Source organism: Rahnella sp. 1L-D-7-B-C2 (assembly GCF_057290995.1).
In genome coordinates, this window is record NZ_JBXAVQ010000014.1 from 1 (window position 1) to 55,700 (window position 55,700).

Genomic DNA, 55,700 nt, shown 5'->3' on the forward strand with positions numbered 1-55,700 from the left:
GCGGGAATAAAATCCCATTCAGACGCCGGATAGATTCAAGCAAGCCAATTTATCGTCAAAATCGGTGTTGCAAAAACGGGAGTGACCATAGATTCGTTTTCCAAGCGGACCCCGGTGAGGACCGCAATGCGGCTTTCCCGCTGGCATCCTTGCCGGTTAACCCACCGCCTTACTTACCGGTGCTGCATCAGCGCGCACAGCTTCACGCAAGTATTGTATCGCAGGGCGAATCCGAAGAAACGGACGCCTGTCTGGTGGCGGTCGCAACGTCACAGGGGCAGGCTGTTGATCAGCATTTCGGTCACGCCGATCGTTTTACGCTGTACAGCCTGTCGGCGGCAGGTGTGATGCAGGTCGGGCAGCGTTTTACGCCACGCTATTGCGGCTCGCCGGATGACTGCGAGCCGGAAGATGCGGCGCAGAACATGGATGCATTGCTGGAGCTGCTGGCAGATGTCAAAGCGGTATTCTGTGCCCGCATTGGCCTGACGCCGTGGAAACGTCTGGAAGCGGCGGGCATTGAGCCGCAGGTGGACGGCGCCTGGCAGCCGGTAGAAACCGTGCTGGCGCAATGGTGGCAGCAACGAAAGCTGGCCGGGGGTGAAATCAGCATTCGCGGGGTGGCGTAATGAACGGCGCGCAGGGGTGGTTAAGCCGGTTGCTGTCACTGCACCTGACCGGACGCTCACGTTTTCCGCCACAGATGGGGCTGGGAGACGTCGCCTGGCAGGCTTTACTGCAACATACCGGACGCGCTGCGCCTGTGCTTTCAACGTTACAACTCGAGCAGCAAAAACTGCTCGGGTTGTTACAGCAGGCACGCACCTGTGAGCGGGAACAACTGGCGCAGTGGCTCGCACAGTCACTGGTGCCGGAGGCCGCGCCGATGCATGAACTGATCGCCACAGCATCGATGGGGTTTGACCATCTGTGGCAGGATCTGGGGCTGGATTCCCGCGCTGAACTGCGCGACCTGATGACCGATTGCTTTCCCGAACTGGTCAGGATGAATCACCAGAACATGCGCTGGAAAAAGTTCTTCTACCGCCAGCAATGCCTGCAGTCGCTGGGAGAAATCGTCTGCCGTTCACCAAGCTGTAATGAATGTTGCGAATGGAACACCTGTTTTGCGCCGGAAGATTAGGCGCAGCGCCTCAGGTTCTGCGTATTTCACCCGCAATGACCAGAGATAATATGCGAAAACCGGATACCCGCCGACAGAACAAAACCAGCCAGACGGCTGGTTTTATATTTTTTGCAGAGGTGCCATCACCGGAGGGTCAAAGCACTGCTTGTTTAAGCTTATCCAGCCAAGTGTCAATACGCTCTTCTGTCAGGTCGTATTGATTTTCCTGATCCAGTGGCAGGCCGACAAACTCATTGTTTTCCAGCAGTGCAGCGGAAAACGAGAATTTATAGCCTTCACGCGGCCAGTTACCGACAACACAGGCGCCACGCTCAATGACGAGGTCATAGAGGATCCGCATTGCGCTAACAAAATTTTTGGAATAGTTAAGCTGATCGCCCAGCCCAAACAATGCCACCGTCTTACCGCTCAGATCAGCTTCAGACAGCGTGTTGGTGAACTCCTGCCAGGAGTCGTACTGACTGCCTGCATCCACACCAGGTAGCTCCCCATCGCCCAGTGTTGGCGTACCTAACAGCAAGACCGGGTAGGATAAAAACTGTTCGCGGGTTGCGCGCCGGACATCCAGGGGCGCGTCGGCAATCCCGTCTAGTTTCTGGTGGATAAGCTTCGCAACTTTTCTTGTTTGTCCGGTATCAGACCCAAAAAAAATACCGATGGTAGCCATAATCATCTCCTGATATATCACATGTTTATTAAAAGATTAGTGCCATGACGACTCGCCGTTTTCTCTCAGGATGACGCGAGTTTTTTATAGCCTTCAAGTCTTTCGCGTGCATCGTCTTCGGTCTTTTTAAACAGAAACTCGGCAAATTCCGGATACAGCTTTTTCAATGACGAGTAGCGCACTTCGCCTGCCAGAAACGCCTGGAAATCCTCTTCAGGTTCCTCAGAATCGAGAATGAACGGGTTTTTACCGGCCTCTTTCAGTTGCGGGTGATAACGGTAATTAGCCCAATATCCTGCCTCGACAGCGCGCCTGGCTTCACGCTGACTGCATCCCATACCGATACGCAAACCGTGGTTGATGCAGGCCGCGTAAGCGATAATGAGGGAAGGTCCCGGATACGCCTCGGCTTCGGCAATTGCCCGCAATGTCTGATTTTTGTCGGCCCCCATTGCGATTTGTGCGACATACACGTAGCCGTAACTCATCGCCATCATGCCCAGATCTTTCTTTCGGGTTTTCTTGCCGCTGGCAGCGAATTGCGCAATGGCTGCCGCTGGCGTCGATTTAGACGACTGACCGCCCGTGTTGGAATAGACCTCGGTATCAAATACCAGAACATTGACGTCCTTACCCGATGCCAGCACATGATCCAACCCTCCGAAGCCGATATCGTAGGCCCAGCCGTCACCGCCAAATATCCAGTGAGAACGCTTCGCCAGATAATCGCGGTGGGCATAGATACTGTCGGTGTGCGGATTTTTCCCTGGCGTCTGCGAAGCCAGAAGTGCCACTACTTTTTCAGCCCGCTCACGGGTGCCTTCGCCCTGATCTTTATTTGCCAGCCAGTCACTCAGACAGGCTGACAGTTCTGCATCCAGTGGCGCATCCGGCGCATTGTCGAGCGCCGCTTTAACCTGTGTGGCGAGGGTATCGCGAATCGCATCCACACCCAGCAGCATGCCAAGGCCAAACTCGGCGTTATCTTCAAAAAGTGAGTTGGCCCAGGTCGGCCCTTGCCCTTTGTGGTTAGTGGTATAAGGAATAGAAGGTGCGCTCGCGCCCCAGATCGATGAACATCCGGTCGCATTGGCAATCATCATTCTGTCGCCAAATAACTGAGTCACCAGTTTGGCGTAAGGCGTTTCACCGCAACCCCCGCAGGCGCCGGAGAACTCCAGCAGAGGCTGTTCAAACTGGCTACCTTTCACGGTGAATTTATTTTGCGGATTGGCTTTGGGTGTCAGGCTGAGCGCATATTCCCACAGCTCAATTTCGTGTTCCTGCGATTCCAGCGGTTGCATCGACAGCGCCTTGCCTTTGACCGGGCAGACATCCGCACAGTTACCGCAACCGGAGCAATCGAGCGGAGAAACGGCGAGGCGGTACCAGGCATCTTCTGTTCCGCTGGCCAGTTTGGCGCTGAACCCTGCCGGTGCGTTTTGCCTCTCTTCTTCAGAAATCAGGACAGGACGGATAGCCGCATGCGGGCAGATAAAGGCACATTGGTTACATTGGGTACATTTGTCCGTCTGCCACACAGGCACGTTAATCGCCACCCCGCGTTTTTCATATGCCGACGTGCCGGACGGGAAGGTGCCGTCCTCGATGCCATCAAAAATGCTGACCGGCAACGAATCCCCTTCCTGACGGTTCATCGGGATCAGAATATCTTTAATAAATGCAGGCAGCATCTTGTGTGGCACCACGTTGTCCTCAAGGTGCTTCCACGCCTGCGGCACGCTGATTTTCACCACCGATTCAATGCCGCTGTCCACCGCAAGATTGTTCATATCGACAACTTTCTGACCTTTATTACCGTACGCATGCTCAATACTTTGTTTCAGGTATTCCAATGCGCGGGCCGGGGGAATGATGTCTGCCAGTTTGAAGAAAGCCGATTGCATGATCATATTAAAGCGCCCGCCCAGCCCCAGTTTTTGGGCTATTCCTACGGCATTGACGATATAAAACTGAATATCGTATGCCGCGATATAGCGCTTCATGGCAACGGGCAGTTTTTCGTCCAGCTCCGCAACATCCCAGCTACAGTTGAGCAGGAAGGTTCCACCCGGTTTCAGCCCTGCCAGCAGGTGATATTTGTTAACGTAGGATTGTTGTGAGCATGAAATAAAATCAGCTTTATCGATTAAATACGGGGATTTGATCGGGCTATGACCAAAGCGCAGATGCGACATCGTGACGCCGCCGGACTTTTTAGAGTCATAAGCAAAATAGGCCTGCGCATACATATCGGTTTTGTCGCCGATAATTTTGATGGCACTTTTATTGGCCCCGACGGTCCCGTCTGAACCCAGTCCCCAGAATTTACAGGCGGTCGTTTCGCTGGCTGAGGTATCAAGATCACGACCTGAGAGCGGCAATGAGGTAAAGGTGACATCGTCGTTGATCCCCACCGTAAAGCCATCGCGCGGACGTTCAGAAAGCAGGTTATCGAAGATAGAAATAATATGAGAAGGCAGAATATCTTTACCGCCCAGCGCGTAGCGGCCGCCGACAATCACCGGGCGCCAGTCGCTGTTATAAAACGCACTTTTCACGTCGAGATACAGCGGTTCCGCCAGTGAACCCGGCTCTTTAGTCCGGTCGAGAACGGCAATATTACTGACACTTTTCGGAATGTATTTAAAGAAATGCTTCAGGGAAAAAGGTCGGTAAAGGTGCACGGTCAGCACGCCGACTTTCTCTCCGCTGGCATTAAGGTAATCCACCGTTTCCTGAATGGTTTCACACACCGACCCCATCGCGATAATCATCCGGCCAGCATCCGGCGCACCGTAATAGTTGAACAGGTGGTACTCGCGGCCGGTGAGCTTACTGATTTTGGCCATGTATGACTCCACCATTTCCGGCAGAGCCATATAGAATTTATTCGACGCTTCACGCTCCTGGAAATAAATATCCGGGTTTTGTGCCGTACCGCGTACGACGGGATGGTCCGGATGTAACGCATTCTGACGAAAACGCGTAACAGCATCCCAGTCCAGCAACGCGGCCAGTTCTTCATAATCGAGAACTTCGATTTTCTGAATTTCGTGAGAGGTACGGAAACCATCAAAGAAGTTGATAAACGGGATACGTCCTTTGATGGCGGTCAGATGTGCCACCGCCGCCAGATCCATCACCTGCTGGACGCTGCTTTCCGCCAGCATGGCGCAACCGGTCTGGCGAACAGCCATGACATCCTGGTGATCCCCAAAGATATTTAACGAGTTGGTTGCCAGAGCACGCGCACTGACATGAAAAACGGCAGGCAGCAGTTCACCGGCAATCTTGTACATGTTAGGCGTCATTAACAACAACCCCTGCGAAGCGGTATAAGTGGTGGCCAATGCGCCGGCTTGCAAGGCACCGTGTATTGCCCCGGCAGCGCCAGACTCGGACTGCATCTCCATGACTTTTACGGTTTGACCAAACAGGTTTTTTTTACCCTGTGCGGCCCATTCATCGACACTTTCTGCCATCGGAGTTGACGGTGTAATAGGATAAATCGCGGTAACATCCGTGAAGGCATAAGACACATAGGCTGCCGCCGTATTCCCGTCCATGGTTTTCATTTTTCTCGGCATGACTCACTCTCCAGCTTGATGTTGCTCAATTCAAGGTTTGGAAAGGAACAAGCATGGGACATGCCATACGGGATATTTACATTAATGCATTGAATTAAATGAAGTAATTTTGGGTGTCTATCAGGAGGGTTTGTCGGAATTGAATGTTTCGCCACACATTTCTTAGCAACTTGTCGCTACACTGACATTATCCGCTCCGATTTAGGAACTTATCCACCCAGGTTTTCAGACTGTAGTAAAGCTGATGTCTTTTTATGCCTGAAATTCAGCCCGGCAAAATATGGCCGGTACGGTTTTTCTCAACGGGGTTTTAGAAATCCAGCTCAAGTGCAAAACACAGGTAGGACATCAGCGGCGCGCAATGCCTGAACTGCTGTGCGCAAAAATCCATAACATCCGGCTTGCACAGATCCTCAAACGCAATGCTTTTAACCGAGATAAAATCTTTGCGTTTTGATTCCGCTAACAACAGAATCTGTTGCTAACATTACTGAAGATCCTCAGAGGTATCGCTTCAACGTATACCTTTCAGATCGTGGTTTGATGTTGCGTGAAAGGCTTGATGTAGAAGGTGAGTATCGTGTGCTCTACGATTTTGACGGCACGAATATTGAGATACTGCTTTTTGTTAGTATGAAACAAGATTTTGGGAAGTTGCTTTACCGTTATAACATTCTGAAATGATGCTCAATGCCCGGTTATACCGGGCTTTTTTATGTCTGCTTTAAGGGAGCGGGTCAAAGGTCCGACATTACTAACTGAGCCTTGTATCTAATCCTAGGGGCAGGTCAGCAAGACGCCATTCTTTATTGGCATTGGCGTGTGCCGGGCAGCAATTAACATTAGCTGATAATATGCAGTATTTGAGGCAAATCGCCGTCGATGACACCTAGAATTACAGTGTTTCACATAGTGAGGTAAATCGCCTTCTTATGTAGAAACGATCAGTATCAGCATCGCGGCAGCCCATCACTCCGCTGCATGCCGGATTATTCATCCATTTTTACGACACAATTCCGCCCCTGCCGCTTGGCTTGATATAAAGCAATATCTGCGCGCTCCACCAAGGATCTCAGTTCCTCATTGCCTTGGGTCTCTGCAATTCCACAGCTTATGGTGATCGGTATGGTTTTGCTTCCTGAGATTAACGGTGATTGTGCAATGTGCTCGGACAGGGTTCGCATACGCGCCACAGCTTGTTCGCCGTTGCATTCCGGCATCAACACCAGAAATTCATCCCCCCCCCAGCGACACATGCCGTCGGTGTACCGCAGAGATGTTTGTATCAGCCTGGCGATGTGCCCAATGGCCAGATCGCCAATGCTATGACCGTGAAGATCGTTGATGGGTTTAAAATAATCTATGTCGATTATCGTCAAGCTCGCCAGCTTGCCCTGTTGCAACATATTTGAACGCATACGCAGGAAATGATGTTCAAATGCCTGGCGGTTCATGACTCCGGTGAGCTTATCTTTGGTGGCCATTTGCTCCAGCCGGCGCTGATATCCGCCGATGGTCAGCCATAGCAGTAATAAAAACAGCACACTGACCACAATGCCGATGCTGAGGTTCTTCAGTAGCGTGATGAAAAGCACCTTTTCCAGAGGATGATTGCTTTGTTCTACCATCAAATACCAATCGAACTCGGGTAATAAACGAGTATTGAGTAGCACTTGCTGCCCCTGGACCTGATACCGGTAGCTTCCGCCGGGAACAGTAAGAATAGCGGTAGTCAGTGGACCTAATCCTGGTTGCTGCCTGATATTCGCTGCGCGTTGGAAGGATTGACCATGCAGGACTACTTGTCCGCTTTTATCTACAAAGTAGATAGTCCGGCTATAGCGCTGCTCATATTTTTCAATCAGCACCTTAATCTTTTCCACTGAAATACCAATACCAGTAACGCCGATAAAGTCACCTTTATAGTCATTGACCTTATGGTTAACGAATACATCAAGATGGGTATGATCCTCTGGATCTGGACGGACATCAATCGAATAGGGTTTGTCCACGGGCAGCGCTTTAACCAGGAAGAACCAACGGTCCCGTAGACTCTCTTCAGAGACTGTTTCTAGGATGCGTTTGGGGTCATAGTAACGGTAGGTTTTATCAGAAACGAAATAGGAAAAAATAGTATCGAAACGATGGTCTATTTCGTTGAGGTAACGAATCATTGCATCAGGATCCTGTTCATGATTTAGAACCCAATCACGAACAAAAGTATCGTGAGCCATCAAAGATGCAATAAGAATGGGTTTCAACAGATCTTGCTGAATTTCTGAATAGACATTATCGCTGGTTAGAGGCAGGATATTTTCTTCAATTTCATTATTTAGGGATTGCCGAGCGACTTCGTAACTGCTCCAGCTGATGAGCATAAAAGCGGTTAATAGCATGAAAGTAAATAAAATAATGACCCGTGTTTTCGTCAACCAATAAGGGCTGTTCATTCAATTTCCCTAAAATGTCTTTTAATGGTAAACATGGTAAATGCACTTTGTCTAGGCAGCTAAGCCGGGCCTGTTACTCTTATTAGTTAGTGACCCTTTGGAACCTAAATGATCTCATCTGTGCTCCCTCGTGCCAATAATTCTAGCCGTTTCGCGATCCCGTGATCCGTTACGGCGCAGCAATATTATTACGAATTTCGTTCTACTGAGCGACAAACTCCTGTATAGCATTTATTTATGCACCGTATTGGAGGCCGAGGGCCAATGATGTAAAAAAACCACGCTAAGAGTTTAATCCATTGTTTATCTTGAAATTTAATGTTCCTAACTCGCCCGTAAAAATATCTTCCGGTAACTAAAACATATAATGCCCCCCAGCATAACCCGTGGTGTAAGTCGTTGCCAGCAGGCTGGTTCTGACGGTGTAGAGAAAATTCCAATCTAGTCCCATCAGGACTAATGTAATGGCAAATATCCCACACAAGACATCCGAAACAGCCAGAGCAATATAGGCAAGCATAAGAAGCAGACCCATCAGCTTAATTTTAATGACACCGAACCGGTCGATCAGTTTTCCTGTGCAAAACGACGTTACAAACCGGCTCAGTATATAGAGTTGGATCTCGGCGGCGATTTGTGACAAATCGAAACCGTAATGCTTCATTGCGATGGGCGTCGCCGTCAGGCCCAGAACCATTATTCCAAATCCTGATGCACCGAAAAAAGTGCGTGGAACTAAAACAGGTGTGCTTACACATCTATCGAGAGTTGCCCAAAGGCATAGTGTATTGACAATAGATATACAATCTTATAATGTATATCCATTGTCAATACAGGAGATATAAAAAATGCGTGACGCTGCGATTAATTTGCGTGCTTTGCCGGAACAACGTGATCTCATAGATCAAGCCGCCAGCCTATTAGGTAAAAACCGATCTGATTTTATGTTGGAAGTAGCGTGTGAGCGCGCACAAGCTATTCTGCTCGACCAAGTTTTTTTCCAGTTAGATACTGAGAAATTTCATGAATTCACAGCGATGCTTGACGCACCTCACAATGCAAATCAAGGTCTGGGACGTCTGATGGCAGTTAAAGCGCCTTGGGCATGAGTTTACAATTGTCTGCTCCTGAGCCACTTACAACTGCACATATCCTTGACGCTTTCGGTTGTGGGGAAACAACGTTAGATGAATGGTTAAAACGGCGCGCTCTGACAAACCACTTAAACGGTGCAAGTCGTACTTTTGTTGTCACGGCTCACGATAAAAGTGTTGTTGGTTATTATGCACTCGCAGCCGGTGCTGTGTCGCACAGGGAAGCGGCAGGATCTGTTCGGCGTAATATGCCTGATCCTATTCCGGTCATAGTATTGGGAAGACTGGCGGTCGACCTTCGCACTCAAGGAGTAAAGTTAGGTTCATCATTGCTACAGGATGCCATTCTTCGAGTTCGCTCAATTGTTGAAAACACAGGGGTCAGAGCATTGCTCGTACATGCACTTCATGAACCGGCTAAACAATTTTATGAACATTACGGTTTTACATCATCGCCAATTAATCCGATGACATTAATGCTACGCCTTTAGCGTTTCCAAAGACCATGAAGAACAGCATGTGATGAAATCGAAAAACATTAAATATGAAGTAATACTTCATAATGATGAAGTGTGATTTTTGTTATTTTGTATTATTATGATCTAGAGTGCTTTTTTCCATGATATCGGTCATCGCACCTTCATGCGCCTGAAGATTACGGATATAACGCATTAATGTTTCAGGTTTTTTCCATGTCCCTTCCTGCATGATCTGAGCGACAGCATAGCCACGTCCCGCCATATCCTGTGCAGCGCCTACGCGGGCACTGTGACCAGTCCAGGCCGTATAGCGCCCTTTGTTTGGAATGATAGGTTCACCTGCTCCAATCGTAAGCCAGGCCTGTGCGAAAATTGATTCAATCGCAGGCGTGCTCAGCGGACGGGTGACTGAAAGAGTTGCACTCCCAGAGCGGTGCACCGGACAAAAGAGGAAGGCGTCAGGTTCAGCATTGATACCAGACACCGACATCCACTCAGTTAGCCGGCGGGAGGACTGCGAACTTAGGGACTTGATCAGGCCGCCAGTTTGAACAATAGTTTTGGTGTAACTCACATTAAGGATGATCCTGCCATCTGTTGCCCGGGAGATATCACGAACACGGAGACGGGCTAATTCACTGATACGCAGCAGCGTGCTGTAAGCGACATGCAGAAATGCCAAATCACGTTTATGGCGAAGCGATATCGAGTCAGACCAGAGCGCATCAAGCTCAAGCAGATCTTCAAGACGAAAGGGTACGGCCTGGCCAGTACGTTCACCCATGACAACTGCAACACGATTTATTTTCTTCACTGCGCGGAAAACCAGCGGTGAAGTATTAGGGGGGATTAGGCCAGCGTTACGGTGTAACATTGAAATCAATGATCCATGCGTCGCAATCGTTGAAGAAGCGCGACCGCTCTCTTGCAGCCAGTTCAGATAATCGCGAAGGTCGGCCGGAAGCATGGGCAAAAACGAACGGCTATTTTCAATCGACCATCTGTGGCAGATCCGCATAACACTCATCAGCTGTCGCCAGGTATTAGGTGAAAACGCCTCTTTGTCTTGAACAAATTCCTTAAGCCTCGCCAGAACATCCTCTTCAGCCTGGATAGCAGGTAGTGTTTGGTTGGTTGGTGACAATTTACCCATATGTAGCTTAAAAAGCGAACTCCCGGTCACTGACAACGCTACGTGGATTCTGAGAAAGATGCAGGGGATTTCCCTTGCAGATTTCACGTAGCAAAACCTGCAAGGTCATTATAACTACTGGATAGATTATCAGCTACTGTAGCGAATGGCTAACTTTATATAAGTCCCATTATATGAAGTTACGCAGTTCTGTTGAAGACTGCGTTGGGTTCTTGTACAGGGGATGAGAATTAGAGGTTGGTGAAAGAAATATTGGATATACACCAAAGGAACAAAAGACTTGGTGAATTAACTGCAGGGTTTAAACACTGAATGATGCATTCTGAATAAATGAGATTTGCGAAAGGGTTATTTCGATTCCCTCCCGCGATGCATGATTATTATAGCTTAGTCAGACGCTGAACGTTAATGGTTTCCAATTTACCGCTCAAGATATCGAGAAAATCATCGTGGTAGGACATTGCTACGTGTTTTTTCAGATCTTCTTCAGTCTTCCAGCGTTCAATAAAGACGAATGACACTTTACCTGTATTTTCGAGGTTACGCACATCGGGTACAGCATGGCTTTCATGCAGATCATATTGCAGGCATCCTTCTTCAAGATGAGTTGGAGAAACCATTGCCAGTGCGGCATCTCTTATAGTTTCGATAAATCCAGGTAAAGGGGTCAGTGTTGCAACAATTTTCACTTCGCTCATAGGGGTCCTTTAGTTGTCAGTTATTTATTCTGGATTTATATAATCCAGGTACAAATTATTCAGGGTAGTTGTGAATTGGTCATTATGCCAACCAATATTAGATCTAGCGTGTTATCCAATAGCCCCAGTGGAAGTGTTGAAAAAAAGACTGATGGAGTGTACATTATGCAGTACATCTGGGTTGTACACTTCAATGAGGCATATGACTATGCAAGCTATAAATTTTACGACTGCCCGTAATGAACTGGCTTCAGTTCTTGATAGCGTTTCTAGCGGTGAGCCTATAATTATCACACGCCGATCGGCAAAGCCCGTTGTTGTTATTGATGCTGAGCAATATGAAAAAATGCTGAAAATTCAGGCTGAATCGGATTTCGATTGGTTGTTTAGTGAACATGGCAAGACGCTTGAGGCTCTTAAAAACCGATGATTTATTTTCTTTCAAGCAAAGACATCATTGGCATTCATGACCGAATGATTTCTGCTTACGGAGGCCTTTCCGGCTATGCTGACCCAGGTCGGATAGAAAGTATGGCAACACGAATTCTGAACCGCCACATGTATGAAGGCGAGGATGATATATACGTTCTAGCTGCTGCATATCTTCTTGCTATAGCGCGGGGGCATTGTTTCAATGATGCAAATAAGAGAACCGCATTTGCCTCATCTGCTTTATTCCTGCTCCGTAATGGCATTCTTGTCCGGTTTTCTCCAAGTCATGAAGAGTTGACTGTCTCAGCCGCACAGGGGAACCTGGATGTGTGGAATATCGCTGAAGTCCTAAAACAGTCAACCTGAAAAAATAGTATTCTCGTTTCACCCCGCACTATTTAACATAAATAGCATTATCTGTATCTGGTTTGTAGTAACTAAAATGAGATGTTCTCTATTTCAAATATCACAATTAAGTTTAAATATGAGTGTGACAGGGAGAAGGATTACTGAATTCGGATTTGTTCTACCTGAATGACTGTGTTCCCTTTTTCCTTTGTAAGGCGACCACTGATGCTCACGAGGTCTTTAGGTGTCACCTTCTGCCCATTCCACTTATCATCTTTCAGGGAGATAGCGATGACGCCGGTTTTGTCGCGGAAAATATAATGATGTTCTGCGGTCTTTTTAATGATATTCCCTTCAAGTGTTACCCACGAATTTCTGTCATTATTAATCGCCATCTTCACTGTAGACTCTTTTGCATCTTCAGAACCTTTTATCCCACTATCCTGTTTGTGAGGTGGCGGAGGTGTTTCTGAAGCCTCAAATCCACCTCCGGGGGCAGAAAATGCAGGTAAGCCAGATAACATTAAGATGGACGCCAGAATTACTCTTTTCATTTGTGTCTCCTTTTTAAGTGATTATATATTTATAGCTACATATTCAGAAGTGTCAAAGTCAGGACTAAATCAATATTAGTTGAGAAACTCAGGGCACGGTGACTGCCAGCTCATACAACATCAATATAATGAGGGTCTGATGCCGAATGAGTCAGAAAGATTATTCTGGAAACCGAGTCCATTTATGCTTGCCCACTACAAAGCTGAAGCTCAAGTTTGAATTATAGGATTTACCTTCTAGTATTCAAAGAAAATGTATTTTATTGGCAGGTTCCTTCCTAGCTGCTATTTTCAGTAGTTCTGAAAAGCTGCAATATATCGATGGTTCACTATACTTATCATTCGAAGTGGTAATTTACCCACGAAACTATGCACGGTAATTACCCCACACCAACTTTACCCATGACCAGTTGGAGAACAACATGCAAAAGTGTAAAACCTTGAAAAAGCTGCTAGCGGTATCGGCAGTGGCTGCTATGTTCAGCACTGTCGGCGTACACGCCCAAACCCCGGCGGCCGCTGCCCAGAATGCATCGAGCGTTAAGATCAGCTCCGGTGACGAAAAGGCGTTAAAGGATATGGCGCAAGCAGATATCAATGAAGTCGCCGCAGCCAAAATTGCGCAGAGTAAGGCCCAAAGCAGCGAAGTCCAAGCATTCGCTCAGCAGATGGCCGAAGACCATGGTAATGCCTTGATGAAAGTACAGATCACCGCGAGGCAAAAGGGTGTAGCACTGCCTACTCAGCCGGACGCCATGCACATGGCCATGGCTGCCAAGCTGGAAAAGCAGAGTGGAGGCGAATTTGACAAGTTGTATATGGAAAACGCCGGCACAAAGGATCACAAGATGGTGTTGGCGTTACTACAAAGTGACGCCAAGAAGATCAATGATCCGGATGTGAAGGCTCTTGCTGACGCCCATACGCCTGTCGTTGAAAAGCATTTAAAATCGGCCCAGCAGATGGCCATGCAAACAGATATGTCAGCAGGTAAGTAAATAGGTCGTTCGGTCGGCACCCATCCCTTCGACTTGGAGTAACTCCTGTCCAAAAATTTGTCCATTGCCGTCACTGTCCTATAGATAATATAAATGTTACTTCTGCTTTAAAATAAATAAAGGGAGGGAGGGGTTAAGCACTCTCTTTACTTATCTTAAACAGTTAACTTTCCTCCATCTAAGTTGATTTCACCAGCCATTCTATTCTTTATAAATTTCAAGGGGTACGAGGAGATATTATAATTACTATCCACTGAGCCATTTCTGTGGCTTAGGCAGAATACTCCTAAATATACTTTATTTTACGTCTATCCTTTATCAAGCTATGGTTAATTGCCGTTTTCTTTCCTAGGCTTAATTTGTCTAACCCATATTTCATCGATTTGAATGAGGAAACTTCATGTTTAAACATATCAAGCAGCTGCAATATACGGTTCGTGTTGCCGGGCCTAACCCTGGTCTTGCTAATCTGTTACTTGAGCAATTTGGCGGGCCGCAGGGCGAGCTTGCCGCCGCGTGCCGCTATTTCACGCAGGGGCTAGGGGAAGACGATGCGGGCAGGAAGGACCTCTTACTGGATATTGCCACCGAGGAACTCAGCCATTTAGAAATCATCGGCACTATTGTGGGCATGCTAAACAAAGGCGCTAAGGGCGAGCTGGCGGAAGGAACGGAAAAAGAGGCAGATCTTTATCGCTCGCTCACCGGCGGTGGGAATGACAGCCATATTACGTCGTTGCTTTACGGCGGTGGTCCGGCACTGGTCAACTCAGCAGGCGTTCCCTGGAGTGCTGCTTATATTGACACCATCGGTGAGCCGACCGCCGATCTGCGTTCAAACATTGCTGCCGAAGCTCGGGCAAAAATCGTCTATGAGCGTTTAATCAACGTGACCGACGATCCGGGTATAAAAGATGCTCTAAGCTTTCTGATGACCCGGGAGGTCGCCCACCAGCTGTCATTTGAAAAGGCGCTCTACGCTATTCAGGATAATTCCCCGCCAGGAAAACTCCCGCCAGTGCCTGAGTTTTCACAGGTTTATTACAACATGTCTGAGGGCGGGACGGTGCGGGGAAGCTGGAATTCGGAGAAAACGTTCGAGTACGTTGATAAACCTCAACCGGCAGTGGATGGCGGCACCGGTGAAGCCTCAGTGATATTGGATGAAAAACAACAAGCCAGTCTGGATGCAATGAAATCCCGGACGCAATCCGATACCGAAGTGAATCCGGTCACTGGTGCAGAACTGGGCAGTGCGGGTCCGATTGAAAATACGAAACCTGACGCCACTAAACCGAAAACGTAACTCCACGGACCGGAGCCGGCAATCGCTGGCTCTGGTTTGTTCCCTTCGAGAGGACGGGCATCATCACAGAAGCTGCCTGCCGGGCTTATTTTTAAAGTTTGGGCTTAACACAACGGTGATCGGGTCACTCACTGGGGAATATTTGTGCCCTACTTGGGCACAATGCCAATTGAATGATACGGAAAGTCCTGCGCATGGATCTGCTGGGGCATATGTGGAATGCTGATGTGGATGGTACTTTGAATTAATAAGATACATACGAGTGCTCATATTCCTGATATTAGGAACTTTCCGCAACGCGCTTAGAGTTGAGAAGGATGTTCTATTCTTAATACCCTTAATTTCTGCAAAGGAGTCTTTATGAACAGCGAAAAAAAGATCTCACCCTCTTTAAATCAACCTCATGTGGATTCTTTCCCAACCCCCCCTTTTGAAAAGCAAAAACAACCTTTTCCTGGCCTCGCAAACAAGATGATCCCTGTCCCTGACCATGGCGAAACGACATACAAGGGAAGTTCAAGGCTTAAGGGACGGAAAGCCCTGATCACTGGCGGAGATTCAGGTATCGGCAGAGCTGTCGCCATTGCGTTTGCACGCGAAGGCGCCGACGTGGCGATTAATTATCTCCCGCAGGAAGAGTCCGATGCGCAAGAGGTCGTGAAATTATTGAGCGACGAAGGTCATAAGATAATCGCTCTTCCGGGTGATATCCGTACAGAGATATTTTGCAAAACCCTTGTAGAAGAGGCAGCCGAGAAACTGGGTGGGTTAGACCTCCTTGTTAATAATGCTGGCCGACAGCAGTTCTGTGACTCGATCAAAGATTTAACGACAGAAGCCTTCGATGCGACTTTTAAAACCAATGTTTATGCCTTGTTCTGGATCACCAAAGCAGCCTTAAATTACCTGCCGCGTGGCAGCTCTATCATCAATACGTCCTCAGTTCAGGCTTTCCTTCCCAGTGATAACCTGCTTGATTATTCCCAGACAAAAGCCTCAATAGTCGCCTTCACTAAATCTCTGGCCAAACAGCTTGGCCCGGAAGGTATTCGGGTGAACGCGGTAGCACCGGGTCCTTACTGGACGGCGTTGCAAATATCGGGGGGGCAGCCACAGGAAAAAATCGAGAAGTTTGGTGAACAGGCTCCCCTCGGGCGCCCTGGTCAACCTGCAGAAATTGCCGCGCTTTACGTTGCATTCGCCTCTCCGGAGAGCAGCTACTCTTCCGGTCAGGTTTGGTGCTCCGATGGCGGGACAGGGACCGTATGACCCTTCTCAGTAACCTTTTAGACAAACAAGATAACAAAAGGTGTAGGCCATGTTCGAAGGGTTCACACATTGCAAAATCGCATTATCTGATGCCGTTCTTAATGTAAGATATGGGGGCTCTGGCCCCCCTCTTCTGCTCCTGCATGGTCATCCGCGAACGCATGCCACATGGTCAAAAGTCGCACCCAAACTTGCTGCCTTTTTTACAGTTGTGTGTCCTGATCTCCGGGGTTTTGGTGAGTCTTCTAAACCACTTGATTTACCTGACCACGCCGGTTCATCAAAACGCGCTAAAGCAAAGGACTGTATCGAACTGATGGGTTCGCTGGGATTTGAGCGTTTTGCAATAGTTGGCCATGACCGTGGTAGTTATACAGCCTACAGAACAGCACTGGATTATCCCGAGAAGATCACAAGTCTTGTTGTGCTGGACTGTATTCCAATAATCGAAGCGCTTGAGCGGTGCAATGAGGTATTCGCACGACAGTGGTATCACTGGTTTTTCTTTGCCCAGCCGGAGAAACCTGAGCGAGCCATTTCTACGGATCCGGATGCCTGGTATGGTGGAAAAACGCCCTATATGGGTGAAGAGGAGTATCAGGATTTCCGAAGGGCTATCCACTCCCCTGCCACCGTTCATACCATGCTGGAAGATTATCGCGCAGGTTTGTCAATCGACCGCTTGCACGAAGAAGAGGATCGCCAACGTGGTCGGAAAATACAGTGCCCGGTGCTTTGTCTGTGGTCCGAGAAAGACGATTTGGGACAGATATACAGCGACATTCCGTCTATTTGGCAAAATTGGGCAAGTAATGTTCAAACGGGCACGATCAAAAGTGGCCATCATATGGCAGAGGAAGCCCCGCATGAGCTGTGTGAACGGTTGAAAGATTTTCTCATGAAATAAAACTGTGTGAGTTATTAAAAAGGTGGGAACGGAAGTTCGCACCTTTAATGATTACTGCACGAAGGATTCACGAGAAGGCATGCCCGGAACTAATATGATCTTGCGACAGTCCTCTTCCCTTTTTTCAAAAATTTTATACCCTTTAGCCGCATCTTCCAGTGGCATATGATGGGTAACAATTTCTTCCGGCTTCAGTTGCCCGGCTTCAATTAACATGAGCAGGTCAGGAAGATAGGCATGGACATGCGTTTGACCCATTTTGAACGTTAATCCTTTATCAAAGGCATCCCCAAATAAAAACCCATGTATAAAGCCGGCGTAAACACCCGGAACGCTGACTATTCCGCCCCTCCGGACCGCGGCTATACATTGGCGTAATGCTTTGCCGCTGCTGCCTTCAATCTTAAGGTTGCTCAGTATAGTTTCAGTAATACTGCCTTTCGCTTCAAACCCGACCGCATCGATTACCGCATCCACCCCACGATGGCCGGGGGTATGTTCAATAATCCAGGCGGCTGCATCGTCATTTTCATCAAAATTAATCGGAATAACGCCATACCGCTCCTGAGCAAATGCCTGCCGGTAGGGGTGATGGTCAATCATGAATATCTGCTCAGCACCTGCGAGCCGGGCGCAGGCTGCGCTTAACAATCCCACCGGCCCGGCACCAAAAATCGCCACGCTCGATCCCGGCATCAGTTCAGCATTTTTAACCGCCTGCCAGGCTGTGGGAAGAATGTCTGATAAGAACAACACCTTATCATCGGCTAATCCATCGGGCACTTTAAAAGGTCCGGTATTCGCTTTAGGGACACGCACATACTCGGCTTGCCCACCGGGAACCCCGCCGTAAAGGTCGCTGTAACCAAATAATGCAGCTGGTGGCGTGATCTTTTTCGGATTGAGCGCCGCACCATTGCCGCTATTGGTGGTTTCACAAGCGGCATACTGGCTCAGTTTGCAGAAAAAACAGTCGCCGCAGGCGATAACAAAGGGAATAACAACACGGTCCCCTTTCGCGACTGAGGTAACATCAGACCCCGCGTCGACTACTTCGCCCATGAATTCATGTCCAAATATATCCCCGTGATGCGTTCCCGGTATTTTCCCGCGATATAAATGCAGATCAGATCCGCATATTGCTGTTGCCGTGACTTTCAAGATAATATCGTCGCTGGCGTGAAGTATCGGGTCTGGCATATTATCCACACTCACATTGTGCGGGCCGTGGTAGGTCAGTGCTCTCATGATTTATCCCCTTGCAGAATGAATCTGATAAAGGCTGGTATCGCTCTAATAATGAGGATGTCTATTTTGATAATAATAAAATAATTAGCCCGCAGCATTTGCCGCGGGCCGGGTGTTATCCATAACAAGCTGCACTTCAACCGTTAACGGTTGTCATGGCTATGTTTACCACCCTTTTTGCCTGCTTCACTGGCTTTTTCACGGTCGTTCGCGAAGTTACCCCCGCTATTCTGACCGCCTTTTTTACCAGCCTCAGAGGCTTTTTCATGATCTTCCGCGAAATTTCCAGAACCGCCACGATGTTCGGCCATAATATCCTCCTATCGGATGTCTTTGGTTATTCTCTGTAAGATCTAAACGACAACTTCTCATGGGTTTATTTAACACATGAAAAGCCGCATTGAGCGATAAGCTCGTTATTCAGTCTAGTGCAGTCAGTTTATGTGTCAACGGATAATTCGATTATTAATTACTGTAATCACGAAGTGAATTATTATATATTTAAATTCAAAAAGTTAGGGGGGGGGGAATTAAATTATATTGAGAAAAATCCTAATATTATATCGACTGATAAAATAACGCTAAGCTAAGTTAGGTATTAAACATGACCTCAAGGAGAATGAAATGTCTATTACAACGCTGAAAGAACTTTTTATTCATGATTTATCTGACGTTTACAGCGCTGAGCGTCAAATTACCAAGGCCTTGCCGAAAATGGCTCGTGCAGCAACCGACCCGAAGCTTATTGAAGCATTCAAACTCCATCTGGAAGAAACCCAGGGCCAGATAGAAAGATTAGATCAGGTCGTGGAATCCTCTGATGAGATACGTATCAAGCGTATGAAATGTCATGCCATGGAAGGTCTGGTAGAAGAAGCACAGGAGCTGATTGATTCCGTCGAAAAAGGTGACGTTCTCGATGCAGGGTTGATCGGTGCGGCGCAGAAAGTCGAGCATTACGAGATAGCGACGTACGGCACGCTGGCCGCGCTGGCGAAAAAACTGGGTTATACCCAGGCTGCAAAACTTCTGGAAGAGACCTTGCAGGAAGAAAAGAATACCGATCAGAAATTAACGACAATTGCTGAGTCCGCTCCGGCCAGCAAAACCCGTTAATCCTTGATGACATGGACTGATAATTTCAACTTACACGAGATGAGGGTATCAAAATGGCCAAATCTAAAGCGTATGAAAATTATGTCGACTGGGTGCGGGATGCACATGCCATGGAAAAGCAGGCGGAAACCATGCTGACTAAAATGGCTGACCGTCTGGAACATTATCCGCGTCTGAGAGAACGCATCACACAGCACATTGCCGAGACGCAGGATCAGCAACGTCTTGTGGAAGGTGTGCTTGAGAGACTCGATAAATCGAACTCTGTGATTAAAGATACCGCAGGCAAGATGTCGGCGATGACCCAGGCGTTAGGTGGTGTGTTCGCCAGCGATGAAGTCATCAAAGGCGGCATCAGCGGGTATGTCTTTGAGCATTTCGAAATTGCCTGCTACGACACGCTTATCGTGACGGCGGAGGCAGTGGGCGATCTGGAAGGCGCGCAGGTGTTCCGCAAGATAAAAGTTCAGGAAGAACAAATGGCGAAATGGCTGTCAGAAAATCTGCCTTCGGTGACAAAGAAATTCCTGTCACTTGTTGATACATCGGATATGGACGCCAGCCATTAATTTCTATGTCATCTGATAAAAAACCCGCGGGGATGGCGGGTTTTTATCATATAACCTCAGGTAAGCAGAGACGTTAACCGTGTAAGGGAATACAGCGCAGCCTGGCGGATCACTTCTTCGCAATCCCCCTCAAAGTGTTTAACTTCAGTTATCGCACGCTCCGTACTAAAGGCCCAGCCGAACCAGATGGTACCGGCTGTTGTGCCATCTTCGCCCCCTTCAGGTCCGGCATACCCACTGACCGACAGCGCGACCAGCGTTTTAGCCACTCTGTTCGCGCCCTGCGCCATCTCTCTTACCGCCTGTGCGCTAACCGCCGTGTACTGAGAGAGGGTTTCAGGCTTCACGCCCAACATGATGGATTTTGCCGTATCGTCATAGGTGACGAAGCCGCTTGAATAGTTTGCGCCGCCTTCCGACGCGGCGCATAACGTCATACTGATCAATCCGGCGGTACAGGATTCTGCCGTGGCGAGATTCAGGCTATTCGCTTTCAAGACGCAGAGCACGTCTTCCGCTGCTTTCAACAATATTTTATCCATTACGTCTCCTTGTACGGCGTGGCCTCACGTCGTTTTGATATCCTGACGGGCAGTAAGTTTTTCGAGTAAGCTGTTCATCATATTCACCTGCTTTTTCAGTTCAGCGAGATCTTCTTTAGAGATTTCATTAATCTTTTCCTGCAGACGCGTGAGTTCCAAATCTGCTTTCACGTTCACGTCGGATTCCATTTCATTTCTGATCATTCTTCGCCTGACGCTTCTGATTCATCATGATAGCGGGCGCGGTATAGGCTGACTGAAAAGACAAAAACAAATTCAGAAGAATAAAGGGGAAAGGATCAAAAGCAGATTTCTTTACCAGAATATTATATGCCGTCCATCCCACAATGATGCCCGTCTGAACCATAATGAATTTCCAGGTGGCAATAGCACCCGTAATTTTTTCAGCCAGTCTGCCGCCGAAGCTGGCTTCTGTTTCAGAATCTTTTGGGTCACGGATCAGGGCTTCGTGCTCCTCAGCACTTTTGGCCCGTAATTCAGATAAATGCTCTTTTTGCTTAGCATCCATCATTTTTTCCATTTTCGGTATTCTCCGTCAAATAAAGCATATTGGGTTTTATTATTTTAGCGAGCGCCTAATTATTATCAAAGTGACTGCTGTTAAAATCTATACAAAAGTTTATTGCTGTACAATATTATGTTTCTAATTGTTAAGCATTCAATTTTATTTCTCCAAAAAATTAACGGGATACCCTGTATAATTTAAATTAAACCTTCCAATGTCAGAGTTAGGATTTTTCTGAAACAAAAAATGTCATTATTTCTTTGTCGCAGACTTTGTGATCGGGTTCTACTCTACTACTTATATGTGTAGGTATTAAAAATGACCCGGCGCGTTGGGGATCAAACATCCCTGCGATATTCTGTGAGAATAATTGTTAACCCTGTTTGTTGAATAAGGAGGATTATGGGTTATCTGGCGTGGACAGCTGCCACCGGCAGGCTCCTGCTTTTAATGTCCTTATCCTATAGCTGGATCAGCCGTGCCCCCGTGCCCATTTTCGGTATTTATCTTATTGTGGGTATTCTTTGTGGCCCCTGGGTTTTAAACATTCTTCATCTGGACATACTCCGGCACTCGGTGGTTATCAGCCGGATCACCGATATCACCATGGCCGTGTCCTTGTTTATTGCAGGCCTGAAAATCCGCCACCCTCTTCATTCAGACATCTGGAAAATGGGCCTACGCCTGGCGGTGCCCGCCATGTTGCTGACGATGGCTGCACTGATGGTCCTGGCTCATTTTTTAACGGGATTATCCTGGCCGCTGTCCCTTGCGCTTGCGCTTGCGGCCATCATCGCACCGACGGATCCGGTATTAGCGAGCCTTATCGCCATGAACGATGCCCGGGATGAAAATCAGCTCAGGCTGTCATTGTCCTGCGAAGCCGGTCTTAACGATGGTACCGCCCTGCCGTTTTTGTTACTGGCCTTGTTGTGGCATAACGCACAGGGTGCTGTGTCTGCAGTGATATTGTGGAAATGGTTTAGCGTTGACCTCTTATGGGCGCTCTGTGCCGGGCTGGCCGTAGGGTACTTATTGGGGAAAGGGATCGGACTTGCAGCAACACGCTCGCGTCATATGCAACAGGAGGTCGCGCCGAGCGATTTTATTGCACTCGCCCTGGTCTGCCTGAGTTTTGCTCTGGCACTGTCGTTGAATGCCTCTGGTTTTCTGGCCGCCTTCGCCGCAGGGATCGGACTGCGCAGCGCCGAAATGAATGTGCAAAAAAGTCATCCGTGTGATGAGAACGCTAAGCAGGAGATGCCCGCAGAGATGCAGGTTAATCCCCATACCCGCCACGCCATCGATAACAAAAGTCCGGTCAAACTGGTCGGTCTGGTGATCGGGGATGCCTTATCTTTTGGCGATACCGTCGAGCGCCTGCTGGCCGCCGGGCTAGTGATTATCCTGGGCGTTACTCTCGCCCAACACTGGAACGTTCAGGCGATCCTTCTTGCACTTATCCTGTTTGTGCTGATCAGGCCCACCGCGGTTTATCTCGCTACGTGGCGGTCCGGAAAATCCCGTCAACAGAGGCTAAGCATGGGCTGGCTGGGGATCCGAGGCATTGGAAGCCTGAATTATATTGCCTATGCCTTTTCACATGGACTGCAGGGAAAAGGGGCCGATCTGATGATTGACATGGCAATAACCGTGGTCACGCTCAGCGTCTTAGTGCATGGGGTCACTGTTACCCCCTTATTAAAACTGAGGCGCAGTCAATGAATAACGAAAAACATAGCCAGTTTGCAGAAAGACACACCCCCGTCAGGGAAAACATGTCATGGATAAAAATCGCCTGGCGACTCGAACGGTTCGGTTTTTTACTCCTGGGAGTATTCCTTCTTTATGCTTTACTGGGCGGGTTTTCACAGGGCTGGTTAAGTGATTCCACTTATCAGAATGATGAAATGTCGACGATAATCACCTATGAAAAGTTTTTGCGAAGCGATACCGAATCACCGCTCATTATTGCTTACCCTTATAAGAATGAAAAAACCGATCGCATTATCCTGAAAGGTAAGTTTGTAAATCAGTACGACATCATTAATGTCAGCCCGGAAAGTGCTGTCATACATCGCAGTCCGGACACGTTAATTATATATCCTAATAATCCAGCCTTAGCCGATAAAGGGGGAGTGCAACTGACCCTTAAACCTCGACAATACGGCATTTACGCTCTGTCCGTCTCAGCTAATAATGATGCCCCTTTTGTTTTTAAACAGACGGTTTTTCCCTAAAGGAGCGAAAATGGAAAACGTTCTCAGAGCCGCCATTATGTACGTGTTTCTCTTTATTATTTTCAAAATATCGGGAAGGAAAACGCTGCTGGAAATGACGATTTTTGATTTTATTCTGGTCCTGATTATCAGTGAAGCTACCCAGCAGGCATTGCTGGGAGAGGATTTCTCGCTTACCGGCGCCATGATCACCATCGGTACCCTGATTTTTATTGATAAGAGCTTAGGTCTTCTCGAAAACAAAATCCCAAAACTTAATTTGTGGCTTAATGGCTCACCAATAATCCTGATTGAAAATGGCAAGGTTCTTGATCAGCGACTGCGCAAATGTTCACTTTCGGAAGATGAAATTATGGAAGTGGCTCGTCAGCAGGAAGGTCTGGAAAATCTGGCTGATATAAAGTTCGCCATCTTAGAAAAGAACGGAAAAATATCGATAATCCCGGCTAAAAAGGCAGCTTAATTATCATCCGCATAGATAAAATCGCAGAGATAACTAAACTTTATTCCTTAATCAGCAGTATGACGTTGGAAACGTCCATTCGCTAAAAATAATCTGAAAGGAAAGTCTCATATGGTGCAACAGTTTCCCGGAGAGTTCCGAGATAAGGACGGATTTTGTGACGTGGGCGACTATGCCGCCATCGGTGAAGGCCGGACGGTCGCCCTATTGTCGCCAGACGGTTCTGCGGACTGGTGGTGCGTCCCTGCCCTCGATTCTCCGCCTCTGTTTGACCGCCTGCTTGACGCGGAAAAAGGCGGATATTTCCAGCTGGTCCCCCAGCACCCCTATCGCATGACTCGTCAATATCGCCATAACAGTAACGTCCTCGAAACGGTGTATGAAACCGCAACCGGTAAGGTCCGGCTCACTGAGTCAGTTAACAGCACGCTGGCCGGGCGTCTGCCCTGGAATGAATTGGCACGCCGCATTGAAGGGCTATCCGGTTCGGTGCTGATGACATTGCGGATGAAAATCGGTACCGCCGGTGCGACACGCTCTCCCTGGAAAATGGAAACTTCACACGGAACGGTCTGGCACGTAGGTTCTCTGCAACTGATGTTGCGGCTGTCAGATGACCTCCAGCCAGGAAACGTAAGGGATGACGGCGCGGATAGCCAGTTCACGGTCCATCAGAGTCAGCAGGTGCTCGCTGCGGTACTGGTGACAGAGAATGAGCCGTTGGCCGTACCCGCATTAGCCCGCATTGATGAACGCGTTGATACCAGTGACAAAGCCTGGCGAAGCTGGGCAGATAGCCTCGGATACAACGGTAAATTTAAATCCTATGTGTTGCGTTCTGCGCTGGCCCTGAAATTTCTTTGGTTTGCGCCCACCGGCGCGCTCGCTGCGGCCGCGACCACCAGCCTCCCTGAAGGCACCGGCAGCGGTAAGAATTATGATTACCGTTATGCATGGGTGCGTGACGCCTGCATGATCATCAAATCCTTCATTTACACCGGCGCGCTGGAAGACTGCCAGGCGGCGTTTTCATGGTTGGCCGGCATTTTGCGCGAAAACGGCTGTGAAATGCATACCTGCTTTCAGCTAAACGGCCAGCCGGTTCCTGAAGAACGCAGCATCGCGGTGAGCGGGTATCGCGGTGAGCAGCCGGTTCGCGTGGGCAATAACGCCTCCCGTCAGCTTCAGCTCAGCAACTATGGCGATATTCTCGATACAGCTGTGTTGTTTACCGATGCCGGTCATGTGCTGGATTTAAATACTTCACGCCTGTTGGGTCAGCTCGCCAATCATTGTGCTGACACCTGGCGTCAGCCAGATTCGGGCATATGGGAACTGCCCGACGCCCAACATTATACCCAGTCTAAAATGGCCTGCTGGGTCGCGCTCAATCAGGCCGTGCATCTGGCGAAAGGACAATATATTGAACCGACCTGGCAGGGCCGCTGGGAGCGCGAACGCGACAGGATCCGTGACTGGATAGAAACATATTGCTGGTCTGAAGAGAGGCAAAGTTATTGCTTCTGGCCAGGTTCTGAAGAATTGGATGCCTCCATTGCACTGATGCATCAGTACGGTAAACAGGTATCCCCTGAACGAATGCTCAGTACTCTGCGTCTCATTGATCGGGAACTGGGTACCGGGGAAAAAATGCTTTACCGCTATACCGGGGTTGAGAAGGAAGAAAATACCTTTGTTGCCTGCGCGTTCTGGATGGCCGCCGCGCTCGCCGTCTTTGGGGAAACCGAAGAGGCAGAAAACCGTATGAATGCCTTACTACAGACCCATGAGGGTGAGAATAGCGCAGGCATCATGAGTGAAATGTACAATGTTAAGCAAAAAAAATGCTGCGGCAACATGCCGCAGGGTCTGAGTCATCTTTCAGTTATTAGCGCGGCGTATATCATCTCGACGTCAACCGAACACAAGCCTCGCAAAGTCCTTTGAAGTTAGAAACGGATTTTTCCTAACCCTTTTTGTCATGAACAGGTTTTATAGTTAATTTTCTGTAGTCAACTACAGAAAACTCACGAGTTTCCCTCGTAACGTTCAAAAAGCCCGTTTCCCCTGACGGGCTTTTTCTTGCCCAGAGAAAAGTCATAATTGCCGACCACCTTGACCTGCTCCCAGGATTAGATACAACTCTCACTTAGTAATGTCGGATCCTTCACTATCAGAATTACCCTTTCTCCAGGCCGCCGCAAATTCAGACGGCGCCTGATAATTCAGCGCGGAGTGCGGGCGGTACTCATTATAATCCTGACGCCATTCACTGATGGTTTTCCTGGCATGACTGACGTCACTGAACCAGTGTTCATTCAGGCATTCATCGCGAAAGCGTCCGTTAAAACTCTCAATAAATCCGTTCTGTGTCGGCTTGCCGGGCTGGATAAGTCGCAGCTCCACGCCATGCTCAAAGGCCCATTGATCGAGTGCGCGGCAGGTAAATTCCGGGCCCTGATCCGTTCTTATCGTCGCCGGATAGCCGCGAAACAGCGCAATGCTGTCCAGAATACGCGTGACCTGCACGCCTGAAATCCCAAAGGCAACAGTGACCGTCAGGCATTCCTTCGTGAAGTCGTCTACGCAGGTAAGGCACTTGATCCTGCGACCGGTGGCCAATGCGTCCATGACGAAATCCATCGACCAGGTCAGATTGGGTGCCGCCGGACGGAGCAGCGGCAGACGTTCTGTTGCCAGTCCTTTACGACGTCTTCTGCGTTTTACGCCCAGGCCACTGAGGTGATAAAGCCTGTACACGCGCTTATGATTAACATGTAGCCCTTCACGGCGCAGCAACTGCCAGATGCGACGGTAGCCAAAACGCCTGCGCTCCAGTGCCAGCTCAGTGATGCGCCCTGATAAATGCGCATCTGCAGCCGGGCGCTGAGCCTCATAGCGGCAGGTCGACAGAGATAAACCTGTGAGCCTGCAGGCACGACGTTGCGACAGACCGGTCGCATCACATATCAACATCACGGCTTCCCGCTTCTGGTCTGTCGTCAGTACTTTCGCCCAAGAGCCACCTGAAGCGCCTCTTTATCCAGCATGGCTTCGGCAAGCAGCTTCTTGAGTCTGGCGTCCTCTTCCTCAAGCGACTTCAGGCGCTTAACCTCAGGCACCTCCATACCGCCATACTTCTTACGCCAGGTAATGGGATGGACTACCTCCTCCCTTTGCGCTTAATTGAACAAAATACGTTCAGCAGGAGAGTAAACATGAATATCGTCTATCTGGGTATCGATCTGGCTAAAAATGTTTTCCAACTCTGTGGTTTAAACCAGGCTGGAAAACCCCTTTACACGAAACGCGTTGACCGAAAAATACTGCTTCAGACAGTAGCCAATATACCGGCCTGCCTGATTGGTATAGAAGCCTCAACGGGCGCATTTTACTGGCAGCGCGAGTTTGAAAAACTGGGACATAAAGTAAAAGTCATCAGTCCCCAGTATGTTAAACCTTTTGTCCGCGGGCAAAAAAATGACGGCAATGATGCGTTGGCGATCGCTATAGCGCTGATGCAGCCTACGATGAAATTTGTCCCGCCAAAGAGCCCGGAGCAGCAAGATATTCAGGCCTTACACCGTGCAAGACAACGGATTGTCAATCATCGTACTGCGACGGTCTGTCAGATACGAGGCTTGCTGCTTGATCGAGGGATCCCCATGGGTATCTCTGTCACAAGGGCCCGTCGAGCGATTCCCTTGATCCTCGAAGATGCTGAAAATGGTCTCAGTGCACGTATGCGCAGAACGATTGCGGAGCTCTATGATCTCTTTTTAGATCTCGAACGGCGTATAGGTTTTTTTGATAAAGAGATCGACACCGTTTTTAAACAGTCTGAAGCCTGTCAGCGTATTGCTAAAGTGAAAGGCATTGGCCCCAAAACCGCCACAGCCCTTATTGCGGCGATGGGTAAAGGGACCGAATTTAAGAATGGCCGCCATTTTGCTGCGTGGCTTGGCCTCGTGCCACGTCAACACTCTAGCGGAGACAGACAGGTGCTCATGAACATGACGAAAAAAGGCGACAAGCATCTACGGACCCTGCTTATTCACGGTGCCCGTGCTGTCGTCAGAGTGGCTACAAACAATAACGATGGCTATCTAAACCAATGGGTTAATCAACTTAAAGAGCGGCGCGGATTTAACAAAACGACCGTGGCAGTTGCCAACAAGAATGCCCGGATTATCTGGTCAATTCTTCATAACGAGACAGAATATCGGCCAGCAGTAATATGATACTTACCTTAAAAGTTGCAGAGTATTGAAAAATGGTAGCAGGTTGCACCTGCACAATCGGAACCTGATTTTTATACAGGCCTTCGAGGCCGTCCAGTTGTTGAGGCGATTGTGTACGGATTACCCATTTGGGCACAGGTATTCCTGATGCCGGATAGATGTAAGCAACAACCTAAAACCTGATTCAGTGCTTGCAAAACGGAGGTAGTCCATAGATGTAAAACGTGGCATCGGAAATGGCGTGCTTGCGGCAGAGTTCACGGGCGGATACCCCGGCTTCAGCCTCGCGGAGAATACTGATGATCTGTTGGTCGGAAAAACGCTTCTTCATGGGGATGTCCTCATGTGGCTTATGAAGACATTACTAACATCGGGGTGTACTAATCAACTGGGAGCAGGTCACCACATACCAGCCTTGAATGTAATTTTTAAGTGACTTATCCACTTTTCCACCGCCCAGATCCAATAATAAGATCCTATATAGATCATCTAATAGATCAAAAGAGATCCCAGCCCAGCTACAGGCCTTGCCCCGTAAGGGTTTAAACCGTATTGCCAACCACTGTAATAAGTAAAACATCCACTATATTAAGCGTGTTAACCACTATAGACAGCTAGGTAACTTCGCTGGAGAGTGACTGTACACCACTGTAGTGAGTAAATCGTCAATATAGCTGTACATAACATTTAGTTAATTGAGATTGGTTAACTATTTGAAATTTATAGTAAAGGTGATGAGTTGATTGATAATCCAAAATTATGTACACATTTTATGCACTGCCCCAATACCGGCTCTTCAGTGCTACGTTGATCTCTACTCCAAAACTTAAGGTCATGTTTTTTAACTTATCCTCTGGTTCGATCCAATAATAAGATCCTTATAGAACCTATAAGACCCAAAGAGATCCCCATAGCCTTCCAGGCCTTGTCATATCTGGAGTAAACGATGGTCGCTAACCGCTGTAGTCAGTAAAACATCCACTATAAAAAGCAAACTAACCACTGTGTTTTGTAGTAAAACCGCTATAGTGAGTGATAGTATCCACTATATTGTGTACCTAGAGCCTCTTATCCACATTCAATGTGAGAGCTGATAATGTCTGAAAATGAGCCTAAAAACATAGAGATAGTTAAAGCATTCTCTGAAACCGATAAGCGAACAGGTGAACTTGTTACTCTGGTTCCTAACAGCAATAACACCGTTCAGCCTGTAGCATTGATGCGGTTGGGCTTATTTGTACCTACGCTGAAGTCCACAGCACGTGGACGTAAAGGTCAGATGAACTCAATGGATGTCACCTCTGAGCTGAAGCAGCTTTCGATCGTGAAGTCTGAGGGATATGAGAACATCAAGATCACCGGCGCCCGGCTTGATATGGATAACGATTTTAAGACCTGGGTTGGGATCATTCATGCCTTTGCTAAGCATAAGGTCCTAGGAGACTCTGTATACCTGCCCTTTGTAGAATTCGCTAAGTTGTGTGGGATTCCATCCGCACGCTCTTCTGCGAAGCTCAGAGCGCGTCTGGAGGCCTCACTTGAACGTATAGCCACTAACACCCTCTCGTTTTCGAATAAAGAGGGGGATTACTACGTAACTCACCTTGTTCAGTCAGCAAAATATAGCCCGAAAAAGGACGCTGTCGAGTTGCAGGCGGATCCGAAGATCTTCGAGTTGTATCAGTTTGATAAGAAAGTTCTTCTCCAGCTCAGGGCAATCAACGAACTCTCCCGCAAGGAGTCTGCTCAGGCTCTGTATACGTTCATTGAAAGCCTTCCGACAGATCCTGCTCCCATATCTATGTCTCGCCTGCGTGCCCGCCTAAATCTGACCTCTCGAGCCATCACTCAGAATGCGACAGTACGCAAGGCTATGGAGCAGTTAAAGGCGATTGGGTATCTTGATTACACTGAAGTTAAGCGCGGTAAGGTAGTGTATTTTTGTATCCACTATAGGCGGCCAAAGTTACGCCCTGCGCAAATACCCACGGGCATAGGTGATGATGTTTACGATGTAATGGATGACGAACACATCATTGATGTCCCGGCAGAGAGGGATGCGGAATCAGCTACGCCTCGTGAGATGGTAATGCTGACTAAAGAAGAACTTGAGTTGCTGGAACAGCTTCGCCAGTCAAAGAAATAGTTTTGACCTCTTGCTGCTAATTGCCCTAAAGCTTGCTGCAGTGATGGCAGGCTTTTTCATATTTATTGTTGAAAGCCGACTAACCACTGCAGTGAGCAACCTATCCACTGTAATCAGTAAAAGCTTCCATCACGAAATATCCTATCCACTGTGAACTGCATTCTTTACTCACTATAGTGGTTATTCAGATGATCTCCGCTAACCCCCCTAGTACTTACTAACCTGAAACCCCATATAGCATATACGTCAGTGATTACTAACTAATAGATGGATTCTTGTAATTACTCATTATAGTGGTTGGCGCTCTCCACAGCGGTTGTTTCAATTCTAGGTGTTTTCTACTCACCATAGTGGATTTTACCCACTGTAGTGGTTTTCCTCTCTACAGTGGTTTCCGATGTCTTTACTCACTACAGTGGTTCTTTCTCTCTATCGTGGATAGGCTAACTTGTCGCATTATGTCTGGGTTAAAGCTTTAAACTGTTTTGAGACAGTGTCACTTTTGTGATGAGATAATGAACATCGTCCTCTCACCCCCATGGGACTGCTGAGGAAAATACAATACCTTCCATTGGCGGCAGGTAACAAAGGAAGCTGGAAGCAACTGACACTAACAACTCGGGTTGATCAAGCCTTATCAGTAAACCACTTCTCTAGAATTTAACGCGCATGAGGTCACTGAAACGTGTGATCTATGCAGGGGATAGCATTTGGCGTTTCATCTCCCATGACTTTTGGATACCCTGTTCCTCGAACCATACGTGCCCTTTTCCGCTGTGATTAATTCCATTGAGAACTGCCATGAGCTGTTCGCTGTTTTCCCAAAGTAGACTTCGTTTATTAAAAATGGGCTTGTTTTGATGAATGCTGAGATATGTCGTCAATACTGATGTTCGCCCTGGGGTTTCTCGGCGGCACGTACGGCATGGCTGCAGATTGCCTCACGTATCAAATCGTATTCTGATACGCGATCATCGAATGACCTGGAGCAAACGATTTGTGTCTGTGCAAACTCTTTCAGCTCCAGACAAGGTTTGCCGTGCAGCTCCCGGGCGGTACGTTCCAGCACAATATTGAAATGTTTGCGTATCAGTTGTGTGGTAGCATCAAGTAACTCTAGGTCATCGTTTTTATTCGAAAAAAAGCGTAAAAGGACAGACCAACGTTGCTTCCATTAGCTGCTATTTTTCATCACAGATCTTAAGAATTTAGGCGTAGTTTCATCACATCTCCTAGCTTGTGCGAAACACAATTATGCCGTCGTATGCATAGCCATTGTGGTACTCGCTTCTTGCTGATAATTGTTATGTTCAACGGTTAATCGGCACATCCAACTTAATGATAAATGAAGATTATGATGAATGCTTTTGCTGATTGACAACTAAGCCTATATGGGAAAACTTCTGGGGAAGGAAAACCAGCCTGAACCTTATCCTTAAGGAATAGGATCAAACGCATTAAAGGGTCAGGGGTTGGGTAAAGATATCCATAATGATCACTTACTTAATACTGTTCATTAATGGGTCTTCCCCGATCGTAGTGGCTAAATGTAGCGACCTGCGTTTGAAATAGCTCCGACCTGCATTCAGCGGCTTTTTTGACCAGAATTAACTGCGACCAGCGCCCACCTCAAACCAAAGATAACTGCGAATGAACCTGCATTCAATCGCGCTGACCTGCATTTCATCGCCGCCAACCAGAATTAACTGCGACTGAAATATTGAAAAGGGGCAGGTTGTTCCATGCAAAAATTTGTTTCCTGGATGGCCAGTTTCGACCCAAAGGCGCCAGTGGCCATGAAAGTAAGCTGCCGCTCAACGTCCCGCATTAGCGGACGGAGCCAGTGGCGCGGAGCGCCGCTGGTGACGGTCCGTCTCGATGCGGTGGTTGGGCGTCATCTCGTACCAAGCACGCGGGCGAGCATGTAAACACCAAGTACGACGAGGCCAATAAAGAACCACCTGCGAAACATCTCTGGCTGGAGCTTACTGCGTACGCGCTGCCCGATGAACATACCCGCCAAGGCGGGCACAACAGCCAGGAGCGAGTTCGAGGCTGCTGTGAGCTGAAATTGACCACTCAGACCCAGGGCACACGCAAGCGCAACAGTGGAGACAGTAAAGGAGAGCCCAAGTGCTTGAATGAGATCTTCCTTCGCCAGGCCAAGAGAATTGAGGTAAGGGACCGCTGGTATGACGAAGACTCCCGTTGCGCCGGTGACAAGGCCTGTGACAAGACCGATCAGGGGCGAGAGCCAAGGCTCGACTTTCGCGGGAACCGTGAAGCGGGGCGCGGCGAGGCCGACTACCCCATAGAGCGCCAAGACGGCTCCGAGCGCCGCACCCGCCAATGATGCTGACTGCCCAGTGAGCACACCGATACCAAGGATGGTCCCTGCGAAGACTGCAACCATCATTGTTGCCAGCCGTCGAAGTAGCGCTCCAAACGCCGGCCCTGCCAGCAACTGCCAGACATTTGTAACGAGGGATGGAACAATCAACATCGCTGCGGCAGAAGCCGGCGCCATGACGAGACTGAGCACGCCCATCGCGACCGTGGGGAGGCCCATACCAACAACGCCTTTGATCAAGCCCGCGGCGACGAACGTCAGGCCGACCCAGATGATGATTGTGGTGGAGTCACTCATGCGTTTATGACGCCCAACGTTTGAGTTAAGCGGCGCCGTCAGGCGTCCGCTTGAACGAAGGGTTAGACATCTTCTCGCATGAGACGGATGTCGACCTCTCTGTCAACGTACTTCCATTCCTCTGTTGCACGCAGTTCGGAAAGCAATGCGTTGAACTCAGCCTCATGGGCTGGCGCGAACTCGAACCAATTGAGAAAATCGAACGGTTCATTTTCTGAGAGGTCACGGCAGTGGTGGAGCTTGCGCGCTACTGCAGGCAAGTAGTTAAGCCCGATTTGGATGTGCTTTGACTTTTCGAAAACACTCCGGCGCTCGTCTTGCGTGAATTCCCACCAAGCTGCGTTTTTTCGGATCGGTATCAACGCTGCGCAAGTTGCTTCCGGGCGCGCCAGCCCTTGCTGCTTCGCCACAATTTCGCTCTTCTCTTCGCGCATGACATACCGTTCATTGCTTGTTATTCCACGAAGTACCCAGGGCGCACTGGTTTCAGGTTGCAACTCTGAGGCAGATATTACGTTGAGCCTTTTGGCTTCAGGCAGTGACTTGCCAACTATGGTTTCGGTTCCAACGATCCGCCAAAGACCGATGTCTCCTCCGACGAATGCAAATAATCGTGTATTCATACCAACCCTTTCATGTGAGTGTTTTCATTTTTTCACAGCTTCAAAGAACCTATTTTCCCATCCCATTCTTCTGCATCATCGTCTTGTGTAGTATTGTATCCTTACCAGCGCACCCCAGTCAAATTGCCGATCTAACATCGAACTGGTCTGTGATACGAGCGGCAGAAAATGGCCGTTTGCTACCGGTCGCCTATGCCAAGTGTAGTCCAAAAAACGGAGGTTTTTTGCACTATCTCAAGTAAACCGCAAAAAGTGGCTATATCCTGCATTCCGGTGCTCCATCATCCCTTTCCAAGATTCAAAGTCCAGCTACACTGAAATTCCGTGATTAATTGGACTTGACGCCATGCTGCTCGGCTACGCTCGGATATCGACCGATGACCAGAACCTCGACTTGCAACGGGATGCCTTGGAGGCGGCCGGTTGCGAGCGGATGTTCGAGGACATGGCAAGCGGCGCGAAGGCCGATCGCATTGGCCTGGCCGCACTGATGACGGTGCTGCGCGCCGGTGACACCGTCGTCATCTGGCGCCTGGACCGGCTAGGCCGCTCGCTCAAGAACCTGATCACACTGGTGGAACGGCTCGAAGCAGCCAAGGTCGGGTTGCGCAGCTTGCAGGAAAACATCGACACCACGTCCAGCGGCGGACGCCTGGTGTTCCACCTGTTCGGCGCCCTCGCCGAGTTCGAGCGCAACCTGGTCCGCGAGCGCACTCTGGCGGGCCTGGCCGCTGCCCGTGCGCGCGGCCGGATGGGTGGCCGGCCAAAACGGCTCGACCCCGCCAAACTGGCATTGGCCTTGCGGCTCCACCATGAAGACAAGCACACGATCAAGGAAATCTGCCAGATGATGGGCATTTCCAAATTGACGCTCTACAACTATCTGACCAAAGCGGACAGCGATGTCGTCGGGGCGGCGTAAGCAGATCCCGTCCGATTCGCTACTGCAGTTGCGGCAGCGGTTGGACCGCTTGCCCCGCAAAAGTCCGGAGCGGACGGCGCAGGTGCAAGCGAGCGCAGAACTGTACGGCATCTCCGCCAGCACCGTGTATCGGGCGCTGAAGGACTTCCTCAAGCCGCGCGCGGCGCATCGTGTCGATCACGGCACGCCGCGCCTGATGCCCCGATCGGAGCTGGAACGTTATTGCGAGCTGGTCGCCGCCCTCAAACTCAGAACCACCAACAAGGCAGGGCGGCACCTGTCCACCAAGCGTGCCATTGAGCTGCTGGAAGAGTATGGCGTCGAAACTGGGCAAGGCTTGGTGCGCGCACCGCAAGGTGTTCTGACGCGCAGCACGGTGAATGAATACCTCACGCGTTGGCACCTGGATCAGGCGCGCCTGCGCCGGCAGCCGCCCGCCGTACGTTTCCAGGCCGAATACAGCAATGATTGCTGGCAGTTCGACATGTCGCCGTCCGACCTGAAACGCATCGAAGCGCCGTCTTGGGTGGACCCGGCCAAAGGCGATCCCACCTTGATGCTGTACAGCGTAGTCGATGACCGAAGCGGCGTGTGCTTTCTCGAATACCGCTGCGTCTACGGCGAAGATGCAGAATCGGCACTGCGCTTTCTGTTCAATGCGATGGCGGCGAAGGGCGAGGCCGAATTTCCATTCCAGGGCCGGCCCAAGATGATCTATCTCGACAATGGCCCGGTGGCCAAGAGTCGCGTATTCCAGAACGTGATGCAGTCCCTGGGCATCGAGTGGCTGACCCACATCCCGGCAGGCAAGGATGGCGAACGCGTGACAGCCCGCTCGAAGGGCAAGGTCGAGCGCCCCTTCCGCACCGTCAAGGATGCCCACGAAACGCTGTACCACTTTCACAAGCCGGAAACCGAACAACAGGCCAACGCGTGGCTGATGCGTTACCTGTTGCGCTACAACCGGCAAGACCACCGCGCTGAACCACATTCCCGGATCGAGGACTGGATCGCCAATTTCCCGCCCGACGGCATCCGGGCCATGTGCGCCTGGGAACAATACTGCCGCTTCGCCCGCGAACCGGAGCGGCGCAAAGTCGGCATTGATGCGCGCGTCTCGGTGGATGGCACCGCCTATGAGGTGGAACCGGACATGGCCGGCGAAACGGTGCTGTTGTTGTGGGGGCTGTTCGACAGCGAACTGTATGTCGAGTACGAGGGAACCCGAAGCGGCCCTTACCATCCGGTGTCCGGTCCGATTCCGTTGGGCCGCTACCGGGCATTCAAGCGCGGCGCCGCCTGCGAGCGGGCCGACCGCATCCGCTCGCTGGCGGACCAGCTCAAGCTGCCGATCGCGGCGCTGGCCGGGGAGGATCTGCGGCTGGCGCCGTTGAATCTATCCAGCGAGTTTCCCATACAGCCATTCGATGCGGAAGCGCACGAATACCATTTCGCCAGCATCATCGCCGCCAAGCTGGCAATCGCCAACGACCTGGCGCAACCGCTGGCCAAGCTCCCGCCGGCCGATCGGGCCTTCATCGACCAGGTGCTGGGCGAGACGCTGACCCGCAGCATTGTGCTGACGCGCGTACGCGATTATTTTCGCAATAAAAAATCCGGAGAAGACCATGCGAGTTGAAGTAATGCAGTATTACGGACTGACGCAAGCGCTCAGCCAGGCGGGCTATCATGAAACCGAGCATCACCAGCAGCTCATCAAGGACATCAGGGGCGCCATCATGCAAGGGCGGCTAATTGCGGTCTGCGGTGTCGTGGGCAGCGGCAAGACGGTCACCTTGCGCCGCCTGCAGCAGATCCTGAAGGAGGAGAACCGGGTGACCGTCGCCAAATCGATTTCGGTGGAAAAGCACAGCATCAAGCTCGCCACCCTGATTACGGCCCTCTACTACGACCTGGCCCAGGACAAGCTGGTTCAGATTCCCAAGCAGAACGAGCGACGCGACCGGGAGCTGCAAGAGCTCCTGAAAAAGGGCAAGCGCCCGGTGGCACTGTTCATCGACGAAGCGCACGACCTGAACGGACACACGCTGATCGGATTGAAACGCTTGATGGAACTGGCGGAAGATGTCGGCGGCCGGCTGTCGGTGATCCTGGCGGGCCATCCCAAATTGCGCAACGACCTGCGCCGGCCGACGATGGAAGAAATCGGCTATCGCACCGACATCTTCACGTTGGACGGCATCGCCGGCAGCCAACGCGACTACATTCATTGGCTGCTTGGCGTCAGTACCGGCAACACGGTCGAGTCGGAGTCGATCTTGACGGCCGATGCAATCGACATACTGGCCACCAAGCTGCGCACGCCGCTGCAAGTCCAGCTGCATCTAACATTGGCGCTGGAAGCGGGCTACCAGACCGGCGAAAAACCGGTGACGGCGGAATTGGTGGAAACGGTGATGTCGCGCCAGCTCGACGACCTGGAGCCGACGTTGGCGCGACATGGCTACCGGCTCAAGGACATGGTCGAGCAGTTCGACGCTAAGGCATCGGAGATCCGATCGCTGTTCAGCAATCAGCTTGAACCGAAGCGCACGGCAGAAATCCGTGAGCGCATGCTGGCTGCTGGCTTGCCGATATAGGACCAACGCAAGGGCCGAATGGCCCGCGCCGTATCTGGCCAGCGCCTCCCGGTCACTCGCAGTTAATTCTGGTTCGCGCCGATGGAATGCAGGTCGGCGCGATTGAATGCAGGTTCATTCGCAGTTATCTCTGGTTTGAGGTGGGCGCTGGTCGCAGTTAATTCCGGTCGAAAAAGCCGCTGAATGCAGGTCGGACCGTTTTCGATTGCAGGTCGCTACAGCTAAAGGCATTATGATGGCAGTCTTGATTTACTGAGGAGTCTGCCATGGACGAAAATTCCCTCTAAGCCCATATCATTCAACAGTCCGCACCGTGACAGGTACAATCCCTTTCCCTTGATGAAAAATTTGGTTCATTGTCGGCATTGCTGAAAACACACAACTGCCCTTCCAACCTGCGGTAAATCCTACTCCATACATGATCACCGGCGTCGCAAATAGCGTCACCTCAATACCTGTCAGTTCAGCACACTAGTTGAAGCTGGTGTCCCCCGCGTTGACTGCCACGAGCACGGTTGCCAGACACTGCCTGTGGCCTGTGCGGGGTCAGGCAGCCGCTACACTTTGCTGTTCGCAGCCTTTGTTCTCTCATGGCTGAAAGTCAGCACCGTGATGCGGTAAGAAAACAGCTTAAACTCAGCTCGAATGCCGTGGACGGTATCATGATGCGCGCAGTCAAACGAAGCTTAGTCCGGATAAAACAGCCTTTATCGGCCTGTCATCTCTGCGTTGATGAAGTCGGCTTCAAAAGAGAACGCCAGTACGTCGCCGTTATCTCTGACAGGCAGGGACGTGCTTTGCAACTGGCCGATGATCGTGGTGTAGAGAGTGTTGCCAGTTATCTGCGCAGGCTGTGAGGCCACCAGCTTGATGAGATAAAAATGCTGTCTATGGCCTATATCAGTGCAGCCCTCATCTATCTCCCCAATCTCGTCGATAAAATCGTCTTCGATCACTTACATGTGGCAAAAATGTTGTGCGCCGTGGTTGATAAAACCCGTCAGGCTGAGATGAAACAGATCCCGTCGTCAGACAGGAAAGACACCCACTGCTCACGCTACCTGTGGTTTTACAGCAAACAAAACCGCTCGGGCGCCGGGCCGAGAGGTAAGAAGTTGCTCGGCGGGTGTTACCCCAAACGAGCCAGTGCTGGGTAATGAAAGAGCTTGCCCGTGACCTAAGGCACCGTCGCTATGATGTCCATAGCCGTAGGCTGTGGTAGGAATGGATGATAATGGCGAAGAACATAGGAATACCATTAATGGCCAGGGCTGGCCAGATGGTGGCAAAGCGTCTTTAAGTCATCCTGAATGCGATGAGAAACCGGGTATCAAACGGCAATGCGGAATCTCTAAACAGAAAAATCCGCCTACTCCGGACCAAGTCTCGTGTCTTCAGAAATAAAGAACGGTTCAAGCTGGGTGTGCTGTTTCACTACGGGAAGCTGGGTATGGGCTGGTGATTAGCAATTAAAAACAATAATGAGAGGTTTTAAATGGAAGGAATCAGAATAGATGTCTCAGAAAGTATTACACCAGAACATTTGATGTCAATTGAAGAGGGGCTGAATGAGTTTAACGGCTACATGACCGGTATCAGCGATCGTAAACCTTTATCTGTGGTTATCCGGGGTATAAGCAGTGGGAAGATCCTCGGAGGAATGTTGGACCGTTCATCCTTGGCCTTATTGTTCATAGTTAGGACAGCTCTGGAGTACCCACCACAGCAGGGGAAGACCCTCATTAATACCGTGTAACCATGGGTTCTTCAGCTTGTTAAGGGTTGCACCCAAGAAAGTCTTAGGCAGCTGATCAACGAGGAAACAAATAATTTTGATTTTGTCTCTTACCTGTTCAATCACGTTTGCGGTTTCAATTGAGCGATGCTTACTATGCTTTAACTAAGTAATAAGTATGAATTAATACATAATAATTAGTCGATATTACTTCACATTTATCTTTTGTGAGTTATTATTTAAGAAATACTACTTTTGATATCACGGGTGACAAATGATCACGATTGTTGGATGCAATAAAGGTGGGGCCGCGAAAACAACAACTGCAGTCAATATAGCTGTGGGTTTGGCCTTATGGGGCAAGGATGTGTGTCTGGTCGATGCTGACGTTCAACGCTCTTCGTCAAGGTGGTATGCCGAACGTGAAGCTGCAGGCCTTACCCCCTCCATCACCCTGATTGAGAAAAGAGACAACATATCTCAAACACTCAGAAGCCTTGATGAGAGGTTTGATCACGTTATAGTGGATGTTGCCGGACGAAACAGCCGTGAGCTGATTACAGGCGGAACCGTAGCTCATCAGATCATTGCTCCGCACCAATGCTCTCAGTTGGATCTGGATACGATGGTTGAGCTTCAGCAGCAGTTAGAAAGCATGCGGGATTTAAATCCAGAGCTTAAGGCATATTGCTATCAAAGTATGGCCACTACAAATCCCCTCCTTCAGGGAAACGAACGGCATGAATTTCTGGAGTATGTCCGCGAATTCGAAGGACTGATCCCTTTGAGCGCGACGGCATGTTACCGAAAGGTTTACCGAGATGTGATGTCTGAAGGTAAATCTGTCCTGGAAACATCTAATGAAAAAGCCAAGTCTGAAGTTCTTGCTCTGTTGAATGAGGTATTTTAATGGCTTTAAAAAAACCCCCTTTAACCAATCGCCGCATAGTTACTGAAGCAGAAGCGGATGCTCTGGCGAATAGATTGGCTGACCGTCCCTATGGCGATGAGAAAGTAGTTGTAGAACCTGTACCAGAAATATTGACCAGGACGACCATTTCTCTGCCTCAGAATACTTTGCGTGAAATTGAAGACCTGGCCTTGTATAACAAACGCGTCGGTATTGCGCCGAAAAGTGTGAGCGCTATCATTCGCGATGCTCTGGACGCGTATCTCAAAAAAGTATGATTTCATACTTATGCACCGCTGGGCTTCTTTTTGAAATCCAGCGCCCTCCCCTACTGTATTCAATTAGCACCTGATAATCCGCACTTCATACTTCACAATTATGTTTCCTTCCCTCTTTCCGAACTGGATAATTTCTGAAAAAAAAACAATCATGTTGCTATGTTTTTGATGATAATTATGTGTGGAGCGTAACCTTATAATTCCTTAGCTACCAGTAGATTCAATTTGCTGTATTAAGTATTCCGTAATAATTCACACTGATAACGATCGTTTAGAGTTGATTATTTGAATGCTAAATTCAGTATGTCACCTCATACCTCATACCTCATACCTAAGTTTATCTGGTTCCGTTCTGGTGAGTCCGTTTTGCAATAAACGTCATTTATGCATTGTTTTGTTTGATAGAATTAGACCGAATAATTCATCCTTGCTATTTATTATTTCCTAATTATGAATTATGAATTATGAATTATGAAATCTATGAGTTGTGAGTTGTGAGTTGTGTTGTTTGGTGATTTTACAGAGAACCTACAAGCAGCAATGAGAAGGGGGGCATCTAGCAATGGCTACATCTGCCCCTGTAGTGGAATACTAAATCTGGCACTGTTGCAAATAGTCGGTGGTGATAAACTTATCATCCCCTTTTGCTGATGGAGCTGCACATGAACCCATTCAAAGGCCGGCATTTTCAGCGTGACATCATTCTGTGGGCCGTACGCTGGTACTGCAAATACGGCATCAGTTACCGTGAGCTGCAGGAGATGCTGGCTGAACGCGGAGTGAATGTCGATCACTCCACGATTTACCGCTGGGTTCAGCGTTATGCGCCTGAAATGGAAAAACGGCTGCGCTGGTACTGGCGTAACCCTTCCGATCTTTGCCCGTGGCACATGGATGAAACCTACGTGAAGGTCAATGGCCGCTGGGCGTATCTGTACCGGGCCGTCGACAGCCGGGGCCGCACTGTCGATTTTTATCTCTCCTCCCGTCGTAACAGCAAAGCTGCATACCGGTTTCTGGGTAAAATCCTCAACAACGTGAAGAAGTGGCAGATCCCGCGATTCATCAACACGGATAAAGCGCCCGCCTATGGTCGCGCGCTTGCTCTGCTCAAACGCGAAGGCCGGTGCCCGTCTGACGTTGAACACCGACAGATTAAGTACCGGAACAACGTGATTGAATGCGATCATGGCAAACTGAAACGGATAATCGACGCCACGCTGGGATTTAAATCCATGAAGACGGCTTACGCCACCATCAAAGGTATTGAGGTGATGCGTGCACTACGCAAAGGCCAGGCCTCAGCATTTTATTATGGTGATCCCCTGGGCGAAATGCGCCTGGTAAGCAGAGTTTTTGAAATGTAAGGCCTTTGAATAAGACAAAAGGCTGCCTCATCGCTAACTTTGCAACAGTGCCGCATCAGGCCACCCGCGAAACGTTGCAGCAACGCCTCGAGCAGGCAGTCGCTGACGCGCAGGCGCGCGCCGGTGAGCTTGCACTTGAACGTGACAGAGTCAGCAGCCTCACCGCCAGGCTGGAATCGCAGGAAAAGGCATCCTCGGAGCAACTGGTGCGTATGGGCAGTGAAATAGCCAGTCTGACAGATCGCTGCACGCAGCTGGAAAACCAGCGTGATGATGCCCGTCTGGAGACGATGGGAGAGAAAGAAACGGTCGCGGCACTGCGTGGTGAGGCTGAAGCCCTGAAGCATCAGAATCAGTCACTGATGGCGGCGCTTTCAGGCAATAAACAGACCGGTGGCCAGAATGCGTGATGATGACAATTCAGACGCCTGTGATGAAGCGCCCCGGGCGGAGGATAAATGCTACACCAAAGGGCGACTTCGGGATGAGTTCAGGATGAAGCCAGCCCCCGGTGTGGAACCGGTCAGATTGTACAAAAGTCCTTACGGCGGGAAATACGGCGTATGGCGGCTGGCTGACTGCGTCCCGATGCGGGCGAAACGCCCACAGACAGAAAAACAGCGGCAGGCCAGCGCACGTCTGGGCCTGCAAGCCCGGATGAAGAGTGAGCGTGGCAGATTCGCCATGCTGGCACATACCTGGTTAACGCTGGACCCCGTCTTCCTCGATACCGAAACGACCGGACTTGATGCCGGCGCGCAGGCGCTGGAAATCGGTCTGGTGAATGCCCGCGGTGAGAGGATATTTGAGACCCGCCTTAAACCCACTGTCGACATCGATCCGGCAGCAGCTGCAGTACACGGTATCAGTGACGATGATCTGGTCAGTGCGCCATCCTGGCCCGATATTGCGCAGCAGCTGCAGCACCATATCGGCCGGCGCCCGCTGGTTATTTTCAATGCTGATTTTGATACGCGGATTCTGAAGCAGACAGCGGCAGCGCATAATGACCCTGCCAGCTGGCTGGACTCTCTGACGGTGTACTGCGCCATGCGGCTCGCTGCGGGGTATTACGGCCCCACCAATCGCTACGGTACCATATCGCTTTCCGGCGCTGTCAGTCAGGCAGGCCTGAGATGGACCGGGGAGGCTCATTCCGCCGTCACTGACGCCGTTATGACGGCACGCGTGGTAAACAATATTGCCGGATACTGGCGTGATCTCCAGTGTGAAATGAATGATGACGCAGGGAGTGAGCCAGCATAGTGCTGCTCTCTGGCTGGTCAGACAGCTGCAGGAATTAATTCAGGAGTCTGGAATGGAAAATACAATGAAAACAATGCATGAGCTTTTCCCCATGCGAACAGTAGTGATCGAACAATCTCTGGATATGTTTGGCGTCAAACGAAATGAGGACGGGACGTTACTCTTCCCCCGTCACTCCGATAAACGTTTTCCCGTTGCACGTATCCGTAAGCGACTGGCGGCTTATGGCTGGCGAGGAGAACGCCTGAATAAGGAGGTGGCGCGTATCGTCGCGGGCCCTGATATCCTCCCTGAGAGAAGTGAATACAGCATTATTTTCCCTTACGGATGGGAGAAGAAGCAGCTGACGCGTGAGATGCGTCGAATGTTTCCCCGTAAGACTGGCCGGCGTGTGCTGATTATGCTGGATGAATTACATCATTTTTCTGACTTGCGGGAGAAGCCGTGACGCTGACAGAAAAATCAGGTCATCTGGCGTGGTGTGCCCTGGTGGCGCTTGCGCTGGCCAGGCAGGATGGTGGCGTTCTCTCGCCGGCACAGGAAAACCTCTTTCTCACCCGCTGGCTGGCGACTGCGCTGAAGCAACGGCGTTTTTCTCGTGATGTGACGCCCGATATTGAGTGGCTTTTGAAACAGGGACGTCAGCTGGGCGTCAGCGCCAGGCTGGCCAGCAAGCTGAATTACCTCTGGCGTTCCTGCACCGGCGAGTTGTCCGGGCAGAACGACCTGTTCCGGCTGACGTATGCGCTGGAAACAGCGAAAGATATGCACTGGAACTACCGTCTGCTGAGCGATCGGGAATGGTCCGGCCGGAATGCTGTGGCGTTCAGTGCAGGCGTGAACGGCATTTATCTCTCACGGGCCAACCTCGATGTTGCTTTTGACGACAGCGGCCGACAGATAAATCCGCTGACAGCGCGTCTGACTGGGAACGTAGCGGGGGTGATGAAGCTGTTTAATCGCTGTGGCTGGCAGGCAGAGCCTGAGTCTGGTGCCTCCCTGCCCCACCAGTATTCGCTGATGGCCGGGCAGGGAGTGCCTGGAAAGGGGGATTAGTGGCGGATCTGCGCCAGGTCGTCTTCAGTCAGACCGGTCATTTTCATGACAGTATTGCGGTCAATGCCGTTCTGGAGCATGGTACGGGCTATTTTCAGAGTCGCTTCGCGCTCACCTTCTGAACGACCTTCCTGTCTTCCAAGCTGGATACCTTTCTCAATACCCTTTTGTTCGAGTTGTTGTGCGATGGTCATAAGTGCGTCTCCGTGTTGTGGCACACGCTGTGCCAGTTCGCGTACAAAGGCTTCGGCGTCGGATGTTTCGCCTGCCTGCACTATATAGTGTACCAGTGATATCACCTGCGATGAAGACAAGTATCCCGTCAGCAAGATGGGCGCCAGCCGGTCAACCAGTTCTGCCAGGTCTCGCTGGTGAATATGCTTTTGCAGTAAAGTCAGGGCGGCCATGCTGCGATGGCCAGCGATTTCATCATCCGGAATGACCGTAACGTCTACCAGCGGGAAAGCGCTGCTGTAGAGTTTGCCTGCCAGCCCGGGATCGTCAAACTCATCCAGCCACCGGGTGGAGTACGGATACGGGCTGCGTTTACCCGTATAGAACAGCACCGGTATCACCAGTGGCAGTTTTTTATGCCCTGCCTCCAGGTGGCGCTGCATGGCAGCCACCGCATAGCGTATGAGGCGGAAAGCCATATGTTTGTCGGGCGTTGACTGGTGTTCGACAAGCACATGAATATAGCCGTCGCCGGCTGTGGTTTTCAGGCTATAGAGAACGTCGCTGAAATACTGGCGGAGATCATCCTCAACGAACGAGCCTGATTCCAGTTTCAGCGTGCTGAGATCGCAGACTGCGCGCAGCTCTGCGGGCAGATGGATTTCCATGAAATCACGGGCCACATCCGGCTGTGTCAGAAACTGTCGGAACGTCGCATCGTGAGGTGTTGGCGTCATGTTTTTTTTCTTCATCTGTCTCTGTCCTGAGCCTGCAAAATAACCGACATATCTTATCACGTCCCCCTGCGTTGGTTTACAAGGAGGTAGCCCTGGTAATTTCTCAGACATGTAGGACAGCACAATAAAATACAGTCACCATGATAGTTGACGATAAATAAGTGAATAAAAAAACGCTCCCGGACGGGAGCGTAAGCCAGTGAAATCGGCGTCAAAAGAGGGTCTAACAAGTGGGGCTGCGGGTTAATTCTGAGTGGCCTGGCTGCGATGCTTTTCAGCCTGCTGCTGATGAATCACTGAAGACTGACCATTATTCGCCTTCTCGTGCACAACTGCGGCTTTTTCATGCTCGTTCATTTCAGAAAATGACTTTGCGGTTTCGTTGGTGGCTCCTGATTTGCCATTCATCATTTTTTTATGCATTTCCGCCATGTCCTGGTGGGCAGAAGCGTTGCCGTTTTGCATCATTTCATGGGACATTGCAGCCTGATCGTGGCCGCTCATATCCATCATTGTCATGCTGTCTCCCTGAACTGCGCTTTTTTTAGCAGATGACTGCATCTGATGGGCAGGAGCCTGGGCATTATTTACCTGGTCATGCATGTTCATTGTCTCTGCAGCCAAGGCGGATGAAGCGACAGCCATAATGGCAACAAATGATACAAGGATCTTTTTCATGGTTGGGTCTCCGGTGTTTTCATACCCAAACAATCAACGGCTTATAACAGAGAAAGCATTTGATCTCAGGGCGGGTTATTCATTACTCCAGGAACCAGGTGATTGCGTTATCACACTGCTCCTGATTTATGAATGATTATAAAAAACCGCCTCTGTTTATCGCGTGACTGAATGATGACAATTTTGTCACCTTCCATGTTTCTCCTGAATAACGGGATTAATCCATTAACAGGCGCACTTTGAACACAATTTCCCGCCCCCGCTGTACTGCTGACAATTCGCCACCGTGAGCGAGAATGATTGACCTCGTTATTGATAATCCCAGCCCCGCGCCTTCGGTGTTGTGAACCCGTGATGAGTCTGCGCGATAGAACCGGTCAAACAAACGTTCAAGATTGGCGGGAACTGAGCCAGACATCGCATTCGTAATCATCACGTTTACAAAGTCACTGTCACGCTCAAGGCGTATAGCAGTACAGGTCTTATCGGGAGAATACTTGATTGCATTGGAAAGCAGATTGCTGAAAGCACGTCGCAGCATATCGCTGTCTCCGGCAACAACGCCCTCTCCTTCAACCGTGATTGTCTTTCCTGACTCGTCTGCCAGAGGCTCGAACAGCTCACGTAATTCATTCAGTTCGGCTGCCAGATCCACATCATGTTTATCCAGCCGCAGCAGACCATGCTCTGAACGTGCCAGAAAAAGCATGTCACTGGTCATTCGTGACAACCTTTTCAGTTCTTCCAGGTTAGCGAATAAAATTTCGCGGTAATGCGAAACATCCCTTTCCTTAGCCAGTGCAAACTGCGTCTGCATCATCAGATTACTGACTGGTGTGCGCAGCTCATGCGCGATGTCAGACGAGAAATCTGACAGTTTCCGGAATGCCCCCTCCAGGCGATCAAACATATTATTGAACTCCTGCATGGTCTCAGAGATTTCCGGCGGAGCCAGATCGGGATTTAGACGCTGATCCAGGCTGTGTACAGTCATGGAGGAAGCCAGACTGGTCATTTCCCGTAACGGTTTCAGACCAATACGTGTGGTCAGCCAGCCCAGAAAAACAGAAATAAAGACCAGACCGATATTGAACCAGAACAGCCAGGTACTGAGTTTGTCCATAAACAGGGTGTGATACCCAGTATCCGTGGCAACCGTAATGATGACATGTTTGCTTTTACCCTGTTCCGGCGTCACGGCAACCCGCCGCGAGATACTGCGGTACACGGTGTTATTTTCTTCCGTCTGGATCATATAGTCGAGAATATCACCCGACTTATTAAGCAGGACCGCTGGAACAACAGAATTTTTGGCATAGAGTTCAACAATTTTTTCATTTTCCATGTTTTTTATAGAAATGAATAAACCATTGTGCCCTACCATCGCATCGTTTATTTTTTCTGATAATGACTTAATATCCGTTTTGTTCCGGAAGGTCTCAGTTTTAAGAAACTCTTCGGTGAGCTGAAGTTTACCTGTCAGAAAATCGCGGTCCTGATTATCGAAATAGCCATTCAGGGTGCTCACCAGCACAAAACTTGATAACCACCATACCGTAAGCATCACTGCAGAAAAAATCAGGCTCAGGCGCGTAGTCAGGGAAATTTTGAACCTCACTCTTCTCTGATCTCCAGGACATATCCGGCACCGCGAACGGTATGGATCAGTTTTGGCTCAAAGTCATCATCAATTTTACTTCTCAGGCGTCTCACTGCCACATCAATCACATTCGTATCACTGTCAAAATTCATGTTCCAGACCAGGGACGAGATAAGGCTTCTGGGTAACACTTCTCCGGTACGTTGCAGCAGTAACTCAAGCAGAACGTATTCTTTACCGGTGAGATGGATCTTCTTTCCCGAACGGATCACGGTCCGGCGCACCATATCAACGGTCATATCTGCTATAGTGCAAACTGTGGCTGCCTGAAAGCGGGCGCGTCGCAGCAAGGTTCTTACACGTGCAACCAGCTCTGTAAAATCGAAGGGCTTAATAAGATAGTCATCTGCGCCAAGCTCCAGCCCTTTCACTTTGTCCCGCACGTTATCCTTTGCGGTTAAAAACAGGACCGGTTCTTCATGCCCGGACTCCCTCAGTGCGCTGATGATTTGCCACCCGTCGAGGAAAGGCAGCATCACGTCCAGTATTATCAAATCATACTGTCCCTTCGACGCGGCCCCGAGACCGTCGTGGCCATTATTAAAGAGATCGGCCTGATAGCCTTCCTCAACCAGTCCCTGCTGAAGGTAACGACCTGTTTTTTGTTCGTCTTCAACGATTAAAATACGCTGCATGGTCAACTCGCTGATATGAAAGTAAAAATCTCACGCATGAGCTTTGGCTGTCCCCTAGCTGACCTGAGACGGAGCAAGCATTCCGAGCCACGCTACGGCGCCCATAATGATAATCGCAACAACGAATTCTGTCAGGATGCTGTTTCGCATCAGGGCAACGCTGCGATCATAATTCCCTTCCCTGACCATAACTTCAAGCCGGGGACCCAGGTGAAACCGGTTTGCTGCAGCCAGAAGAAGCATCAGAACAAACAGAGCCGTCTTGGCAAGCAATATCCTCCCCCAGGAACTGTTGAATAAGGGAGTTAAGTTACCCTCAGCAATATACAGATAGTTGACCAGCGCACTCAGGATCAGGGCTACAACAATCACCGTTCCTGCCGTGGCAAATTTTGCCAGGGAGTCAGATATCACAATGACGCTCTGTGCATTATGCTCGTTTCTGCGCATCAGCAGGATAGCAAATGCAACCAGAGCACCTGTCCAGGCACCTGCAGCGCCGAGATGGGTCAGATCGCTCAGTAAATGGAGATAGTAATGCAGACCGTCATGCATAACGGCGTGTCCTCCCCAGGCAAGTGTAGCCAGCGCCACGCCCCCACTCATCGTCATCAGCAGGCAGGACAATACTCTCTTATTAGTGTAAAGGAACAAAGCACCGAGTGTGGTAAACAGGGCACAGAGCCTGACAATCCAGCTAATACCTACATCAGTTTCTTCTATCACCATCTCGATAATATGGATAGATAATTCTCTGAGATCAGTTACTCCGCTCATGGCATTAGATACCAGGAGCATATTAATGCCAGTAAGAATGATGCCTGCAACAACAGCAAAGGTTATAAACGACCTGAAATTAGTCAGGTTATACGTTTCATGTCTGACACCGCTTATTCCATATATCTGAAAAAATGGCAATCCAAATATTACCATCAAATCAAGATAAAGAAGAAAACGAATAACAATCATAATCAGGTCGTTCATAATATTACTTCACTGTAAAAGTGTAATTGCCGGTAATAGGGTGTGTATCTGCAGAAACCGCGCGCCAGTCAACACGATAAGTGCCGGCTGGCAGAGGTTCTCGTGGGATAATGACCATTGATTTAAGGTCAGCGCCTGGTGCCACTTTTGCCGCGACTGGCATCGGCGAATGTGATGACATGCCTTTCATCCCGGTCATTGTTAATTTAGCCCCTGAGAATTTCACAGTCAGATCTTCTGTGAAATTAAGCTGAATCTTTTCCGGGGCCGCTACGGCTGAATCAGCCTGTGGCACAGAGCTTTTTAATTCCGGATGGGCCATAGCAGAGAAAGCAACGCCCATAACGAGGCCACCTGTAAGAATGGCTTTATTTAAAATCGACATTTTATTTACCTGTTTAGTTGAGTGTTTTATATCAGTGCGTTAAAACCAGATTCTGGCTCCCGCCAGGAATACTACCTGATGGTCTTTCTCACCTTCTCTTTTCGCCATATCGGATGTTTTCCCGTAAAGTTGATTCCAGGAAACGCCTATATAGGGTGCAAACTCACGGCGTATTTCATAGCGCAGCCGGAGCCCCAGCTCTGTGTCAGTCAGTCCCCTGCCGCGACCCCGCGATTCATCATCCTGACTGTAGAAATTCACCTCATAGGATGGCTGGAGTATGAGCCGGTTAGTCAGTAAAACGTCGTATTCTCCTCCCAGACGAAGGGCTGCTTTTCCGCCATTACTGACAAAACCCGTAATTTCAGACTCAAAATTATAGAGTGCCAGCCCCTGGAAACCGACAGCAGCCCAGGTCCGGGCAGAAGCAGGTCTGAAATCCTGCCTGACACCCGCAACCAAATCCCACCATGGGCCAACCGCATGTCCCCAGAGTAACTGCGCTTCAGCCGCCTCCGTTTCCCCATTGCTTCGTTCACCTTCACTCTTTAGCCAAATCCGATCTGTGTCGCCTCCAATCCAGCTGTTAACACTCCAGCTGAAATTGTTGGTGTTATCCGACCGTTGCCATTCCAGTTGATCCAGCAGAACCAGATAATTAATCGCACTGTCGTGAATCGCATGCCCCTGTAAATTGCCGAATGCAGCCTTCCGGTCGGCATCGGTAACAGGCGGAATTGGCGTTCTGCTCTCAGTTACAATGGGCTCCATTGACGTCATCTCAGTGAAATTCTCATCTGCTGGCATCTGCATGGCAGACATGTCGTGCCCGGCGTGGGGATCTGCAGAGACGGAGCCCGCCGCAATAGAAAGCTGTGAGGTAAACAAACCGGCGACCAGAACAGGTATGGCCTTCAAATTTCTCTTCATTCGCATCATTCCTCCACCCGGACTTCACGAAACATTCCCATTTCCATGTGATAGAGCAAATGGCAGTGATACGCCCAGCGGCCAAGCGCATCTGCTGTCACTCTGTAACTGCGTTTTGTACCAGGGGGAACATCTATTGTGTGTTTACGAACCATGAAATTACCGTTTTCATCTTCCAGATCGCTCCACATACCATGCAGGTGAATGGGGTGAGTCATCATGGTATCGTTGATCAGCGTGATCCTGAGCCGCTCACCGTATTTCAGCAGCACCGGTGCGGCATCTGAAAACTTGATCCCGTTAAATGACCAGGCAAACTTTTCCATGTGGCCGGTTAAATGCAGTTCTATGGTACGGCCAGGTTCACGTCCGTCAGGATCCTCAAAGCGGCTTTTCAAATCCGCGTACGTGAGAACCTTTCTTCCGTTATTTCGAAGACCAATACCCGGATCATTTAATTTCGGAGAGACGCTCATCGCCTGCATATCAACCAGTGGGTTATCCGTTTCTGACGCAGGATGACTTTGCATACCCGGCATTCCGGCCATCCGGGAATGATCCATACCGGCCATGCTGCTGTGATCCATGGGCGCGGAGGATGTCCCGCTATCCGGAAGGTCAGCACCGTCCATAGACATCATCTCTCCGCTGTTATCCATGCCTCCCATCTGGCTGTGGTCCATTCCTGCCATATCATGTCCCATTCCCCCCATACCCATATCTTCCATGGTCAACAGAGGACGGGGATCGAGGGGGGGAACGGCAGCACTTAACCCCTCTCTCGTGGCCAGTGTCCCTCGAGCGTAACCGGTCCTGTCCATGGATTGTGCGAAGATGGTATAGGCCTCACCCTGAGGCTCCACAATGACATCATAGGTTTCGGCAACGGCAATCCTGAATTCGTCAACGGTAACCGGGTTTACATACTGGCCATCTGCAGCCACGACCGTCATTTTCAGCCCGGGGATACGGATATCGAAATAGGTCATTGCCGAGCCGTTGATAAACCGTAAGCGTATCTTTTCACCGGGACGGAACAGTCCGGTCCAGTTTTTCAGCGGGGCCTGCCCGTTCATGAGATAGGTGTAGGTGTAGCCACTGACATCCGCGAGGTCAGTCGGATTCATTTTCATTTCAGCCCACATTTTCCGATCGGCAATGGTGGCTGACAGCCCCCTGGTATTCACGTCGCGGAAAAAAGAGCCAACGGTTGGTTTATTGAAATTGTAGTAATCCGACTGTTTTTTTAATTTTTTCAGCAGGCTGTGAGGATTTTCATCGGTCCAGTCAGACAACATGACCACATGCTCACGATCGTAAGCAAACGGTTCTGGCTCCCTGGCATCGATGATAATGGCACCGTATACCCCCTCCTGTTCCTGCAGACCGGAATGGCTGTGGTACCAGTAAGTCCCGTTCTGCTTAACCTTAAAGGTGTAAACGTAGGTATCATCAGGCTCTATGCCCATAAAACTCAGCCCCGGAACACCATCCATATTGGCCGGAAGAATAATGCCGTGCCAGTGAATGGACGTCTGTTCATTAAGACGGTTTTTGACCTTCAGGGTAATGGTGTCACCTTCTTTCCAGCGAAGAACGGGCCCCGGCAGGCCTCCATTGATTGTTTTGGCCTGACGCTCACTGCCCGTGATATTGACGGCCGTTTCACCAATGGTCAGGTCAAACTGAGTACCCTGCAGGGATGCGGCAACTGGCAGGCTCAGACTGGAACGCGCATTGAAACTCCATACGCCAAGACTTCCGGCTACGCCAGAGAGGGTTAACCCCTTCAGGAAAGTTCGTCGAGACGTTTTCAACAGCATGCGCATTCCCTTATTTAAAGTATGGTTACTGACAGAATTCGAGAACCGATTTAAATTAAATTACTGGTTCATCCACTTACAATGAAATGAAGCTAGCACACCTTAAGAAACAAATTCATTACAATCGTGTAATGTACATAGCTGTATTACATTTACGTCATCTTCCCCACAGGTTGATTATTTTTATATATGATCATAAGGACATCTTTTATGTACCTCAGAAGGTAATTACACATGAATATATTAATCACGACCACTGCGTTTACAGCTTTATTTTGTGGGGCAGCTTTTGCTCAGTCCAGTGATATTGCCCATGAAGCACATCGATTTGTTAATAATGCCTCAGCCGTCAGTCATGTGAATTCCTCGACGCATGAAAATTTGCCGGACAGGATTAATAAAAACAGCACGCCCTCATTCTCTGAAATGAATGAACATGAAAGGGCCATTGTTGCTCATTCATTTATGAACAACAGCGCGTCCTATGCACATCAGAAAATGATTGAGGAACATAAAAAAATGCTGTCCGAGAGTGGTGAAAATTCAAAGACCTTCTCTTCTTCTTTTAACGAACTGAATGCCGGAGAGAAAGCCGCCCTCGTGCATGAGCAGGTCAATAATGCCGGTGCGGAAGCTCATCAGACGCAGGCAAGAAAGCTTCGCGGCCTGTATTCGTCCAGGTAACTGCAGGCGGGTTAGTGCTTAGCGTCAGGTGCGCAGCAGGGCTTTACTGACGGGTTACGTAGCAGGACATGAGCCCCATATTGCTCTGCCGTAACCTGTTTCAGTCCCGTTAATCATCACCGTCGGGCTGGTCATACAGTTCCCAGAGCTTCAGGAGCAAACGGGAAACAAGATATGTTACAAAAATGACGACCATCAACGGTGCTCCCGATTAACTGACAGATGACACGCCTCCTGAAAACCCCTAGCATACGCCGCAGTGTTCATGCTAACGGCGAATTCCAGTAAATGTATTCTACCGATGTCGTAAAAGAAAATGCCTACCTTTCAGCCACCCGCTCGGGGCTGGAATCGAACGAGATCGCTACTCTTCAGCGCTCCTTGCCTTCCCGGTTTAATCTGCGGCATTTGAAAAAAAATGAATCATTAAAACTCGTACTGCAAAAGAAAGCGGGAAAATCACGTGTCGTGGCCTATAAATTTACGTCCGGTTCATTTAATTACACGGCGTATCGTATATCAGATAAAAAGTTCTATAACCTTTCCGATACTTCCGGGAAAGGCAGTCTCGATTATCCGTTACCGGCCACAGCAAGACTCAGTTCGCCTTTCAATCCTGCAAGACTTAACCCGGTATCGGGAAAAGTGAGTCCCCATAATGGCATTGATTATTCCATGCCCATGAACACGAAAATAGTCAGCGTCATCGACGGAAAAATCACCCGGGCCGAATACAACAGTACCATGGGATATTTTGTTGAAGTAACGGGAAAAGCCGGTGTTAAAACTCGCTATCTCCACCTCAATAAAATACTCGTTACTAAAGGGGCCAGGGTTACACGGGGAGGTGCTATTGCGTTATCCGGTAACAGCGGACGTTCATCCGGTCCTCATCTGCATTACGAGCTGGTCATCAATAACAACCCTGTTAACTCTCTGGCGTTCCGGGCAGCGGCACCCGCTGATAACAAACTCGAACAGCATGCCTTTGCGCATGTCAGAGACTACGAACGATACCTGGACTGATAACGGGACCGCGACGCGGCCCCGTCTGCCGGATTAATTTTTTTTATCGTTTTCACTTCCGTGATGTTGATGATCTCCATGCCCTCCGTGGCCGTGGAAAAGATGCATTAGCGGGCAGACCAGCAATAACAGATATGGCCAGTAACCTGCCACATGTGACCAGTGTTCGCGCAGGAGGGCAAATGCCGTGATCGCGGCGACAGCAATAAGCGCATAGGTGGTACTTTTCATACTGGACTCCTTCTGTTCGTAACTGACCCTTCACTCAGTGTTATTTCCCGAGCCTGACACTTTTCAGACGCAACGCATTCACAATGACGCTGACGGAGGAAAGAGCCATGGCCGCCGCCGCAATAACTGGCGACAGCAGTATTCCATACACAGGATAAAGCAGACCTGCAGCCACAGGCACGCCAAGTGCGTTGTAGATAAATGCAAAAAACAGATTCTGCCGGATATTTTTCATGGTGATCTCTGACAGATGACGGGCCCTGTTCAGTATCATCAGGTCGCCTTTGAGAAGGGTGACTCCGGCACTTTCAATTGCGACATCAGTACCCGTTCCCATGGCTATGCCCACGTCAGCCGCAGCCAGCGCCGGGGCATCATTTACACCGTCTCCGGCCATCGCGACTACATGGCCAGACGCTTTCAGTCGGGTTATTACTGTTTTTTTGCCGTCCGGCAGGATCCCGGCTTCAACCTCATCTATTCCCAGCTTCCGTGCGACAGCTTCAGCTGTAAGCTGGTTATCCCCGGTGAGCATAACTATGCGGATCCCCGCCTGACGCAGAGCTTTAAGCGCATCCGGCGTGGTTGCTTTCACGGGATCCGAGATAGCTATCAGGCCAGCAAGATGCCCGTCTGTGGCCACATAGATAACGGTAGCGCCTTCCATCCGCAACGTATCCGCAACGGCCTTTTGATTATCAATAACGATACTGTTTTCCTGCATAGCCAGTTCATTACCGATAACAACCCGTTGACCTTCGACATCGCCTGAGACACCTTTACCCGACGGCGCATCGAAATGAGTGACTGCGGGTATTGCGATCCCCTTTTCCTGTGCTGCTTTAACAACTGCCATACCCAGCGGATGCTGCGAGCCTTTTTCCACTGCGGCCGTTACACGCAAAAGAGATGTTTCCCCACCCGGATTGAGACTGATAATCCCTGTCACCGTAGGTGAACCTTCCGTGAGCGTGCCTGTTTTGTCGACAACCAGCGTGTCCACTTTTTCAAGACGCTCCAGGGCTTCGGCATTCCTGATTAACACCCCGGCCTGGGCTCCTTTGCCCACCCCCACCATTATCGACATCGGCGTGGCCAGCCCCAGCGCGCAGGGACAGGCAATAATCAGGACCGACACAGCCGCAATGAGACCGTGCGCCATCCTGGGCTCGGGCCCCCAGACAGACCAGATCACGAAAGCAACAACCGCGATAAGTATCACCAGAGGAACAAACCAGCCTGAAACGCTGTCAGCCATTCTCTGGATGGGGGCACGCGAACGCTGTGCATCAGCGACCATCTGAACAATTCGTGAGAGCATCGTTTCATCACCGACTTTCTCTGCACGGATGATAAGACTACCTGTCTGATTAATCGTCCCCCCAATGGCAGGGTCACCCTCCGTTTTGGTAACCGGCATAGACTCCCCGGTCACCATCGATTCATCAACGGTTGTTTTGCCTTCGATCACGATACCGTCGACCGGAATACTCTCTCCAGGTCTGATGCGGAGCTTATCGCCAGGCAGGACATCTTCCGCATTAATATCCGTTTCATGACCGTCATGATCCAGCCGCCTGGCGGTTTTGGGGGCAAGATTCAGAAGCGCAGTAATGGCACCTGAGGTTTGTTCCCGCGCCCGCAGCTCAAGAACCTGTCCCAGCAGAACAAGCACTGTAATAACTGCTGCGGCTTCAAAATAAACGGCCACCAGGCCATCCATGTTTCTGAACGATGCAGGAAACCAGGAGGGGAAGACGGTTGCAATGACGCTGTACACCCAGGCTACGCCGGTCCCCATTGCAACAAGGGTAAACATATTCAGGGAGCGGTTACGTAACGACATTCCGGCCCGGGCGAAGAATGGCCAGCCACACCACAACACGACAGGAGAGGCCAGAAGCAGCTGCAGCCATGTGTTGTACTGTGGCGGTACTGTATTCCTCAAGGCGGGAAACAGATGAGATCCCATTTCGAGTACCAGAACCGGAAACGCCAGCAACAACCCCAGCCAGAAGCGTCTTGTCATGTCGCGAAGTTCATCACTCGGCCCCGTGGATGCCGTGGCTACAAGCGGCTCCAGTGCCATTCCACAGACAGGACAGCTTCCGGGACCACTACGGCGTATCTCCGGGTGCATCTGACATGTCCACACACCTTCAGAAT

Annotated in this window: 54 protein-coding genes and 6 pseudogenes (1 of these 60 running past the window's edge); 32 read left to right on the forward strand and 28 right to left on the reverse strand. The window is 49.8% G+C overall.

Features of this window, described 5'->3' with window-relative positions; translation table 11 throughout:
• Nucleotides 1-113: 113 nt before the first annotated feature.
• Nucleotides 114-629 (forward strand): annotated as a pseudogene (locus tag AC0Z7K_RS18500) (NifB/NifX family molybdenum-iron cluster-binding protein); the annotation flags it as partial.
• Nucleotides 629-1,144: a nitrogen fixation protein NifQ gene (locus tag AC0Z7K_RS18505; RefSeq protein ID WP_014683038.1), complete on the forward strand. Its 516-nt coding sequence runs from the start codon at nt 629-631 to the stop codon at nt 1,142-1,144. The pseudogene AC0Z7K_RS18500 and the gene AC0Z7K_RS18505, both read left to right, overlap by 1 nt.
• A 136-nt stretch (nt 1,145-1,280) precedes the next feature.
• On the opposite strand, the gene AC0Z7K_RS18510 is transcribed toward AC0Z7K_RS18505, so the two are convergent.
• From AC0Z7K_RS18510 to AC0Z7K_RS18525, 4 genes are all read right to left on the reverse strand, one after another.
• Nucleotides 1,281-1,814 carry a flavodoxin gene (locus AC0Z7K_RS18510; protein WP_014683039.1) on the reverse strand — a complete coding sequence of 178 codons (534 nt, stop codon included), beginning with the start codon at nt 1,812-1,814 and terminating at the stop codon, nt 1,281-1,283.
• 65 nt (nt 1,815-1,879) lie between these two features.
• Entirely contained in the window at nt 1,880-5,404 is a 3,525-nt protein-coding gene (gene nifJ, locus AC0Z7K_RS18515; protein ID WP_485615463.1) for a pyruvate:ferredoxin (flavodoxin) oxidoreductase, read from the reverse strand.
• 989 nt (nt 5,405-6,393) lie between these two features.
• Nucleotides 6,394-7,854: a sensor domain-containing diguanylate cyclase gene (locus AC0Z7K_RS18520; protein ID WP_014683042.1), complete on the reverse strand. Its 1,461-nt coding sequence runs from the start codon at nt 7,852-7,854 to the stop codon at nt 6,394-6,396.
• Nucleotides 7,855-8,209: 355 nt separating this feature from the next.
• Nucleotides 8,210-8,551 (reverse strand): MFS transporter, encoded by a 342-nt coding sequence (locus AC0Z7K_RS18525; RefSeq protein ID WP_485615464.1) that lies wholly within the window; start codon nt 8,549-8,551, stop codon nt 8,210-8,212.
• Nucleotides 8,552-8,702: 151 nt separating this feature from the next.
• On the opposite strand from AC0Z7K_RS18525, the gene AC0Z7K_RS18530 reads away from it, so the two are divergent.
• The gene (locus AC0Z7K_RS18530) at nt 8,703-8,963 is read left to right on the forward strand and encodes a type II toxin-antitoxin system TacA family antitoxin (RefSeq protein WP_485615466.1); all 261 of its coding nucleotides are present in this window, start codon (nt 8,703-8,705) and stop codon (nt 8,961-8,963) included.
• Complete coding sequence (locus AC0Z7K_RS18535; protein WP_485615467.1) at nt 8,960-9,439, forward strand: GNAT family N-acetyltransferase; 480 nt, start codon at nt 8,960-8,962, stop codon at nt 9,437-9,439. Before AC0Z7K_RS18530 ends, AC0Z7K_RS18535 begins: the two co-directional genes overlap by 4 nt.
• A gap of 91 nt (nt 9,440-9,530) precedes the next feature.
• Here the strand turns inward: AC0Z7K_RS18535 and AC0Z7K_RS18540 are convergent, their stop codons facing one another.
• A complete protein-coding gene (locus tag AC0Z7K_RS18540; protein ID WP_485615468.1) occupies nt 9,531-10,580 on the reverse strand; it encodes a tyrosine-type recombinase/integrase in 1,050 nt (349 codons plus the stop codon).
• Nucleotides 10,581-10,960: 380 nt separating this feature from the next.
• A complete protein-coding gene (locus tag AC0Z7K_RS18545; protein ID WP_112198333.1) occupies nt 10,961-11,278 on the reverse strand; it encodes a putative quinol monooxygenase in 318 nt (105 codons plus the stop codon).
• Nucleotides 11,279-11,486: 208 nt separating this feature from the next.
• Here AC0Z7K_RS18545 and AC0Z7K_RS18550 point away from each other — a divergent pair, with 208 nt between their 5' ends.
• Both AC0Z7K_RS18550 and AC0Z7K_RS18555 read left to right on the forward strand, forming a co-directional pair.
• On the forward strand, nt 11,487-11,708 hold the full coding sequence (locus AC0Z7K_RS18550) for a type II toxin-antitoxin system Phd/YefM family antitoxin (protein WP_037035656.1): 222 nt from the start codon (nt 11,487-11,489) through the stop codon (nt 11,706-11,708).
• Entirely contained in the window at nt 11,705-12,076 is a 372-nt protein-coding gene (locus tag AC0Z7K_RS18555) for a type II toxin-antitoxin system death-on-curing family toxin (RefSeq protein ID WP_485615469.1), read from the forward strand. The genes AC0Z7K_RS18550 and AC0Z7K_RS18555 overlap by 4 nt, the downstream gene beginning before the upstream one ends.
• Before the next feature lie 140 nt (nt 12,077-12,216).
• On the opposite strand, the gene AC0Z7K_RS18560 is transcribed toward AC0Z7K_RS18555, so the two are convergent.
• Complete coding sequence (locus AC0Z7K_RS18560) at nt 12,217-12,612, reverse strand: YgiW/YdeI family stress tolerance OB fold protein (protein WP_112198332.1); 396 nt, start codon at nt 12,610-12,612, stop codon at nt 12,217-12,219.
• 422 nt (nt 12,613-13,034) lie between these two features.
• Between AC0Z7K_RS18560 and AC0Z7K_RS18565 the strand changes: the two genes are divergently transcribed.
• The 4 genes from AC0Z7K_RS18565 to AC0Z7K_RS18580 all read left to right on the forward strand — a co-directional run bounded on the left by AC0Z7K_RS18565 (nt 13,035) and on the right by AC0Z7K_RS18580 (nt 17,092).
• Complete coding sequence (locus AC0Z7K_RS18565; RefSeq protein WP_112198331.1) at nt 13,035-13,610, forward strand: DUF4142 domain-containing protein; 576 nt, start codon at nt 13,035-13,037, stop codon at nt 13,608-13,610.
• A 400-nt stretch (nt 13,611-14,010) separates the two neighbouring features.
• Nucleotides 14,011-14,916 carry a manganese catalase family protein gene (locus tag AC0Z7K_RS18570; protein ID WP_112198330.1) on the forward strand — a complete coding sequence of 302 codons (906 nt, stop codon included), beginning with the start codon at nt 14,011-14,013 and terminating at the stop codon, nt 14,914-14,916.
• 360 nt (nt 14,917-15,276) lie between these two features.
• Complete coding sequence (locus AC0Z7K_RS18575; protein WP_485615470.1) at nt 15,277-16,185, forward strand: SDR family oxidoreductase; 909 nt, start codon at nt 15,277-15,279, stop codon at nt 16,183-16,185.
• Between the two features lie 49 nt (nt 16,186-16,234).
• Nucleotides 16,235-17,092, forward strand: coding sequence for an alpha/beta fold hydrolase (locus AC0Z7K_RS18580; RefSeq protein ID WP_112198328.1), 858 nt, complete (start codon nt 16,235-16,237; stop codon nt 17,090-17,092).
• Between the two features lie 51 nt (nt 17,093-17,143).
• On the opposite strand, the gene AC0Z7K_RS18585 is transcribed toward AC0Z7K_RS18580, so the two are convergent.
• Complete coding sequence (locus AC0Z7K_RS18585; RefSeq protein WP_112198327.1) at nt 17,144-18,340, reverse strand: zinc-dependent alcohol dehydrogenase; 1,197 nt, start codon at nt 18,338-18,340, stop codon at nt 17,144-17,146.
• A 143-nt stretch (nt 18,341-18,483) separates the two neighbouring features.
• Entirely contained in the window at nt 18,484-18,651 is a 168-nt protein-coding gene (locus AC0Z7K_RS18590) for a con-10 family general stress protein (RefSeq protein WP_112198326.1), read from the reverse strand.
• A 313-nt stretch (nt 18,652-18,964) separates the two neighbouring features.
• On the opposite strand from AC0Z7K_RS18590, the gene AC0Z7K_RS18595 reads away from it, so the two are divergent.
• A complete protein-coding gene (locus AC0Z7K_RS18595) occupies nt 18,965-19,456 on the forward strand; it encodes a YciE/YciF ferroxidase family protein (protein ID WP_112198325.1) in 492 nt (163 codons plus the stop codon).
• Between the two features lie 53 nt (nt 19,457-19,509).
• The gene (locus AC0Z7K_RS18600) at nt 19,510-20,025 is read left to right on the forward strand and encodes a ferritin-like domain-containing protein (RefSeq protein WP_112198324.1); all 516 of its coding nucleotides are present in this window, start codon (nt 19,510-19,512) and stop codon (nt 20,023-20,025) included.
• Between the two features lie 56 nt (nt 20,026-20,081).
• On the opposite strand, the gene AC0Z7K_RS18605 is transcribed toward AC0Z7K_RS18600, so the two are convergent.
• Genes AC0Z7K_RS18605 through AC0Z7K_RS18615 form a run of 3 tightly spaced genes read right to left on the reverse strand, consistent with a single transcriptional unit; the run spans nt 20,082 to nt 21,108 of the window.
• Entirely contained in the window at nt 20,082-20,567 is a 486-nt protein-coding gene (locus tag AC0Z7K_RS18605; RefSeq protein ID WP_112198323.1) for a CinA family protein, read from the reverse strand.
• Nucleotides 20,568-20,591: 24 nt separating this feature from the next.
• A complete protein-coding gene (locus AC0Z7K_RS18610; RefSeq protein ID WP_157962140.1) occupies nt 20,592-20,771 on the reverse strand; it encodes a hypothetical protein in 180 nt (59 codons plus the stop codon).
• Nucleotides 20,758-21,108, reverse strand: coding sequence for a DUF1003 domain-containing protein (locus AC0Z7K_RS18615; protein ID WP_485615472.1), 351 nt, complete (start codon nt 21,106-21,108; stop codon nt 20,758-20,760). Before AC0Z7K_RS18615 ends, AC0Z7K_RS18610 begins: the two co-directional genes overlap by 14 nt.
• Nucleotides 21,109-21,495: 387 nt before the next feature.
• On the opposite strand from AC0Z7K_RS18615, the gene AC0Z7K_RS18620 reads away from it, so the two are divergent.
• The 4 genes from AC0Z7K_RS18620 (at nt 21,496) to AC0Z7K_RS18635 (ending at nt 25,743) form a co-directional block, all read left to right on the forward strand.
• Nucleotides 21,496-22,818, forward strand: a complete 1,323-nt coding sequence (locus tag AC0Z7K_RS18620) for a cation:proton antiporter (RefSeq protein ID WP_112198321.1) — start codon at nt 21,496-21,498, stop codon at nt 22,816-22,818.
• Complete coding sequence (locus tag AC0Z7K_RS18625; protein ID WP_112198320.1) at nt 22,815-23,333, forward strand: hypothetical protein; 519 nt, start codon at nt 22,815-22,817, stop codon at nt 23,331-23,333. The genes AC0Z7K_RS18620 and AC0Z7K_RS18625 overlap by 4 nt, the downstream gene beginning before the upstream one ends.
• Before the next feature lie 10 nt (nt 23,334-23,343).
• Nucleotides 23,344-23,796 (forward strand): DUF421 domain-containing protein, encoded by a 453-nt coding sequence (locus AC0Z7K_RS18630; RefSeq protein WP_112198319.1) that lies wholly within the window; start codon nt 23,344-23,346, stop codon nt 23,794-23,796.
• A gap of 111 nt (nt 23,797-23,907) precedes the next feature.
• Complete coding sequence (locus AC0Z7K_RS18635; RefSeq protein ID WP_112198318.1) at nt 23,908-25,743, forward strand: glycoside hydrolase family 15 protein; 1,836 nt, start codon at nt 23,908-23,910, stop codon at nt 25,741-25,743.
• Between the two features lie 198 nt (nt 25,744-25,941).
• Here the strand turns inward: AC0Z7K_RS18635 and AC0Z7K_RS18640 are convergent.
• Nucleotides 25,942-26,948, reverse strand: a pseudogene (locus AC0Z7K_RS18640) (IS3 family transposase); the annotation flags it as partial.
• Between the two features lie 66 nt (nt 26,949-27,014).
• On the opposite strand from AC0Z7K_RS18640, the gene AC0Z7K_RS18645 reads away from it, so the two are divergent.
• The gene (locus tag AC0Z7K_RS18645) at nt 27,015-28,037 is read left to right on the forward strand and encodes an IS110 family RNA-guided transposase (protein ID WP_485615475.1); all 1,023 of its coding nucleotides are present in this window, start codon (nt 27,015-27,017) and stop codon (nt 28,035-28,037) included.
• 211 nt (nt 28,038-28,248) lie between these two features.
• On the opposite strand, the pseudogene AC0Z7K_RS18650 reads toward AC0Z7K_RS18645, so the two are convergent.
• Nucleotides 28,249-28,368, reverse strand: a pseudogene (locus tag AC0Z7K_RS18650) (transposase); the annotation flags it as partial.
• Between the two features lie 765 nt (nt 28,369-29,133).
• Between AC0Z7K_RS18650 and AC0Z7K_RS18655 the strand changes: the two are divergent.
• On the forward strand, nt 29,134-30,183 hold the full coding sequence (locus AC0Z7K_RS18655; protein WP_112197766.1) for a RepB family plasmid replication initiator protein: 1,050 nt from the start codon (nt 29,134-29,136) through the stop codon (nt 30,181-30,183).
• 692 nt (nt 30,184-30,875) lie between these two features.
• Here the strand turns inward: AC0Z7K_RS18655 and AC0Z7K_RS18660 are convergent.
• From AC0Z7K_RS18660 to AC0Z7K_RS18675, 4 genes and pseudogenes are all read right to left on the reverse strand, one after another.
• Nucleotides 30,876-31,303 (reverse strand): annotated as a pseudogene (locus tag AC0Z7K_RS18660) (DUF4113 domain-containing protein); the annotation flags it as partial.
• Nucleotides 31,300-31,368: a DUF6500 family protein gene (locus tag AC0Z7K_RS18665; protein WP_353050908.1), complete on the reverse strand. Its 69-nt coding sequence runs from the start codon at nt 31,366-31,368 to the stop codon at nt 31,300-31,302. The pseudogene AC0Z7K_RS18660 and the gene AC0Z7K_RS18665, both read right to left, overlap by 4 nt.
• A 709-nt stretch (nt 31,369-32,077) precedes the next feature.
• Nucleotides 32,078-32,830, reverse strand: a complete 753-nt coding sequence (locus AC0Z7K_RS18670; RefSeq protein ID WP_064371303.1) for a sulfite exporter TauE/SafE family protein — start codon at nt 32,828-32,830, stop codon at nt 32,078-32,080.
• A 62-nt stretch (nt 32,831-32,892) separates the two neighbouring features.
• Nucleotides 32,893-33,453, reverse strand: coding sequence for a chlorite dismutase family protein (locus AC0Z7K_RS18675; protein WP_001097410.1), 561 nt, complete (start codon nt 33,451-33,453; stop codon nt 32,893-32,895).
• A 346-nt stretch (nt 33,454-33,799) separates the two neighbouring features.
• Between AC0Z7K_RS18675 and AC0Z7K_RS18680 the strand changes: the two genes are divergently transcribed.
• The 12 genes and pseudogenes from AC0Z7K_RS18680 to AC0Z7K_RS18735 all read left to right on the forward strand — a co-directional run bounded on the left by AC0Z7K_RS18680 (nt 33,800) and on the right by AC0Z7K_RS18735 (nt 43,587).
• Complete coding sequence (locus tag AC0Z7K_RS18680; RefSeq protein ID WP_000924255.1) at nt 33,800-34,375, forward strand: recombinase family protein; 576 nt, start codon at nt 33,800-33,802, stop codon at nt 34,373-34,375.
• Nucleotides 34,376-34,379: 4 nt separating this feature from the next.
• Nucleotides 34,380-36,014 carry a DDE-type integrase/transposase/recombinase gene (locus tag AC0Z7K_RS18685; RefSeq protein WP_206536233.1) on the forward strand — a complete coding sequence of 545 codons (1,635 nt, stop codon included), beginning with the start codon at nt 34,380-34,382 and terminating at the stop codon, nt 36,012-36,014.
• A complete protein-coding gene (locus AC0Z7K_RS18690; RefSeq protein ID WP_001262009.1) occupies nt 36,004-36,975 on the forward strand; it encodes an ExeA family protein in 972 nt (323 codons plus the stop codon). The genes AC0Z7K_RS18685 and AC0Z7K_RS18690 overlap by 11 nt, the downstream gene beginning before the upstream one ends.
• A gap of 293 nt (nt 36,976-37,268) precedes the next feature.
• Nucleotides 37,269-38,437 (forward strand): annotated as a pseudogene (locus tag AC0Z7K_RS18695) (ISL3 family transposase).
• 33 nt (nt 38,438-38,470) lie between these two features.
• Nucleotides 38,471-38,731, forward strand: a complete 261-nt coding sequence (locus AC0Z7K_RS18700; protein ID WP_198670067.1) for a hypothetical protein — start codon at nt 38,471-38,473, stop codon at nt 38,729-38,731.
• Between the two features lie 253 nt (nt 38,732-38,984).
• Nucleotides 38,985-39,620 carry an AAA family ATPase gene (locus AC0Z7K_RS18705; protein ID WP_037035481.1) on the forward strand — a complete coding sequence of 212 codons (636 nt, stop codon included), beginning with the start codon at nt 38,985-38,987 and terminating at the stop codon, nt 39,618-39,620.
• Nucleotides 39,620-39,898: a ribbon-helix-helix domain-containing protein gene (locus AC0Z7K_RS18710; RefSeq protein WP_112197765.1), complete on the forward strand. Its 279-nt coding sequence runs from the start codon at nt 39,620-39,622 to the stop codon at nt 39,896-39,898. Before AC0Z7K_RS18705 ends, AC0Z7K_RS18710 begins: the two co-directional genes overlap by 1 nt.
• A 662-nt stretch (nt 39,899-40,560) precedes the next feature.
• Nucleotides 40,561-41,265 carry an IS6-like element IS26 family transposase gene (locus tag AC0Z7K_RS18715; RefSeq protein ID WP_001067848.1) on the forward strand — a complete coding sequence of 235 codons (705 nt, stop codon included), beginning with the start codon at nt 40,561-40,563 and terminating at the stop codon, nt 41,263-41,265.
• A 53-nt stretch (nt 41,266-41,318) separates the two neighbouring features.
• Nucleotides 41,319-41,675 (forward strand): annotated as a pseudogene (locus AC0Z7K_RS18720) (DNA-binding protein); the annotation flags it as partial.
• Nucleotides 41,668-42,531, forward strand: coding sequence for a 3'-5' exonuclease (locus AC0Z7K_RS18725; RefSeq protein ID WP_112197764.1), 864 nt, complete (start codon nt 41,668-41,670; stop codon nt 42,529-42,531). The pseudogene AC0Z7K_RS18720 and the gene AC0Z7K_RS18725, both read left to right, overlap by 8 nt.
• Nucleotides 42,532-42,583: 52 nt before the next feature.
• On the forward strand, nt 42,584-42,979 hold the full coding sequence (locus AC0Z7K_RS18730) for a hypothetical protein (RefSeq protein WP_112197763.1): 396 nt from the start codon (nt 42,584-42,586) through the stop codon (nt 42,977-42,979).
• On the forward strand, nt 42,976-43,587 hold the full coding sequence (locus tag AC0Z7K_RS18735; RefSeq protein WP_112197762.1) for a DUF2913 family protein: 612 nt from the start codon (nt 42,976-42,978) through the stop codon (nt 43,585-43,587). Before AC0Z7K_RS18730 ends, AC0Z7K_RS18735 begins: the two co-directional genes overlap by 4 nt.
• Here the strand turns inward: AC0Z7K_RS18735 and AC0Z7K_RS18740 are convergent.
• From AC0Z7K_RS18740 to pcoA, 8 genes are all read right to left on the reverse strand, one after another.
• A complete protein-coding gene (locus tag AC0Z7K_RS18740; RefSeq protein WP_008455303.1) occupies nt 43,584-44,513 on the reverse strand; it encodes an Rpn family recombination-promoting nuclease/putative transposase in 930 nt (309 codons plus the stop codon). The genes AC0Z7K_RS18735 and AC0Z7K_RS18740 overlap by 4 nt on opposite strands.
• A gap of 228 nt (nt 44,514-44,741) precedes the next feature.
• A complete protein-coding gene (locus AC0Z7K_RS18745; RefSeq protein ID WP_112197761.1) occupies nt 44,742-45,176 on the reverse strand; it encodes a copper-binding protein in 435 nt (144 codons plus the stop codon).
• A 217-nt stretch (nt 45,177-45,393) separates the two neighbouring features.
• The gene (gene pcoS, locus AC0Z7K_RS18750) at nt 45,394-46,794 is read right to left on the reverse strand and encodes a copper resistance membrane spanning protein PcoS (protein WP_112197760.1); all 1,401 of its coding nucleotides are present in this window, start codon (nt 46,792-46,794) and stop codon (nt 45,394-45,396) included.
• Entirely contained in the window at nt 46,791-47,471 is a 681-nt protein-coding gene (gene pcoR / locus AC0Z7K_RS18755; RefSeq protein WP_112197759.1) for a copper response regulator transcription factor PcoR, read from the reverse strand. Before pcoR ends, pcoS begins: the two co-directional genes overlap by 4 nt.
• Nucleotides 47,472-47,525: 54 nt before the next feature.
• A complete protein-coding gene (gene pcoD, locus AC0Z7K_RS18760) occupies nt 47,526-48,404 on the reverse strand; it encodes a copper resistance inner membrane protein PcoD (protein ID WP_370447465.1) in 879 nt (292 codons plus the stop codon).
• 55 nt (nt 48,405-48,459) lie between these two features.
• A complete protein-coding gene (gene pcoC / locus AC0Z7K_RS18765; protein ID WP_112197757.1) occupies nt 48,460-48,840 on the reverse strand; it encodes a copper resistance system metallochaperone PcoC in 381 nt (126 codons plus the stop codon).
• A 39-nt stretch (nt 48,841-48,879) separates the two neighbouring features.
• Nucleotides 48,880-49,770, reverse strand: a complete 891-nt coding sequence (gene pcoB, locus AC0Z7K_RS18770) for a copper resistance outer membrane transporter PcoB (protein ID WP_001378118.1) — start codon at nt 49,768-49,770, stop codon at nt 48,880-48,882.
• A 5-nt stretch (nt 49,771-49,775) separates the two neighbouring features.
• Nucleotides 49,776-51,593, reverse strand: a complete 1,818-nt coding sequence (gene pcoA, locus AC0Z7K_RS18775) for a multicopper oxidase PcoA (protein WP_000925242.1) — start codon at nt 51,591-51,593, stop codon at nt 49,776-49,778.
• Between the two features lie 234 nt (nt 51,594-51,827).
• Between pcoA and AC0Z7K_RS18780 the strand changes: the two genes are divergently transcribed.
• On the forward strand, nt 51,828-52,277 hold the full coding sequence (locus AC0Z7K_RS18780; protein ID WP_112197756.1) for a copper resistance protein: 450 nt from the start codon (nt 51,828-51,830) through the stop codon (nt 52,275-52,277).
• 288 nt (nt 52,278-52,565) lie between these two features.
• Nucleotides 52,566-53,303 (forward strand): peptidoglycan DD-metalloendopeptidase family protein, encoded by a 738-nt coding sequence (locus AC0Z7K_RS18785; RefSeq protein ID WP_000287502.1) that lies wholly within the window; start codon nt 52,566-52,568, stop codon nt 53,301-53,303.
• Between the two features lie 33 nt (nt 53,304-53,336).
• Here AC0Z7K_RS18785 and AC0Z7K_RS18790 read toward each other — a convergent pair whose 3' ends face one another.
• Both AC0Z7K_RS18790 and silP read right to left on the reverse strand, forming a co-directional pair.
• On the reverse strand, nt 53,337-53,534 hold the full coding sequence (locus AC0Z7K_RS18790; RefSeq protein WP_224267067.1) for a DUF2933 domain-containing protein: 198 nt from the start codon (nt 53,532-53,534) through the stop codon (nt 53,337-53,339).
• A gap of 40 nt (nt 53,535-53,574) precedes the next feature.
• Nucleotides 53,575-55,700: the 3' portion of an Ag(+)-translocating P-type ATPase SilP gene (gene silP, locus AC0Z7K_RS18795; RefSeq protein ID WP_485615478.1), read on the reverse strand. The gene runs 352 nt beyond the window's last position; the window shows 2,126 of its 2,478 coding nt (coding positions 353-2,478); the start codon falls outside the window, past its right edge; its stop codon occupies nt 53,575-53,577.

What these genes read in the sequence shown, in the direction of transcription:
- AC0Z7K_RS18725 (WP_112197764.1), top strand. Translation starts at nt 41,668, where the DNA reads ATGCGTGATGATGACAATTCAGACGCCTGTGATGAAGCGCCCCGGGCG.
- AC0Z7K_RS18785 (WP_000287502.1), top strand. Translation starts at nt 52,566, where the DNA reads ATGTATTCTACCGATGTCGTAAAAGAAAATGCCTACCTTTCAGCCACC.
- AC0Z7K_RS18675 (WP_001097410.1), bottom strand. Translation starts at nt 33,453, where the DNA reads ATGAATACACGATTATTTGCATTCGTCGGAGGAGACATCGGTCTTTGG.
- pcoD (WP_370447465.1), bottom strand. Translation starts at nt 48,404, where the DNA reads ATGGTAATATTTGGATTGCCATTTTTTCAGATATATGGAATAAGCGGT.
- pcoA (WP_000925242.1), bottom strand. Translation starts at nt 51,593, where the DNA reads ATGCTGTTGAAAACGTCTCGACGAACTTTCCTGAAGGGGTTAACCCTC.
- AC0Z7K_RS18745 (WP_112197761.1), bottom strand. Translation starts at nt 45,176, where the DNA reads ATGAAAAAGATCCTTGTATCATTTGTTGCCATTATGGCTGTCGCTTCA.
- AC0Z7K_RS18525 (WP_485615464.1), bottom strand. Translation starts at nt 8,551, where the DNA reads ATGGTTCTGGGCCTGACGGCGACGCCCATCGCAATGAAGCATTACGGT.
- AC0Z7K_RS18690 (WP_001262009.1), top strand. Translation starts at nt 36,004, where the DNA reads ATGCGAGTTGAAGTAATGCAGTATTACGGACTGACGCAAGCGCTCAGC.
- AC0Z7K_RS18700 (WP_198670067.1), top strand. Translation starts at nt 38,471, where the DNA reads ATGGAAGGAATCAGAATAGATGTCTCAGAAAGTATTACACCAGAACAT.
- AC0Z7K_RS18520 (WP_014683042.1), bottom strand. Translation starts at nt 7,854, where the DNA reads ATGAACAGCCCTTATTGGTTGACGAAAACACGGGTCATTATTTTATTT.
- AC0Z7K_RS18555 (WP_485615469.1), top strand. Translation starts at nt 11,705, where the DNA reads ATGATTTATTTTCTTTCAAGCAAAGACATCATTGGCATTCATGACCGA.
- AC0Z7K_RS18715 (WP_001067848.1), top strand. Translation starts at nt 40,561, where the DNA reads ATGAACCCATTCAAAGGCCGGCATTTTCAGCGTGACATCATTCTGTGG.
- AC0Z7K_RS18620 (WP_112198321.1), top strand. Translation starts at nt 21,496, where the DNA reads ATGGGTTATCTGGCGTGGACAGCTGCCACCGGCAGGCTCCTGCTTTTA.
- AC0Z7K_RS18575 (WP_485615470.1), top strand. Translation starts at nt 15,277, where the DNA reads ATGAACAGCGAAAAAAAGATCTCACCCTCTTTAAATCAACCTCATGTG.
- AC0Z7K_RS18560 (WP_112198332.1), bottom strand. Translation starts at nt 12,612, where the DNA reads ATGAAAAGAGTAATTCTGGCGTCCATCTTAATGTTATCTGGCTTACCT.
- AC0Z7K_RS18625 (WP_112198320.1), top strand. Translation starts at nt 22,815, where the DNA reads ATGAATAACGAAAAACATAGCCAGTTTGCAGAAAGACACACCCCCGTC.
- AC0Z7K_RS18645 (WP_485615475.1), top strand. Translation starts at nt 27,015, where the DNA reads ATGAATATCGTCTATCTGGGTATCGATCTGGCTAAAAATGTTTTCCAA.
- AC0Z7K_RS18610 (WP_157962140.1), bottom strand. Translation starts at nt 20,771, where the DNA reads ATGATCAGAAATGAAATGGAATCCGACGTGAACGTGAAAGCAGATTTG.
- pcoC (WP_112197757.1), bottom strand. Translation starts at nt 48,840, where the DNA reads ATGTCGATTTTAAATAAAGCCATTCTTACAGGTGGCCTCGTTATGGGC.
- AC0Z7K_RS18730 (WP_112197763.1), top strand. Translation starts at nt 42,584, where the DNA reads ATGGAAAATACAATGAAAACAATGCATGAGCTTTTCCCCATGCGAACA.
- AC0Z7K_RS18790 (WP_224267067.1), bottom strand. Translation starts at nt 53,534, where the DNA reads ATGAAAAGTACCACCTATGCGCTTATTGCTGTCGCCGCGATCACGGCA.
- AC0Z7K_RS18680 (WP_000924255.1), top strand. Translation starts at nt 33,800, where the DNA reads ATGCTGCTCGGCTACGCTCGGATATCGACCGATGACCAGAACCTCGAC.
- AC0Z7K_RS18585 (WP_112198327.1), bottom strand. Translation starts at nt 18,340, where the DNA reads ATGAGAGCACTGACCTACCACGGCCCGCACAATGTGAGTGTGGATAAT.
- AC0Z7K_RS18740 (WP_008455303.1), bottom strand. Translation starts at nt 44,513, where the DNA reads ATGAAGAAAAAAAACATGACGCCAACACCTCACGATGCGACGTTCCGA.
- nifJ (WP_485615463.1), bottom strand. Translation starts at nt 5,404, where the DNA reads ATGCCGAGAAAAATGAAAACCATGGACGGGAATACGGCGGCAGCCTAT.
- AC0Z7K_RS18590 (WP_112198326.1), bottom strand. Translation starts at nt 18,651, where the DNA reads ATGGCCGAACATCGTGGCGGTTCTGGAAATTTCGCGGAAGATCATGAA.
- AC0Z7K_RS18710 (WP_112197765.1), top strand. Translation starts at nt 39,620, where the DNA reads ATGGCTTTAAAAAAACCCCCTTTAACCAATCGCCGCATAGTTACTGAA.
- AC0Z7K_RS18615 (WP_485615472.1), bottom strand. Translation starts at nt 21,108, where the DNA reads ATGGAAAAAATGATGGATGCTAAGCAAAAAGAGCATTTATCTGAATTA.
- AC0Z7K_RS18570 (WP_112198330.1), top strand. Translation starts at nt 14,011, where the DNA reads ATGTTTAAACATATCAAGCAGCTGCAATATACGGTTCGTGTTGCCGGG.
- AC0Z7K_RS18670 (WP_064371303.1), bottom strand. Translation starts at nt 32,830, where the DNA reads ATGAGTGACTCCACCACAATCATCATCTGGGTCGGCCTGACGTTCGTC.
- AC0Z7K_RS18505 (WP_014683038.1), top strand. Translation starts at nt 629, where the DNA reads ATGAACGGCGCGCAGGGGTGGTTAAGCCGGTTGCTGTCACTGCACCTG.
- AC0Z7K_RS18635 (WP_112198318.1), top strand. Translation starts at nt 23,908, where the DNA reads ATGGTGCAACAGTTTCCCGGAGAGTTCCGAGATAAGGACGGATTTTGT.
- AC0Z7K_RS18535 (WP_485615467.1), top strand. Translation starts at nt 8,960, where the DNA reads ATGAGTTTACAATTGTCTGCTCCTGAGCCACTTACAACTGCACATATC.
- AC0Z7K_RS18565 (WP_112198331.1), top strand. Translation starts at nt 13,035, where the DNA reads ATGCAAAAGTGTAAAACCTTGAAAAAGCTGCTAGCGGTATCGGCAGTG.
- AC0Z7K_RS18655 (WP_112197766.1), top strand. Translation starts at nt 29,134, where the DNA reads ATGTCTGAAAATGAGCCTAAAAACATAGAGATAGTTAAAGCATTCTCT.
- pcoR (WP_112197759.1), bottom strand. Translation starts at nt 47,471, where the DNA reads ATGCAGCGTATTTTAATCGTTGAAGACGAACAAAAAACAGGTCGTTAC.
- AC0Z7K_RS18540 (WP_485615468.1), bottom strand. Translation starts at nt 10,580, where the DNA reads ATGGGTAAATTGTCACCAACCAACCAAACACTACCTGCTATCCAGGCT.
- AC0Z7K_RS18545 (WP_112198333.1), bottom strand. Translation starts at nt 11,278, where the DNA reads ATGAGCGAAGTGAAAATTGTTGCAACACTGACCCCTTTACCTGGATTT.
- AC0Z7K_RS18780 (WP_112197756.1), top strand. Translation starts at nt 51,828, where the DNA reads ATGAATATATTAATCACGACCACTGCGTTTACAGCTTTATTTTGTGGG.
- AC0Z7K_RS18705 (WP_037035481.1), top strand. Translation starts at nt 38,985, where the DNA reads ATGATCACGATTGTTGGATGCAATAAAGGTGGGGCCGCGAAAACAACA.
- pcoB (WP_001378118.1), bottom strand. Translation starts at nt 49,770, where the DNA reads ATGAAGAGAAATTTGAAGGCCATACCTGTTCTGGTCGCCGGTTTGTTT.
- AC0Z7K_RS18630 (WP_112198319.1), top strand. Translation starts at nt 23,344, where the DNA reads ATGGAAAACGTTCTCAGAGCCGCCATTATGTACGTGTTTCTCTTTATT.
- AC0Z7K_RS18510 (WP_014683039.1), bottom strand. Translation starts at nt 1,814, where the DNA reads ATGGCTACCATCGGTATTTTTTTTGGGTCTGATACCGGACAAACAAGA.
- AC0Z7K_RS18580 (WP_112198328.1), top strand. Translation starts at nt 16,235, where the DNA reads ATGTTCGAAGGGTTCACACATTGCAAAATCGCATTATCTGATGCCGTT.
- AC0Z7K_RS18550 (WP_037035656.1), top strand. Translation starts at nt 11,487, where the DNA reads ATGCAAGCTATAAATTTTACGACTGCCCGTAATGAACTGGCTTCAGTT.
- AC0Z7K_RS18605 (WP_112198323.1), bottom strand. Translation starts at nt 20,567, where the DNA reads ATGGATAAAATATTGTTGAAAGCAGCGGAAGACGTGCTCTGCGTCTTG.
- AC0Z7K_RS18595 (WP_112198325.1), top strand. Translation starts at nt 18,965, where the DNA reads ATGTCTATTACAACGCTGAAAGAACTTTTTATTCATGATTTATCTGAC.
- AC0Z7K_RS18600 (WP_112198324.1), top strand. Translation starts at nt 19,510, where the DNA reads ATGGCCAAATCTAAAGCGTATGAAAATTATGTCGACTGGGTGCGGGAT.
- AC0Z7K_RS18530 (WP_485615466.1), top strand. Translation starts at nt 8,703, where the DNA reads ATGCGTGACGCTGCGATTAATTTGCGTGCTTTGCCGGAACAACGTGAT.